Below are 51111 nucleotides of genomic sequence, written 5' to 3' on the forward strand. Positions count from 1 at the left end.
TCGGTGACGCGGCCCTGCGGGAAATTGTAGGTGCGGATGCGCTCGCTGCGGTCGCCGGAGCCGACCTTCTCCTTGCGGTCCGCCGAGCGCGCCGCCTCGACGCGCTGCCGTTCGGCGTCGTAGATGCGCGAGCGCAGGATGTTCATGGCCGACGCCCGATTCTTGTGTTGCGAGCGGCTGTCCTGCATCATCACGACGATGCCGGTCGGGATGTGGGTGATGCGGATCGCCGATTCCGTCTTGTTGACGTGCTGGCCGCCGGCGCCCTGCGCGCGCATGGTCTCGATCCGCAAGTCCTCGTTCTTGATGTCGACGTCGACGTCTTCGACCTCCGGCAGCACGGCGACCGTCGCGGCCGAGGTGTGGATGCGCCCTTGCGTCTCGGTGTCGGGCACCCGCTGCACCCGGTGCACGCCGGATTCGAACTTCAGCTTCGAGAACGCGCCGCGGCCCTGCACCTCCGCGACGATCTCCTTGTAGCCGCCGACCGTGCCTTCGCTCGCCGAGATGACGTCGACCTTCCAGCCCTGCAGACCGGCAAAGCGCTCGTACATCCGGAACAGGTCGCCGGCGAACAGCGAGGCCTCGTCGCCGCCGGTGCCGGCGCGGATCTCCAGCACCACGTTGCGGTCGTCCATGGCATCCTTGGGCAGGAGCGCAAGGCGGATCTTCTGCACGAGGTCGTCGATCTTCGGCGCCAGATCGCCGCGTTCGGCCTCCGCCATCGCGCGCATCTCGGCGTCGGTCGCGGGATCGGCGATCAGCGCCTCGGTGTCGGAGAGCTCCTTGACGGCAGCACGATAGGCCTTCACCGCCTCGATCAGCGGAGCGATCTCGGCGAGCTCGCGCGTGATCTGCACATAGCGCTCCGAGCTCACCTGGCCGAGCAGCTCGTTCTCGAGCGAAGCATGGTGCGCCAGCAGAACGTCCAGTTTGGCTTCGGGGAGTGACGGCATCGGGCAAGTCTCAAATGGCGAAAAGGAGCAGGGCGGGGCGGCGAAGACGGCCCGCTACAACGGCAGCCCTTCGGCCTCGGCAAACTCCGTCAGCTTCTGCCGGATCGGGACGGTGCCTGCGGGCGCATCCAGCAGCGGCCCGAGCATCGCCTCCGCCTTGCTGGCGTCGAGCTCGAGGATCATCGCCTTGACCGGTCCAAGCGCGGTCGCCGACAGCGACAGCGAGCGATAGCCCATCGCGATCAGCGCCAGCGCGCCGATTGGCTTGGAGGCCATCTCGCCGCACAGCGACACCGACTTCTTCGCCGCATTGGCCTTGCGCGCGATTTCGCGCAGCACGCGCAGGATCGGGGCCGACATGGTGTCGAAGCGCTCGGAGACCTTTGCGTTGCCGCGGTCGACCGCGAACAGGAACTGGAACAGGTCGTTGGAGCCGACCGAGATGAAGTCGACCTTGGTCAGGAGCTCGTCGAGCTGATAGAGCAGCGCCGGAACCTCGACCATGGTGCCGATGTCGATGCGCTCCGGCAGCGTATGGCCGTGCTGGCGCAGATAGGTCAGCTCGCGTTCGACCAGTGCCTTCGCGGCATCGAATTCCGCGACCTCCGAGATCATCGGGAACATCACCTTCAGCGCGCGGCCGCCGCCGGCGCGCAGCAGCGCGCGGATCTGGCCGCGCAACAGCCCCGGACGATCGAGACCGAGCCGGATCGCGCGCCAGCCGAGCGCGGGATTTTCCTCGATCACCGTCTCCATGTAGGGCAGCGCCTTGTCGCCGCCGATGTCGAGGGTGCGGAAGGTGACGGGTTTCGTGCCGGCGGCGTCGAGCACCGTGCGATAGAGCGTAAGCTGGTCGGACGTGCGCGGCAGGCTCTGCCCGACCATGAATTGCAGCTCGGTGCGGAACAGCCCGATGCCGGCGCTGCCGGTGTCGTCGATATGCGGCAGGTCGATGACGAGGCCGGCGTTGATCATCAGCTCGACCGGCTGGCCGTCTTTGGTGATGCAGGAGCGCTCGCGCAGCGCCAGATATTGCGCCTGGCGGCGGGCGCGGAAGCGCACGCGTTCGGCGTAGGCCGCCTCGATCTCCTGCGACGGCCGGATGTAGATCGAGCCGGAGGTGCCGTCGACGATGATGGCGTCGCCGGGGTCCGCAATGCCGGGCGCGTTCGGGATCTCGCCGACCGCAGGGATGCCGAGCGCGCGCGCCACGATCGAGACGTGAGAATTGGCGGTGCCCTCCTCCAGCACCAGGCCGCGCAGGCGCTTGCGGTCGTAGTCGAGCAGCGCCGCCGGTCCCATGGCGCGCGCGATCAGGATGGCGTTGTCGGGCAGCTGTTCGCGCGAGGGCGCGTGATCCTGGCCGACGAGCTGCCGCATCAGGCGGTGCCCGAGGTCCTCGAGGTCGTGCAGCCGGTCGCGCAGGTAAGGATCGGTGGAGCGCAGCATGCGGGCGCGGGTGTCGGACTGCACGCGCTCGACGGCGGCCTCCGCCGTCAGGCCCGTGGCGACCGCCTCGTGCAGCTTGTGCGACCAGCCCTGGTCGTTGGCGAACATCCGGTAGGCCTCGAGCACGTCGCGGTGCTCGCCGCCTTCGGCGACGTCGCCGCGCTCCAGCATGCGGTCGAGATCGGCGCGCAGCTTGGCGAGCGCGGTATCGAGCCGCTTGATCTCCTTGGGCAGGTCCTCGGCGATGTAGTTGTTGATGACGACGCGCGGCTCGTGCAGCACCACATGCCCGAGCGCGATGCCGTCCGACAGGATGGCGCCGGTCTTGTGCAGGGAGTGGCGCGCGGCGGGCTCGAGGCCCGGCTGCGCCAGCGCGGACAATTCGCCGGAAGCGATCAGCTCCGCCAGCACCATGGCGGTGGTCTGCAGCGCCTCCAGCTCCTCCTCGACATAGGTGCGCTTGGCGCGATTCTGCACCACCAGCACGCCGAGCGTATTGCCGGCGCGCAGGATCGGCACGCCGAGGAAGGAGTGGTAGATCTCTTCGCCGGTCTCGGGGCGGAACGAGAAGGCCGGGTGGCTCTGCGCGTCGCTCAGGTTGAGCGGGGTCGCTTCGCTGGCGACGAGGCCGACCAGGCCCTCATGGGCGCTCAGCACGGTATGGTGTACCGCCTCGCGATTCAGGCCCTCGGTGGCGTAGAGCTCGAGGGTGTTGTCGACGCGCAGCACGTAGACCGAGCAGACCTCGGCCACCATGTTGGCGGCGATCAAGACCACGATCTTGTCCAGCCGCTCCTGGGCCGAGACCTGCTCCGCCATGGTTTCGCGGAGCCGTCTCAACAAGACGCGGGGACCTCCCGACGTGCTCCGCATGTGCCGTCAATCTCCTCCACAGGCCCCGCCGGTTCCTGGCCGGGGGCTGGCCCAAAACTCCAGAAAAACAACACATTTGGTCATCCGGCGCCGGCGCAAGCCCAAATCTTCCCAAGACCAAATCCCAAGATTTGACGCCTGGACCGACGCAAGCGCCGCCTCAACCGGGGCACGGTCTGCGGCAGCCCACCCTGTTCGCCGTATAGCGAATCGAGGCTTGTTTTGCCAAGCAAAACGCTTGCCAGATGCGAAGGTGTGTACACCTTCGCAATGCTGCGGCCGCTAAGAGAAAATTCGTCTAAACCTGATCGAGACCGTAGAGCGTATGCAGCGTTCGCACCGCGAGTTCGGTATAGGCGGTGTCGATCAGGACCGAGAATTTGATCTCGGAGGTTGTAATGGCGCGGATGTTGATGTTCCGCGCAGCGAGCGCCGAGAACGCCTGGGCGGCGACGCCGGCATGGCTGCGCATGCCGCTGCCAATGACGGAAATCTTGGCGACGTCGGTGGCGCTGTCGAGCCGGGCGTAGCCGATCTTCGCCTTGGCGGCGGTAATGGTGTCCTTGGCGCGGACGTAGTCGGCGGCCGGCACCGTGAAGGTGAGATCGGTGGTCTTGCCGTCCTCGGAGACGTTCTGCACGATCATGTCGACGTTGATGTTGGCGTCCGCCAGCGGGCCGAAGATCGAGGCGGCAACCCCGGGCTTGTCCTGGATCTGGCGCACCGAGATCTGGGCCTCGTCCTTGGAGAAGGCGATGCCGGTGACGACGTGGCTTTCCATGATCTCCTCCTCGCTGCAGATCAGCGTGCCCGGCGGCTGGTTGGCGTGCGGGTCGATATCCTCGGGCTTGTCGAAGCTGGAGCGCACGAAGATCGGCATGTTGTGGACCATGCCGAGTTCCACCGAGCGCACCTGCAGCACCTTGGCGCCCTGGGACGCCAGTTCCAGCATGTCCTCGAACGCGATCTTGTCGAGCCGGCGCGCCTTCGGCACGATTCGCGGGTCCGTGGTGTAGACGCCGTCGACGTCGGTATAGATGTCGCAGCGGTCCGCCTTGATCGCGGCGGCGATCGCCACCGCCGAGGTGTCGGAGCCGCCGCGGCCGAGCGTGGTGATGCGGTTGGTCTGGGGATTGATGCCCTGGAAGCCGGCGACGACGGCGACTTCCTTCCGTTCCTTGAAGCGGTTGACGATCTCCTCGCCGTCGATGGCCTCGATCCGGGCCGAGGCATGGGCGTCGCTGGTCTTGATCGGAATCTGCCAGCCCTGCCAGGACCGCGCCTGGATGCCCATCCCCTGCAGCACGATCGCGAGCAGCCCCGAGGTGACCTGCTCGCCGGAGGCGACCACGGCGTCATATTCGCGCGCATCATGCATGGGGGACGCTTCGGTGCACCAGGCCACCAGCTCGTTGGTCTTGCCGGCCATCGCCGACACCACCACGGCAACCTCGTGCCCGGCGTCCACCTCACGCTTCACGTGGCGTGCGACGTTGCGGATACGCTCGATATTGGCGACGGACGTGCCGCCGAATTTCATCACGAGGCGGCTCATGACGACGCGTGCATTCCCCAGTAAGGATAAGTAAGGTGACCCGCGCTAGAACGCCGCGGATACCGACCGCGCGTATACAGAGCGGCGGCGCCGGGGGCAAGCCGGTTCCTGAAGTCGGCTCCCGCTCGTCCGGGGGGCGCAGAGTTGGGTTTATCGAGATCATGGCGCGGTATATCGACGAGATCCTGCAGCCCGGCGAGAAGGTGCTGTATTCGACCAATGCGCACTGGATCTTCTATGTCCCGGCCGTTTCGGCCTGGATCGCGGCCTTGATCCTGCTCGGCATGTCCCGGATGACCGTCGTCGAGGGCCTCGTGCTGCTGTGCCTGACGGCATCTGCCCTGGTGGCGTGCCTCGCCCTCTATCTGACCCTGAAGGGCTGGTTCCATCGCTGGACCACCGAGACCGACGTGACCAATTTCAGGGTCGTGCACAAGACCGGGTTCATCACCCGCAAGACCTTCGAAATGAGCCTCGACAAGGTGGAAAGCGTCGACGTCGACCAGTCCATCCTTGGGCGCATCTTCAACTATGGTGACGTGACGATTCGCGGAGTCGGCGAGGGCGTCGAGACGATCAGGACCATTGCCTCGCCGCTGGCGTTCCGCAATTCCATCACCACGCGGTAGGACGGCGCGTTCCATGAGCATGCAGCAAGATAGTTCCGGTCAGGGGTTGACCGCACGAGGGTCGACCGTCGACGCCGCCGAGGTCGCGAAATTCTCGAAACTCTCGGCCGAGTGGTGGGATCCGAAGGGCAAGATGGCGCCCCTTCACAAGATCAACCCGCTGCGGCTCGGCTACATCCGCGATGCCGCCTGCCGCAAGTTCGAGCGCAATGTGCGCAGCCTCAACTGCCTGTCCGGCCTGCGCCTGCTCGACATCGGCTGCGGTGCGGGCCTCTTGTGCGAGCCGCTGTCGCGCCTGGGCGCGCAGGTGATCGGCATCGATCCCTCCGCGAGCAACATCGCCGCCGCCAAGCTGCATGCCGACAAGGGGCATCTGTCGATCGACTACCGCTGCACCACGGTGGAGGAGACCGACCCGCGCGAGCGCTTCGACATCGTGCTGGCCATGGAGGTAGTCGAGCACGTCACCGACGTCGGCGCGTTCCTGGCGCGCTGCGCCGCCATGCTGAAGCCGAACGGGCTGATGGTGGTTTCGACGCTCAACCGCAACTGGAAGAGCTTTGCGCTCGCCATCGTCGGTGCCGAATACGTCCTGCGCTGGCTGCCGCGCGGCACCCACGAGTGGAACAAGTTCGTCACCCCCGACGAGCTCGCAAAGTACCTGCTCGACAGCCGCCTCGTCATCACCGAGCAGTCCGGCGTCGTCTACAGCCCCTTCGCCGACAAATGGAGCCTCTCCGCCGACACGGACGTGAACTACATGGTCGTGGCGGAAGGAATGGTGTGAGGGGCGTGAGTCGCGTGCCCCAGCGACAGTGTCGTCCCTGCGAACGCAGGGACCCATAGCCACCGGCTGCTGTTGTTGAACGAGGTAGGCGCCCAGTCATGTACTACGTCTACATCCTCGCCAGTCGCCGTCACGGGACGCTGTACATCGGTGTAACCAACTCGCTGCAGAAGCGACTGGAAGAACACCGAGCCGGCAAGGGCTCTGAATTTGTCAGGAAGTACGGCGTGTATCGCCTCGTGTATGCGGAGACCTATGAACGGGCAGAAGACGCGATCGCCCGAGAAAAGCAACTGAAGCGCTGGAAGCGCGATTGGAAGATCGAGTTGATCGAGCGCGACAATCTCGAATGGCGTGATCTCAGCGATCTACTGGTCTGATGTGACAGACAGGCCGAGCCAATTTTTCGGTGTCGTCCCTGCGAACGCGGGGACCCCTACCGCGGAATCTATCATGTGTGCGCGGCGGGTGGATGCGTAGCTGATCGCCTTCGCAAGAACTCTGTCCTGGGGTTATGGGTCCCTGCGTTCGCAGGGACGACAGTTGAGTTTATTGCGCGGGCATCGCTCCCATGACGTACCTGAGGTTGACCTGATAATCTGCTCCCGGCAGGTTGTCGCGGCATTCCTCGTTGCCACGTCTCCATCCCCACCCATGCTCACGATCGCCAGCCTCTGGATTCCCTTCACCATCGTCGCTGCGCTCGGGCAGGTCGCGCGCAATGCGATGCAGCGGTCGCTGACGGGGCCGCTCGGCACCTGGGGCGCGACCAATATCCGCTTCCTGTTCGGCTTTCCGTTCTCGGTGCTGTTCTATGCGACGGTGCTCGTCGTCTCCGGCGATCATGTCACGACGCCGCCTTCGATGTTCTGGCCGTGGCTGCTCCTGGGCGCGCTCAGCCAGATCCTCGCCACCGGGCTGATGCTGGTCGCGATGAACACCCGTTCCTTCGTGGTGACGACCGCCTACCTCAAGACCGAGGCGATTCAGACCGCGATCTTCGGCTTCGTCTTCCTCGGCGATCACCTGACCTGGCTGAAGGTGCTGGCGATCGTGATCGCCACGGTCGGCGTCGTCATCACCGCGCTCAGGCCCGGCGGCGAGAAGAGCTTTGCGGAATTGAAGCCGACCATCATCGGCCTGGTCGCGGCCGCGGCCTTCGCGCTGTCGGCGGTCGGTTTTCGCGGCGCGATCATCACGGTGCCCGGCGTCTCCTTCGTCACGGCCGCGTCGTTCACGCTGGTGCTGGGGCTGTTCGTGCAGACGCTGGTGCTGACGGTCTACCTGCTCTCGCGCGCGCCAAAAATCCTGCAGGACATCCTGAGGCTCTGGAAGCCGTCGATGCTCGCCGGCTTCACGGGCGCCTTTGCCTCGCAGTTCTGGTTCCTGTCGTTCGCGCTGACGGCCGCCGCCAACGTCCGCACGCTCGCGCTGGTCGAGGTGCTGTTCGCGCAAGGCGTGGCCTACTACTCGTTCAAGCAGCCGATCTCTGCGCGCGAGCTCGCAGGCATCGTGCTGATCGTGATCGGCGTCGCGGTGCTGGTGGGGGCGTGACGCTCCGCGTCAATTCCTGTCTTCGGGCAGGGTCGGCAGCGGCGAGACCTCGATGCCTTCGTCGATCAGGGCCTTGGCCTCGCCGGGCGAGGCCTCTCCGTAGATCGGGCGATGCTCCTTGTCGCCGTAATGCATCGCACGCGCCTCGTTGGGGAAGCGCTCGCCGACATTGTCGGCGTTCTTGACGATGTGATCGCGCAATTCCTTCAGCTTGGCGCGCAGGTCGCGTTCCTGCGCCATCATCAGCGATGTCGGCGCCTGCTGCGGAGCCTCGGCTGGCTTCGCGGGCGCGGGCTCCTGCGCCGGCTCGCGACCCTTCTTGCCGACGATGCGCGGCGCCATGATCGCCTTGTCGACCTTGGCCGAGCCGCAGACCGGACAGGTCACGAGCTTGCGCTTGACCTGCTGCTCGTAGGCCGAGGAGTTTTGGAACCAGCTCTCGAACTCGTGGCTGCGGTCGCAGCGGAGCGTGTAGCGGATCATGCCGATCCCCGCACCAGGTGCAGATGGTCCGGGCCGGCCTTGGGATCGGCGACGCCGAAGCGGCGGCCATGCTGCAGCGAGGGGATGGCTTTCCGCGCGGTCTCGACCTTGGTCGGGTCGATCCTGGCCATGATGATGCCGGGCTCGACATCGCCTTCGGCGAGAATCTCGCCCCAGGGGTCGATGATGAGCGAGTGGCCGTAGGTCTCGCGCTTGTTCTCGTGCAGGCCTGCTTGCGCGGCTGCGAACACGAAGCAGCCGGTCTCGATGGCGCGCGCGCGCAGCAGCACGTGCCAGTGCGCTTCCCCGGTCTTGCGGGTGAAGGCGGAGGGAATGGCGAGGAACGAGGCGCCGCTCTCGGCGAGAGCGCGATAGAGCGCGGGGAAGCGCAGATCGTAGCAGATCGTGAGCCCGATGCGGCCCCAGGGCAGGTCGGAGATCACGGCCGTCTCGCCCGGCTGGTAGTTCGCGGACTCCCGGTAGCTCTCGCCGTCCGGCAGCTCGATGTCGAACATGTGGATCTTGTCATAGCTCGCGAGCAGGCCGCCGTCGGGCCCGATCAGGAAGGAGCGGTTGACCGCCTTCTCCGGCGAGAACCGGAGCGCCAGCGAGCCGACATGCAGATGGATGTTCAATTCGGCCGCGAGCGCGCGATAGGCCCTGAGCGATTTGTCGTCCTCTTCGGTCGCGAGCTGCTCGAACAGCGCCTTGCGGTTCGCCTGCATCATGTTGCTGACTTCGGGCGTCTGCACGTAGTCGGCGCCGGCCGCGGCCGCCTGGCGGATCAGCTTGGTCGCCTGCTCCAGGCTCGGCTCGGGCAGGAGCGAGGTGCGCATCTGCACCATGGCCGCCTTGAAGGTAGGATCGTCGCTCATGAGGTCGCCCTCACGCTGGACAACAATCCATCGAGCTTGCCTTCGCGGTCGAGCGCGTAGAGATCGTCGCAGCCCCCGACATGGGTCTCGCCGATCCATATCTGCGGAAAGGTCGCGCCCGCGCCGGCGCGGTTGTACATGGCCTCCCGCCAGGACGGATCCTTGGCAACATCGAACTCGATGAAGGCTGCGTTCTTGCGGGTCAGCAGCGATTTTGCCGCGGAACAATAGCCGCAGCCCGGCCTGGTGTAGATCTCGACAGCAGAGGTCATCTCGCCTGGCGCTCTCATTTCGTGAATTATTTGAATTATATGGGACGCGACCCGCCGTCCACAACCCGGGCGAACACCAGCGCGTCGACCTGGGCCGCCTTGGCCCGCAGCAAGGCCCGCGCGCAGGCGTCCAGCGTGGCGCCGGAGGTCAGGACATCGTCGACCAGGACGATGCGACGGCCCTGGACCTCCGATTGACGGTCGGCGGATACCTGGAATGCGCCCTGCACATTGGTGGCGCGCTGGGCGCGCGACAACCCGATCTGCTGCTCGGTCGCGCGCACCCGCCGCAGCACGTCGCCTCTCGCCTTGACCCCGCTGTGCCGTGCGATGATTCGCGCGAGCGCGCCGGACTGATTGTAGCGGCGGCGCCATGCCCGCCGCCAATGCAGCGGCACCGGGATCAGCATGTCGGCATCGGTCAGGAGTTCGCGGCCGGCGCGCGCCATCCAGCGGCCCATGGCGGGCGCGAGATCGGTGCGGTCCTGATATTTGAGTGCATGCACCAGCGTGCGGGCGACGTCGTCGTAGCGCACCGCGGCTCGCGCGCGTTGGTAGGCCGGTGGGTTGGCGATCGCCTCCATCGACAGCATGTCCGGACCGGGATCGTAGACGAAGGGGATGCCGAGCCGTGGGCAGTAGGGCGGCGCGATGAAGGAGAGCCTGGCCCAGCACGCCGCGCAGACGCCTTCGCCGTCGACCGGCTCGCGGCAGGACACGCACAGCGTCGGCAGCGCGATGTCGAGCGCAAGCCGCGCGGTCTGCGACAGCAAATGACGGCCGGCCACGAGCGCGCCGCGCCAATGACGAACGATGGAACGGGACGGGATGCTGTCGGCCTCCATGGCGGAAAGGCTAGCGCCGCGTCACGGCCTGCTCAAGCGCCGGATTGCCAGAGCCGTCGGGATCGGCGTAACCAGCGTCATGGCCTCGCCCGTACAAGCACCCCCCGTCCTGTTCGACCGCGCATTGCTGCACGCCCGGCAGCGCCGCGCGCGGGCGCTGGGGCCGGCGACGTTCCTGCTGGACCGGGTCGACGAGGACATGGCCGACCGGCTCGCCGCGGTGAAGCGGGATTTTCCCGACGCGGCCGATCTGTGGACGCCGGGCGAGGGCGTCTCGGCGCTGCGCGGCCGCGCATCAGTGCAGCGGATCGCCCTCGATGAGACCGGCGAGGAACGGCTGCCCCTGGCGCCCGAGACGCTCGACCTCGTCGCCTCGGCGCTCGCTCTGCAGTTCGTCAACGATCTGCCCGGCGTGCTCGCCCAGGTCCGCCGCGCGCTGAGGCCAGACGGCCTCCTGCTCGCGGCGATGATCGGCGGCGACAGCCTGATCGAACTGCGGCAGGCCTTTGCCGCTGCCGAAGCCGAGTGCGAGGGCGGGGTGTCGCCGCGGGTGGCGCCGTTCGCCGACCTGCGCGACATCGGCGCGCTCTTGCAGCGGGCGGGTTTCGCGCTGCCGGTCACCGACGTCGACCGCGTCGTGGTGCGCTATTCCAATGCTTTCGCCCTGATGCAGGATCTTCGGCGCATGGGGGCGGCCAATGTGCTGATCGAACGGCGGCGCACCCTGACGCGGCGGACCACGATGCTGCGCATGGCCGAAATCTATGCGGGACGGTTCGCCGATCCGGATGGCCGCATCCGCGCCACCTTCGACGTGGTCTGGCTGTCCGGCTGGGCGCCGCATGCGAGCCAGCAGCAGCCGCTGAAGCCCGGCTCGGCCAAGGCGAGCCTTGCGGACGCGGTGAGGAAGGCAAAGCGCGACTGACGTGTCCCGAACGCGCTGCAGCGCGTTTGCGCTGCTGCGCAGATCCGGGAAGCTCTCACATCAACAGATCGATGAGATGCGGGATCAGCGGGATGTCTGCTGGCGGCATCGGATAGTCGCGCAGCTTGTTGGTGCGGACCCAGGCGAGGGTCTGGCCCTCGCGGGCGACCACCAGCCCTTCCCAGCGACGGCAGATGTAGAGCGGCATCAGGAGGTGAAAGCTCTCGTAGGCGTGGCTGGCAAAGGTCAGCGGCGCGAGGCACGGCTCGCTGACGGAAATGCCGAGCTCCTCGTGCAGCTCGCGGATCAAGGTCTGTTCCGGCCGCTCGCCGGGCTCGATCTTGCCGCCGGGAAACTCCCACAGCCCGGCCAGCGTCTTGCCCTCGGGCCGCTGCGCGATCAGCACGCGCTTGTCGGCGTCGACCAGGGCGCAGGCCACGACCAGGGTCAGTTTGAGATCGGCCATGCGCGTCGGCTCGGAATGGCTGGGACTACGATCGGTAGTCGCCGTTGATCGCGACGTATTCCTTGGTGAGGTCGCAGGTCAGCACGCGGTCGCGGCCCTTGCCGAGCCCGAGCGAGACCTTGATCGCGACCTTCGGCGCCTTCATCGCCTCCGACACCTCTGCCTCGTCATAGGACGGATCGCGCGCGCCGCTCTTGGCGACGCGGATGCCGTTGAAGGCGATCGAAAGCTTGTCGCGGTTGGCGGGCTCGCCGGCCTTGCCGACCGCCATCACCACGCGGCCCCAATTGGCGTCCTCGCCGGCGATCGCGGTCTTCACCAGCGGCGAGTTCGCGATCGACATCGCGATCCTGCGCGCGGAGGCCTTCGACACCGCGCCTTCCACCGTGATCTCGACCAGCTTGCGCGCGCCTTCGCCGTCGCGCGCCACCTGCTCGGCGAGATCGCCCAGCACCTCGCGGAACGCCTTGACGAAGGCCTTGAGGCGCGGGTCGCCGGCGCGGCTGATTTTTGGCGCGCCATGCGCCGCGGCGGCACCGGTCGCGAATGCCAGCAGCGTATCCGAGGTCGAGGTGTCGCCGTCGATGGTCACGGCGTTGAAGGTGTCCTCGACGCCGCTCCTGAGCAGCGCCTGCAGTGCGGCGGGCGCGATCGGCGCGTCGGTGAAGACGAACGACAGCATGGTCGCCATATCAGGCATGATCATGCCGGCGCCCTTGGCCATGCCGTTGATGGTCACCCTGGCCTTGCCCAGCTTCACGGTCCTGGTCGCAACCTTCGGGAAGGTGTCGGTGGTCATGATCGCTCTGGCCGCAGCCATCCAGTCGCCGGGCTCGGCGATGTCGGCGAGCCGTCCGAGCACGCCGTTGAACTTGCTGGCGTCCAGCGGCTCGCCGATCACGCCGGTCGAGGCCAGGAAGATCTCGTTCTGGCTGCAGCCGACGGCCTTGGCGGCGATCGCGGCGGTGAGCGCGGTGGACTGGCGGCCGGTCTTGCCGGTGAAGGCGTTGGCATTGCCGGAATTGACGACGAGGGCGCGCGCCTTGCCGCCTCTCAGCTTGGCGCGGCACCATTCCACCGGCGCCGAGGGGCACTTCGACTTCGTGAAGACGCCGGCGACCGCGGTGCCCTTGTCCATCACCGCGAGCAGCACGTCGGTGCGGTTCTTGTAGCGGATGCCGGCCTCGGCGGTGGCGAGCCTGACGCCCGCGATCGCGGGCATGGCGGGAACGTCCGTGGGAGCGAGCGGGGAGACGGTGGAGGACATGGAAATGATTCCGGCAAATGACATCGTCATGGCGGGGCCTGTCCCGGCCATCCACGATCCTTTCCCGCCATGAGAGGCCTCAAAGACGTGGATGCCCGGCGCGAGGCCGGGCATGACGTCAAACTACTGAAGTTCGTGCGCGAAGTCGATTTACTTCTTCGCCGGCGGCGCCATCTTGTTGTCGGCGGGCTTGGGCGCGTCCTTCGCGGTGTCCTTGGCCGCATCGGCGGCCGGCTTGTCCAGGCGCTCGACCTTGGCGGCCTCGCGCAGCTTGGCGACGTAGTCGGCCTGGGCCTTGCGGGTGACGTAGGTCTCGATCTGGCCCTTGACCTGATCGAATTCCGGCGCCTTGCGGGCACGCTTCTCCTCGACCTTGATGATGTGCCAGCCGAACTGCGACTTCACGGGGTCGGAGATCTTGCCGGGCTCGAGCGTGAACGCAACGGCCGAGAATTCCGGCACCATCTGCTCCTTGGTGAAGAAGCCGAGGTCGCCGCCGTCGGCCGAGCCCGGATCCTTGGACTTCTTCTTGGCGAGCTCGGCGAAATCGGCGCCCTTGTCGAGCTCCGCCTTCACCGCCTTGGCCTCGTCCTCGGTCTCGACCAGGATGTGGCGGGCGCGCACCTCCTGCTCGCCGGTGATCTGCTTGGAAGCCTCGTCATAGACCTTCTTCATGGCGTCGTCGGTGGTCGCGGCCTTGCCTTCGCTGGCGAGCAGGCTGTCCATCAGCAGGCGGTTGCGCGCGAAGGCGAGGCGCTTCTTGAACTCCTCGCTGTCGCCGACCTTCTTGTCCTCGGCGGCCTTGGCGACGATCTTCATGTCGATCAGGAAGGCCAGCACGTTCTCGTCCTTGGTCGCCGGATCCATCTGAGCCAGGCTCGGTCCGAGCTCCTCCTCGGCGAGCGCCACGTCGCTCTTCTTGATCTCGGCACCGTTGACCTTGGCCAGCACCGGATCGTCGGCAGCCCGAACCGGGCTGGCGGCGAGCGCCAGGGTCATCGCCAGGCCGAGGCATCCCGCCAGAGCAGAGGCAAGACGGAAGCGCTGGCCGGTGGTTGCCGGGAACGAGGTGGTCATGGAAGATCCTTATGTTGAAGCAGGGTGCTCGAGCGGGGCGGACACTCGCCCAATCGGGGGGCCTTGGCAACGCGAAAAGTCTGTCAAAATGATGATTTGGCGGCGTTCCGGTCGCCGTTGACAAGGCCCCGACCCGGCCATATCTCTGCGCGGTCGCGTCAATGGCGATAGCGTTTATTTTGCAGCGTTTTCGGCCGTTGAACCCAGATTTGCTTAATTCCCACCCATATGGCGGATGACCCGCAGGCCGGGGCTGGCACCCGAGGCGTCACGGTGAGTTGATAGGCAAGTTGGTGACCACCTCTCGGCCGCGACGCGGTAATCGCGAACACAGGAATTTGGCATGATCGGCGCGCTCGCCCGCAAGTTTTTCGGCTCCGCCAACGACCGTCGGGTCAAGGGTTACCAGTCCCGCGTCAACGCCATCAACGCGCTGGAGGCGGAACTCGCAAAACTCTCGGACGACGCGCTGAAGGCCCGCACCGCCGAATTCAGGCAGCAGCTCGCCGGCGGCAAGACGCTCGACGATATCCTGGTACCGGCCTTTGCCACCGTCCGCGAAGCCGCCAAGCGCACGCTCGGCCAGCGCCATTTCGACGTCCAGCTGATCGGCGGCATGGTGCTGCACGAGGGCGACATCGCCGAGATGAAGACCGGCGAAGGCAAGACGCTGGTGGCAACGCTTGCGGTCTATCTGAACGCGCTCGCCGGCAAGGGCGTGCATGTCGTGACCGTGAACGATTACCTCGCCCGTCGCGACTCCGGCTGGATGGGCCAGATCTACGGCTTCCTCGGCATGACCACCGGCGTGATCGTCCATGGCCTGGACGATGCCGAGCGCAAGGCGGCTTACGCCTGCGACATCACCTACGGCACCAACAACGAATACGGCTTCGACTATCTGCGCGACAACATGAAGTACCGTCTGGAGGACATGGTCCAGCGCGGGCACTACTACGCCATCGTCGACGAAGTGGACTCGATCCTGATCGACGAGGCGCGCACGCCGCTGATCATCTCCGGTCCGCTCGACGACCGCTCGGATTTCTACAACACCATCGACACCTTCTTCCCCAGGCTCGACAAGTCCGACTACGAGGTCGACGAGAAGCAGCGCACCGTGACCCTGACCGAAGTCGGCATGGAGAAGCTCGAAGGCCTGTTGCGCGATGCCGGCCAGCTGCGGGGCGAATCCCTCTACGACGTCGAGAACGTCTCGGTCGTGCACCACGTCAACCAGGCGCTGCGCGCGCATACGCTGTTCACGCGCGACAAGGACTACATCGTCCGCGACGACGAGGTCGTGATCATCGACGAGTTCACCGGCCGCATGATGCCGGGCCGGCGCTATTCGGAAGGCCTGCACCAGGCGCTGGAGGCCAAGGAGCACGTCCAGGTCCAGCCCGAGAACCAGACGCTCGCCTCCATCACCTTCCAGAACTATTTCCGCATGTACGAGAAGCTCGCGGGCATGACCGGCACGGCTGCGACCGAGGCCGACGAATTGTTCGACATCTACCAGCTCGAGGTCGTGGAGATCCCGACCAACCTGCCGGTGGCGCGCCTCGACGAGGACGACGAGGTCTACCGCACGCAGAAGGAAAAATACGCCGCCATCCTCGCCGAGATCGAGCGGGCCAATGCGCGCCTGCAGCCGGTTCTGGTCGGCACCGCCTCGATCGAGAAGTCGGAAGTGCTCGCCGAATTCCTCAAGCAGAACGGCTACAAGCAGATCGATTTCGGCAAGGAGAACGCGCTGGACAAGCTCTACGCTGCGGCCCGCGCCGGCAAACCGGCGAAGCTGTTCGCGGTGCTGAACGCGCGCTTCCACGAGCAGGAAGCCTATATCGTGGCGGAAGCCGGCGTGCCCGGCGCGATCACCATCGCCACCAACATGGCCGGCCGCGGCACCGACATCAAGCTCGGCGGCTCGCTCGACATGCGGATCAAGCAGGAGATCGCAGGCATCGAGGACGAGGCCGAGAAGGCCAGGCGGATCGAGCAGATCAAGGCCGACGTCGAGCGCTTCCGCGAGATCGTGCTGAAGGCCGAGGAGACGGTCGAGATCGAGCCGGCCAAGGGAAGCAAGCCGGCCAAGACCGTGAACAAGCCCGGCGGCCTCTACATCATCGGCTCCGAGCGGCACGAGTCCCGCCGCATCGACAACCAGCTCCGCGGCCGTTCCGGCCGTCAGGGCGACCCCGGTCGCTCGAAGTTCTTCCTGTCGCTGGAAGACGACCTGATGCGCATCTTCGGCTCGGATCGTCTGGACAGCATGCTGCAGCGGCTCGGCCTGCAGGAGGGCGAGGCCATCATCCATCCCTGGATCAACAAGGCGCTGGAGAAGGCGCAGCAGAAGGTCGAGGCGCGCAACTTCGACATCCGCAAGAACCTCCTGAAGTTCGACAACGTCCAGAACGACCAGCGCAAGGTGATCTTCGACCAGCGCGTCGAGCTGATGAAGGACGAGAGCGTCGCCGAGACCGTCGCCGACATGCGCCACGTCTATGTCGAGGACCTCGTCGCCAAGCACGTGCCCGAGCATGTCTATGCCGAGCAGTGGGACGTCGCCGGCCTGAAGGACGAGCTGAAGCGCGTGCTCGACCTCGACCTGCCGGTCGACGCATGGGCCAAGGAAGAGGGCATCGCCGACGAGGAACTGCTCTCGCGCATCGAGACGCGCGCCGACGAGCACATGGCGGCCAAGGTCGCGCAATGGGGTCCCGACGTGATGCGCTACGTCGAGAAGACCATTCTGCTGCAGACGCTGGATCATCTCTGGCGCGAGCACCTGATCATGCTCGACCATCTGCGCCAGGTGATTGGCTTGCGCGGCTATGGCCAGCGCGATCCCCTGCAGGAATACAAGACCGAAGCCTTCAACCTCTTCCAGGAGATGAGCTCGCATTTGCGCGAGGCGGTCACCGCGCAACTGATGCGGGTCGAGATCGTGCCGCCGGAGCAGGAGGCGCCGGTGCTGCCGCAGATGGAGGGCCACAAGCTCGATCCGAACACCGGCGAGGACGAGATGGCCTTCGCCGGCGCCACGCTGGTGCCGCAGGGCGGCGCCGCCGCGCAGCGCGATCCGAAAAACCCGAGCTCGTGGGGCAAGGTCGGCCGCAACGAGGACTGTCCCTGCGGCTCCGGCAAGAAGTACAAGCACTGCCACGGCAAGTACGGATAGTGGGTGCCACGGTCCCCGGCTTCGCTGGTCAAACCGGCGCGTAATAGCGGTAGCGGCTGATACAGCGCGAGCTACACGCTCACTTCATCGCCGAGAAGCGGCTGTCGAATGAGCTCGACTGCACCACCGGCGCGGCGCCGGCCATCTGGGTGCTGGCTGCGGCCGGCGCTGCGGCCTCTGCCGGCTTCGGTTCGGCATGCTTTGCGGCCGCGACCGATTTCGGTGCGTCATGATGCGGCACGATCCGTGTCACTGCGGCCTTCAGCCGGGATGCGGCCGTGGCCGGCGTCGTCGAGGCGGTGGCGGCCGGCGATGGCGAGGCGGTCGCGGTGGTGTCGGCGCTTCCCACGCCCATCTTGCGCGCGAGGTTGGAGAAGAAGCTGCCCCCCGACTGGGTCGCAGGCGTGGCTGCCGCGACGCGCGTCGGCGCGGCTTGCGCCGGTACGGCGACGACGGGCTCTTCCTGCGCAGCCGCCGCGGCCTGTGCGAGATTGGGTTTTGGCGGGTTGACGGTCGAGGGGATCGTCCCCGGCGCCTTCGACAGCGCGAGCAGCGACAGGCTCTGGCCGTCGCTGCTGCCGTCCGACAGGCCGGTATTGCCATCGGGAATTTTGGCGGCGAACACCTTGTTCATGCCGCCGTCGATGCCGGTGTTCATGCGCGCGACCGGCGTGCCCTTGGCGACGAGCCTGGCGTACTGGGCTTCGTCCTGCTGCTGCTTCTCGCGCACCGCCTGCTGGATCTCCTCGGGGATCACATAGGCCGGGCATTTCGCGGCCGCGTCGAACACCGGCTCGCGCCTGGCGTCCGGCGCCTTGACCGCGTCGAACACGTACTTCTTCTCGCAGAAATCGACCTTCGGCTCCTGCCGCGTCACCTCGAAATGATCATAGCCTTCCTTGATCATCTTCCAGAACGCCATGTTCGGGTTGTTGCGGTGCTTGGCCATGTTCACCGGCGTCATCCGGAACGGATAGGCCTGCAGCTGGAACGCCTTCTGGCCGCCGAAGAAGGATTCGCGTCCCAGCGAATAGATCTCGGCGATCTGCTCGTCCGTCATCGCGTAACAGCCGCGCGAGGAGCAGTCGCCGTGCACCATGAGCTGCGAGCCGGTGCGGCCCAGCGCGCGGTCGAACGCGTTCGGATAGCCGGTGTTGAACGAGAGATAATAGGCCGACTGCGGATTCATCTGGCTCGGGTTGATCGAGTAGAACCCCTCAGGCGCCTGACGGTCGCCTTCGCGCACCTTCGGGCCGAGATCGCCCGACCAGCGGCAGATCGGATAGGTCTTGAGCAGCGCGAACTGGCCGGAGCGGGTCTGCTTCCAGACCTCGAGCTCGGCCTCCTGCTTGAACAGGCGGACCAGGATCGGCGACTGCAGATCCATGTCCTTCTCGTTCATTGCGGCGATGAGCTTCGGCGGGACGGGCTGGTTGGCCTTGGCGTTGTTCGCGAGCGAAATCTGGTCGGAGTCGCAGCCGGCCAGCAGCACGCTGGCGGTCAGCGCGACCGACGCCAAAAGCGCGCGTGCGAGCGAGCTAGAAATCAAGACGGGACCCCACACTCACCAGGCAATTTCCGCAAAAACCCCAAGCGTCATGCCCTGAAGCCATTGATTAAAATTCTAACCGCTGGGTCAGGTCGTCGCAACCCGAGGCGGGATCACGAGGACGTTGGCCCTTGGGCATGGTCAACAGAGCCTAAACTTCAGCCTTTATTGCGGCCGAGCGGCCCAATTGCGGCCGGGATCGCAGATTCGGGCAAAAAAAGGGTTAATGGCGCCTTAACCCGCCGCATTGGCAGGATTGGCCGGGTGGAGCGGGGTGGGGGTTTCGTGCCCCGGACGCAGCGCAGCGCTTCCGGGACACGAAATGGAGCAAATCAGCTCAATTTCCGGCCGATTTCCAGGAATTTCTGCCGCCGCTGCCGGCGGATGGCGTCCGCGTCCAGGTTGCGCAGTTCGGTGAAGGCCTGCTCGATGGCCTCGCCCGTGGTGGCGATCATGGCGGCGGGGTCGCGATGGGCGCCGCCGACCGGCTCCTTGAGGATGTGATCGATCACCCCGAAGCGGAGCATGTCCTGGGCAGTGATCTTCATGCTGTTGGCGGCCTCCTGCGCCTTGGTGCCGTCGCGCCACAGGATCGAGGACGCCGCTTCCGGCGAGATCACGCTGTAGATCGCGTGCTCCAGCATCAGGACGCGGTTCGCCGTGGTGATGGCGATCGCACCGCCCGACATGCCCTCGCCGGTGATGATCGCGACGTTCGGCACGCCCAGCGACAGGCAGGCGTCCGTCGAGCGCGCGATGGCTTCGGCCTGTCCGCGCTCCTCGGCGCCGATGCCGGGATAGGCGCCGGCGGAATCGACGATCGACAGCACGGGAAGGCCGAAGCGCTCGGCCATCTCCATCAGCCGCACCGCCTTGCGATAGCCTTCCGGGCGCGCCATGCCGAAATTGTGCTTGATGCGGCTCTCGGTGGAATCGCCCTTTTCCTGGCCCATGACGCAGATGCTTTCGCCGCGGAAACGGCCGAAGCCGGAGACCAGCGCCTCGTCCTCGCCGAACTTGCGATCGCCGGCGAGCGGGGTGAACTCGGTGATCAGGCCCTTGATGAAATCACTGAAGTGCGGCCGCTGCGGATGGCGCGCGACCAGCGTCTTCTGCCACGGCGTCAGGTTGGCGTAGAGGTCGGCCAGAGCCTGCGCCGCCTTGTCCTCGATCCGCGACGCTTCCTCGGCGATGTCGCTGCCGGTCGCAGCCAGCGCGCGCAGCTCGTCGACCTTGGAATCGAGCTCGGCGACGGGCTTTTCGAAATCGAGATAGCTGCGCATGTTGTCCGGCATCAAATTCAATATAGGGAGGATGGAGCGAGGAGGCGAAGCGGATTTCGGGGCGGTGCAGGAAGGCAAGCTTCTTCAATGAGTTGGCGTACGAGGGAAGCCGTTGCGCGCCAAATCGGGAACAAGGCCACGGCTCTTTCTGCGGAGACGCGTCGGAAGTCAAGGCGGATGGTTCGTCGGGAGACCCAGCTCGCTTGTCCCGGACGCGCAGCAGCGCCCTTGCGCGGCTGCGCAGAGCCGGGGCGCGAGACCTACTTCTCCGCCAGCGGATGCAGGTCGCGCACCAGGCTCTTCAGCCGCTCCTCGACCACGTGGGTATAAATCTGGGTGGTGGAGATGTCGGTGTGGCCGAGCAGCGTCTGCACGATGCGCAGGTCCGCGCCGTTGTGCAGGAGATGGCTGGCGAAGGCGTGGCGCAGCACGTGCGGCGAGACCAGGCGCGGCTGCAGGCCGGCGGCGGCCGCGAGCTCCTTCAGGTCGCGGCCAAAATGCTGCCGCGTCAGATGCCCGCTCTCGCCGAAGGACGGAAACAGCCATTTCGACGCGGCGAGGCTGTTCTTGCGATCGGATTTCGTCGCGTCCATCGCAGCGAGATAATCCGCCATCGCAGCCCGCGAGGCGTCGTTGAGCGGCACCAGCCGTTCCTTGTCGCCCTTGCCGCGTACCACGATCATGCGGGCGTCGCGCCGCGCCGCCGAGCGCGGCAGCGCCACCAGCTCGGAGACGCGCAGACCCGTGGCGTAGAGCACCTCCAGCAGGCAATAGAGCCGAAGCGCGCGCAGCCGCTGCGAGGCCGAGGCCTCCGCCGCATCGCTCAATTCCTTGGCGCGCCTCAGCATGCGATCGACGTCGGAAATCGACAGCACCTTCGGCAGGCCGCGGCCGCGCTTCGGGCCGGACAGGATCGCCGCCGGATCGTCGGCGCGGACGCGCTCGTTCAGGAGGAAGCGGAACAGGTGCCGCATCGCCGACAGCCGGCGTGCGATGCTGGAGGATTTGAAGCCGCGCGCGTCGAGGTCGGCGAGGTAATCGCGCAGGACTTGCGTCTCGGCGCCGATGAAGGTCTGGCCGCTGCGGCCCAAGAATTCCGAGAAATCGCTGAGGTCGCGCCGGTATGCGTCGAGCGTATTGGGCCCGGCCCCTTGTTCCGCCGCGAGCATGTCGAGGAACAGGCCGATGAGCTTGGCGTCGGAGGATTTGCCGGGCTTGGCGCGCATCGCCGGAAAGGCTAGCTCCTATTTCTTGAGAAATCGGTCAGGCGGAATGGTCACCGTCATCTCCCGTGGCTTCGGATTGACGAAGTTGGCCAGCGAGAAGATCACGCCATAGACGATGCCGGCGAGTACGGCGACGATCGTCAGGAAGCGGAACAGGCTGGGCATCGGCAGGGTCTCTGGACAAGTCGCGGGCGCGAATTAACCAATGAAATCATCCATCATGTTCGTCGTTTCGTGGCAAGAGTCCTCTGGCGAGGGTGTCTCGGCCGGTAGTATAGGTGGCCCGATTGGCCGCATCCGGCCGCAGACGAGCCAAAGTTCATGCCCGACGCCGCTCCGCCAGCGCCCGCTAAACCCGAGGCCGACATCCTGTCGGCGCTCGGAACGCGCTCGATCGTGCTGGTCGGCATGATGGGCGCCGGCAAGTCCACCATCGGACGCCGCCTGGCGGCCAGGCTGCGGCTGCCTTTCGTCGATGCCGACACGGAGATCGAGGCGGCGGCGCGCATGACCATACCGGAGATTTTCGAGCGCCACGGCGAACCCCATTTCCGGGACGGCGAGGCGCGGGTGATCGCGCGGCTCCTGGACGGCGGACCGATCGTGCTGGCGACCGGCGGCGGCGCCTTCATGCGCGAGGAGACGCGGGCGCGGATCGCGGCCAAGGCCGTCTCGATCTGGCTCAAGGCCGATCCCGACGTCATCATGCGCCGCGTGCGGCGGCGCGCCGATCGCCCGCTGCTGCAGACCGCCGATCCCGAGGCCACCGTCACGAGGCTGCTCGGCGAGCGCGAGCCGGTCTATCGCAAGGCCGACCTGACGATCGCCTCGCGCGACGTGCCGCACGACCGCATCGTCGAGGAATGCGTGGAGACGCTGCACGCACATCTCTGCGGCCAGGCCGCAACCGAGCCACCATCCGACGTTGCGAGTGCCGCACGATGACCGCCCCGTTGAAGAATTCCGATCCCATCATCGTCGACGTCGCGCTCGGCGAGCGCGCCTATGACATCGTGATCGGCCGCGGCGTGCTGCAGTCGCTCGGCGCACGGATTGCCGCCCTTCGGCCCGGCGTGCGCACGGCAGTCGTTACCGACCGCACGGTTGCAAGGCACTGGCTGGAGCCGGCCGAGGCCTCGCTCGCCGCGGCCGGCATCCCGACCTCGCGCATCGTCGTCGAGGAGGGCGAGATCTCGAAGACCTATGCCGGCCTCGAAAAGGTCAGCGAGGCGCTGATCGCGGCCATGATCGAGCGCAACGACCTCGTGGTCGCGCTCGGCGGCGGCGTGGTCGGCGATCTCGCAGGCTTTGCGGCCGCGATCCTGCGCCGCGGCGTCGATTTCGTGCAGGTGCCGACCTCGCTGCTGGCGCAGGTCGATTCCAGCGTCGGTGGCAAGACCGGCATCAACTCGCCGCAGGGCAAGAACCTGCTCGGCGCCTTTCATCAGCCGGTGCTGGTCATCGCCGACACCGCCGTGCTCGACACGCTGTCGCCGCGCCAGTTCCGTGCCGGCTATGCCGAGGTCGCCAAATACGGCGTGCTCGGCGACGCGGCGTTCTTCACCTGGCTGGAGAAGAACCACGCCGACATTTTCAAGGGCGGCTCGGCGCGCGAGCATGCGATCGCGACGTCCTGCCGCGCCAAGGCGGGCGTCGTCTCGCGCGACGAGCGCGAGACCGGCGAGCGCGCGCTGCTCAATCTCGGCCATACCTTCGGCCATGCGCTGGAAGCCGCCACCGGCTTCTCCGACCGCCTGTTCCACGGCGAGGGCGTCGCGATCGGCATGGTGCTGGCGGCGGAGTTTTCGGCGAAGCTCGGCATGATCGGCCAGGCCGATGCCGCGCGCGTCGAGCGCCACCTTGCCGAGGCGGGACTGCCGACCCATCTGCAGGACATCGCCGGATTCGCGCAGGAAGGGCTGGCCGATGCCGACGCGCTGATGGCGCTGATGGCGCAGGACAAGAAGGTCAAGCGCGGCAGGCTCGCCTTCATCCTGCTGGAGGCGATCGGCTGCGCGGTGGTCGCCAAGGATGTCGAGCCGTCGCTGGTGCGCGATTTCCTCAAAGAGAAGCTCGGCGAGAAACCTGCGCGCAAGGCGTGAGGCGTGGGCGGAAAGCGGTCGTAGGTCGATGAACTGGCTCGCTCTCACCATCGTATTGGTCTGCCTCCTGGTCTCGGCGTTCTTCGCCGCGAGCGAGACCGCGCTGACCGGCGCCTCGCGCGCCAGCATGCTGCGGCTGTCCAAGCAGGGTAACCGCGACGCGGACGTCGTCTCCAGCCTGCTCGACATGCGCGAGCGGCTGATCGGCGCGCTGCTGCTCGGCAACAACATCGCCAATATCGGCGCGTCTGCGCTCGCGACCGGCATCTTCACCGGCTGGTTCGGCGAGGTCGGCGTGCTCTATGCCACCGGCGTGATGACGGCGCTGGTCGTGATCTTCGCCGAAGTGCTGCCGAAGACCATCGCCATCAACGCTCCGGACCGCATGGCGCTGGCCGTCGCCCGGCCGATGCGCATGACGATGTACGTGCTGGGACCGCTCCTGAGGGTGGTCGAGGCCATCGTCCGGCTCCTGATGCCGCTGTTCGGTGTCAAGGTCGGCGAGCACCAGGCGCTGCTGTCGCCGACCGAGCGCCTGCGCGGCGCGGTCGACCTGCTGCACCACGAAGGCAAGGTCGAGAAGCTGGACCGCGACATGCTCGGCGGCCTGCTGGATCTGCGCGAGTTGCAGGTCTCGGACGTCATGATCCATCGCACCGAAATGGTGATGATCAACGCCGACCTGCCGGCGGACGAATTGGTGCGTGAGGTGCTTGCCACCGAGTACACCCGCATCCCGCTGTGGCGTGACAGGCCCGAAAACATCATCGGCGTGCTGCACGCCAAGGATCTCCTGCGCGCCATCCGCGCCTCCGACGGCGACAGCTCGCGCATCGACGTCTCGACCATCGCGCTGCCGCCCTGGTTCGTGCCGGAGATGCGTCCCGTCTCCGAGCAGCTCAAGGCTTTCCGTCGCCGCAAGACCCACTTTGCCCTCGTCGTCGACGAATACGGCGAAGTTGAAGGTCTTGTGACGCTGGAAGACATTCTGGAGGAGATCGTCGGCGATATCTCCGACGAGCATGACGTGGTGGTGGCGGGCGTGCGCGCCCAGCCCGACGGCTCGGTCGTGGTCGACGGCTCCGTGCCGATCCGCGATCTCAACCGCGCCCTGGACTGGCACCTGCCCGACGAGGAGGCGACCACGGTCGCAGGCCTCGTGATCCACGAAGCGCGGTCGATCCCGGACCGCGGCCAGAGCTTCACCTTCCACGGCTTTCGGTTCCGCGTGCTCCGGCGCGAGCGCAACCGGATCACCGCGCTCCGTATTTCACCGGTGCCGCGCGAGGCCGAGGTCGAGGAGACGCGGCCGAGGCGCGCCGGAACGGCGTTTTAGCCTCGCACTTACCCGCCAGAGTGATCCGCCTCAGCCTTCCCCCGGCGCCTTCGCGTGGACCGCCAGCGCGTGCACGCGGCCGGAGAGTTCCGCGGTCAAGGCCGCATTTATCATGCGGTGGCGTTCGACCCGGCTCTTCCCTTTGAAGGCATCCGACACGATATAGACCCGAAAATGCGTCTCGCCGCCCGGCCGATGGCCGGCATGGCCCTCATGCAGATGTGATTCATCGACGACTTGCAGGCTTTCCGGTGAGAAAGTTTCGCGCAACTTGTTGCTGATAGTGTCTGTCGTGGTCATGTGCGCCATTAATGCGCATGCGCGCGTTCCGTCAATTCGCAATGTCAAGACTTGAAGCTTTTTGCATTGCGTAGTCAAAGTCAGTCATGCCGATCGATTCAAGCAAGTTCTTCGACTCCATCCGAGTCAAGCCGACCAAGGCGAAGCAGGAAAAGCGCCCGCGCGAAGCCGTGGCCGATTGCGAATGGCCGGACTGCAAGAACAAGGGTGCGCACCGCGCGCCCAAGGGTCGCACGCGCGAATACTGGCATTTCTGCCTGGATCACGTCCGCGAGTACAACCAGTCCTACAATTACTTCTCCGGCATGAACGCGGAGGCCGTGGCGCGCTACCAGAAGGACGCGCTGACCGGCCATCGTCCGACCTGGAAGATGGGCGCCAATGGCGGCGTCAAGAGGGGCGCGGAGGCCGAACTCGACGGCGCCTTCGATCCCTTCAGCATGTTCGGCGAGATCAACGGCCGGGCGAGCTGGCGGCGCGGCCCCGAGACCAAAGCCAAGGCCGAGACGCGCAAGGTGATGAACGCCGAGCGCAAGGCGCTGCAGGTGATGGGGCTCGGCCCCGAGGCCACGCTCACCGAGGTCAAGGTCAAGTACAAGGCGCTGGTCAAGCAGCACCATCCCGACGCCAATGGCGGCGACCGCTCCACCGAGGACCGCCTGATCGAGATCATCAAGGCGTATAATTATCTGAAGACCGTGGTGAAGGAGGCGTAAGCCTTCTTTCCCGGCTGCACGCAGCCGCCCCACTCTCCGGTGTCGTCCCGGCCAAGCGAAGCGCGAGCCGGGATCCATAACCACAGGGAGAAGTTTGGCGAAGACCGGCTGTTTTCAGTTTTTCCACGGTACCAACACCTGCTCTATCGATAGATCACGCGGTATGGGTCCCGGCGTTCGCCGGGACGACATGGTGTTATGCCGCGCGATCGAGCGTCGATTTCTCATCCCTTCGGCATCGGCCCCACATACGACGAGCTCGGCCGGATCAGCCGTCCCGTGCGCTGCTGCTCGCGGGCGTGCGCGGTCCAGCCGGCGGCTCGCGCCACCGCGAAGATCGGCGTGAAGGCCTGGCGCGGGATCGCCAGCGCGTCGAGCAGGATCGCGGTGAAGAACTCGACATTGGTCTCGAGCGGCCGATCCGGATTCTTCTTGCGCAGCGCCGCGCGGATATGGGCCTCGACCTCGCCGGCAAACGGCAGGTCGGCGCCGTCGGAGGCGAGCCGCTCGATCGCCGCCTTCAGCACGTCGGCGCGCGGATCGCGCACGCGGTAGACGCGATGGCCAAATCCCATCAGCCGTTCGCCACGCGAAAGCGCCGCGTCGACCCAGGGCTGGATGCGCTCGCGTGTGCCGATCGCATCCAGCATCTCCAGCACCGGCTCCGGCGCGCCGCCATGCAGCGGACCGGTCAGCGCGCAATAGCCGGCGGTGACGGCGGCGAACAGGTCGGCTTGCGTCGAGGCCACCACGCGCGTCGTGAAGGTCGAGGCGTTCATGCCGTGATCGCAGACGGTGACGAAATAGGCGTCGAGCGCCGCGACCTCGCGCGGCTCGGGCGCCGTGCCGCGCAGCATCGTCAGCGTGTCGGCGGCGTGGCTCGCGTTCGGGTCCGGCGCGACCGGATCGAGCCCCCTGGCGCGGCGCACCAGCGCGCCCGCGATCACCGGGAAGGCGCCGACGATGGTTGCTTCGTGGTCGAGGCCCTGCTCGGCGCGCAGGCCGGCGACCGTCGCGCGAAACCCGTCGACGATGCCCATGCCGCGCGTGGCGGGCAAGAGATCGGGCAGCCGGGCGAAGGCGCGCTCGCGCGCGGCCCCGAGGCTCGCCCGCACATTGGCTTCGCTCAGCGTGCGCACGCCCGCCGCGTTCCACAGCCGCGCGGTGACGCCCTCGAAACTCGATTCCGCGGCCAGCCGGCCGACATGCTCGCCGGCGATGATGAGCTGGCCGCGCTCGCCGTCGACATGGCTGAGGGCGGTTTCGGCTGCGGGAACCCCGTCGAGGCCGATCTGACTCTTGGTGAGGTGGATGTTCATGGCCCAAATCTCCTTTCGCGGAAGGAAAGGTCGGGCCTCTCGACAGATTGATCAATCTTGATTATATAAATCAATATGAAAAAATCTCCGGAGCTCTACCTGTCCGCCCGTGAGGCGGCCGCCGAGCTCGCGATCTCGCCGGCCACCCTCTACGCCTATGTCAGCCGCGGCCTGATCCGCTCCGAGCCGACGCCGGATTCGCGCAAGAACCGCTACCGCGCCGAGGACGTCCGTGGCCTGAAGGAGCGCCGCGTGCCCGCGCCCGAGCCGCGGGGTTTCCGCAGCTTCGATGCCGATCTGCCGGTGCTGGACACCACGATCTCGACCATCACCGAGGACGGCCCGATCTATCGCGGCGTGAACTGCGTCGACCTCGCCGAGAACGACACGCTGGAACACACCGCAACGCTGCTTTGGGACGTCAGCGGTGTCGATCCCTTCGCAGCCGACAACTGCCCGCATGTGTCGGACGAGATGCGCGCGATCGCGGACGCCGCGCGCCGCGCCACGCCGATCGACCGCGCCATCGCCGTGCTCGCGCTGGCCTCCAGCGCCGACCCGCGCGCCTTCACCCGCGCCTCCGACGGGCGCGCGATGGTCGGAGGACGCATCGTCCGGCTGCTGGTCGCGACCATGCTCAATGCCGCGCCGTCGGCCGGGCCTCTGCATCAGCAGATCGCGAAGGCCTGGGCCCCCGACAACAGGCACGCGCCGGATCTCATCCGCCGCGCGCTGGTGCTGCTCGCCGACCACGAGCTCAACGCCTCGACCTTCACCGCGCGCTGCGCCGCCTCGACCGGCCTCAATCTCTACGACGCCGTGATTGCCGGGCTCGTCGCGCTGAAAGGGCCCAAGCATGGCGGCGCCGGCGTGCTCGCTTCCCAACTCGTCAGGACGCTGGTCGACCGCGACGTCGAGCCGCTGGTACGCGAGCGCGTGGCGCTCGGCGAACGCTTTGCCGGCTTCGGCCACGGCGTCTACAAGCACGGCGATCCCCGTGCGCAATCGTTATTGAATGCGCTGGCGCGCGCCGGCGCCCCGCGCAAATTCACCCGGGAAGTGCCGGAGCGGATTGCGGAGGCGACCGGCGAGCTCGTCAACATCGACTATGCGCTCGCGGTGCTCGTGCACGCACTGCGCTTTCCCGCCGGCAGCGAGCTCGCGCTGTTCGCGATGGCGCGCAGCGTCGGCTGGATCGCGCATTCAATCGAGCAATTGCAGCACGGCAAGCTGATCCGCCCCCGCGCGCGCTATGTCGGCCCGGCGCCGGGGCGCAGAGCGGCTATCGCGGAGAAGAGTTAGCCGCGCGATCTTACCGCTGCGATCCCGCTGCCGTGACGGCGGCGGATGGTCCAGATCACGAGGCCCAGGATGATCGCGCCGCCCGTGACCGTGAATATCCAGAGGTGCTTGCCGACATGCTCGTGGTGCGGCAGCCCGGCATAGGTGTGCAGCGCCGACACCGCGATGACGCCCGGCAGCACATGTGCCGGCGCCCAGACCAGGATCGCGGGGATGTTGATCGCGTAGAACCGTGCGGGCTGCATGTCGAGCGCACCGGCGGTGACGGGCACGAAGGCGCGGATCGGCGGCACGAAGCGGGCGAAGAACACCGCCCAGGTGCCGAACCGGCGGAAGAAGGTTTCGCTTTCCTCGACGACGCGCGGATAGCTCGTCAGGGGCCAGGTGCTGAGGATTTCCTTCTGCCTCACATGGCCGGCCCAATAGGCCGAGCCGTCGCCGAGCATTGCGCCGGCGATCGCGGCCAGCAGCACCCATTGCAGGCTGAGCTCGCCGCCCGGGATGAGGGCGCTCAGCGCCAAAATGATGGTCGAGCCGGGGACGACCGAGCCGACCACCGGAACGGCCTCGAGCAGCGCGGCCAGGAACAGCGTCAGATAGGCCAGCCAGGCATTGGCCGAGACGAAGGCGATCAGGGGATTGAGAAAGGACGTCACGTCGTCTCTGTGCTGGAGTTGGGCCTCTGGGTTCAGACCCCTACATAAGTAAGGAGGGCCGGGAAAGGTGCCACCGGGGCGGCCGGGCGGGGCGTTCCGCACAAAATTTCGGCGCGATTCGCAGGGCAGCCTTCCAAAAATCGCGCTCCTTACCTATCTCAATGAAAAGACGACGGAACTTTGATTGGCACGCGGGCTTCTGCCGGCCGGTCGTCTCTGGTAGGTTCGTTCCAGCACCCAGCCGCAGCCAATGTGCAAATAACTGGTTTCGGGACCGCCCGGAGCCTCGGAGGATGAATGTCGACCGCCGCTCTGTCCAAAGTTGAGGAAGTCAAAGGCCTGCCCGACATGAAGGTGTCGGTGCGCCAGGTGTTCGGGATCGACAGCGATCTCGAAGTGCCGGCCTATTCCGAAGTCGATCCGCACGTGCCCGAGGTCGACGCCGACTACCGCTTCGACCGCGCCACCACGCTCGCCATCCTCGCCGGCTTCGCCAAGAACCGCCGCGTCATGGTCACCGGCTATCACGGCACCGGCAAGTCGACCCATATCGAGCAGGTCGCGGCAAGGCTGAACTGGCCCTGCGTGCGCGTCAATCTCGACAGCCACATCAGCCGTATCGACCTGGTCGGCAAGGATTCGATCGTGGTCAAGGACGGCAAGCAGGTCACCGAATTCCGCGACGGCATCCTGCCCTGGGCGCTGCAGCACAACGTCGCCCTGGTGTTCGACGAATACGACGCCGGCCGCCCGGACGTGATGTTCGTGATCCAGCGCGTGCTGGAGGTCTCCGGCCGGCTGACGCTGCTCGACCAGAACAAGGTGATCAAGCCACATCCGGCGTTCCGCCTGTTTGCGACCGCCAACACCGTCGGCCTCGGCGACACCTCCGGCCTCTATCACGGCACCCAGCAGATCAACCAGGGCCAGATGGATCGCTGGTCGATCGTCACCACGCTCAACTATCTCGGCCACGACGAGGAGGTGGAGATCGTGCTGGCGAAGGCCAAGCACTACCGCACCCAGGAAGGCCGCGACATCGTCAACAAGATGGTCCGGCTCGCCGATCTCACCCGCAACGCGTTCGCCAACGGCGACCTGTCGACCGTGATGAGCCCGCGCACGGTGATCACCTGGGCGGAGAACGCCGACATCTTCGGCGACATCGGCTTCGCCTTCCGCGTCACCTTCCTCAACAAGTGCGACGAGCTCGAGCGGCCGCTGGTCGCCGAGTTCTACCAGCGCTGCTTCAACGCGGAGCTGCCGGAATCGGCGGTGAACGTGGCGCTTTCGTAAGATGTCGTCCCGGGCAAGCGAAGCGCGACCCGGGACCCATAACCACAGGACGTGGTTGTTGCGAAGATCGGGGCCGTCAGGACGCTCAATAACGGCTCGCTGTGGTTATGGGTCCCCGCCTTCGCGGGGACGACGGTGAGATCGAGATGACCACCTCCAACACGAAATTCCGCATCGGCACCAAGGAAGCGCCGACCGAGCCGTTCAAGCGGGCGGTCTCCGCCTGCATGAAGGCGATCGCGAGGACGCCCGAGCTCGACATCAGCTTTGCCGCGGAGCGCCCGGGTCTTGCACCCGGCAAGGCGCGGCTGCCGGAGCCCGCGCGCAAGTTGACCAGGCGCGATGCCGCGATCGTGCGCGGACACGCCGATTCCATGGCGCTGAAACTCGCCTGTCACGATCCGAAACTGCATCGCAAGCTGATGCCCGGCAACCCGCAGGCACGCGGCGTGTTCGAGGCGGTCGAGCAGGCCCGCGTCGAGGCGATCGGCGCGCGCCGCATGTCGGGCGTTGCCAAGAACCTCACCGCGATGCTCGACGACCATTTTCACCGCGGCAAGTTCGACGAGATCACCGATCGCGCCGACGCACCCCTTGCCGACGCGCTCGCCATGCTGGTGCGCGAGCGGCTGACCGGCATGGCGCCGCCGGCGGCGGCGAAGAAGATGGTCGACCTCTGGCGTCCCATCCTCGAGAACAAGATCGGTTCGCGGCTCGACCGGCTCGACCGCCTGCTCGAGGACCAGACCCGGTTCGGCGACGCCGTGCATGACCTGCTGTCCGCGCTCGAGCTCGGCGACGAGCGCAGCGCGGACGCCGACGACGACGAGAACCAGGACGACAACCGCGACGGCGACAACGACCAGTCCGGCGCCGAAGGCTCGCCCGATTCCGACGCCGCCCAGGAGATGAGCGCCGACCAGGCGCAGGCGACGACGGAGGAGATGAGCGAGAGCGCGATGGAAAGCGCGCAGGCCTCGACCTCCGACACCTTCGACGACGGCGAGCTCGGCGACGACGAGACGCCGGGCGAGGCGACGCGGCCGAATGCGCACGGCAAGAACGAGCCGCGCGGGCCGGAATATCACGCCTTCGCGCCGAAATTCGACGAGGTGATCGCGGCCGAAGATCTCTGCGATCATGACGAGCTGGAGCGGCTGCGCTCCTATCTCGACAAGCAGCTCGCGCATCTGCAGGGCATCGTGGCGCGGCTCGCCAACCGCCTGCAGCGCCGCCTGATGGCGCAGCAGAACCGCGCCTGGGAGTTCGACCTCGAGGAGGGTATCCTGGACCCGGCGCGGCTGTCGCGCGTGGTCACCGATCCCTATCACCCGCTGTCCTTCATGCACGAGAAGGAGGCGACCTTCCGCGACACCGTGGTGACGCTGCTGCTCGACAATTCCGGCTCGATGCGCGGACGCCCGATCACGGTGGCGGCGACCTGCGCCGACATCCTCGCCCGCACGCTGGAGCGTTGCGGCGTCAAGGTCGAGATTCTGGGCTTCACCACCCGCGCCTGGAAGGGCGGCCAGTCGCGCGAGGCCTGGCTTGCCGCCGGCAAGCCGGCCAATCCCGGCCGGCTCAACGACCTCCGCCACATCATCTACAAGTCCGCCGACGCCCCCTGGCGCCGCGCGCGGAAGAATCTCGGCCTGATGATGCGCGAGGGGCTGCTGAAGGAGAACATCGACGGCGAGGCGCTGGACTGGGCGCACAAGCGCCTCTTGGCCCGCTCCGAGCAGCGCAAGATCCTGATGATGATCTCCGACGGCGCGCCGGTCGACGATTCCACGCTGTCGGTCAACGCCGGCAATTATCTCGAGCGGCATCTGCGCCACATCATCGAGGAGATCGAGCTGCGCTCGCCGGTTGAACTGATCGCGATCGGCATCGGCCACGACGTCACCCGCTACTATCGCCGCGCGGTGACGATCGTCGACGCCGAGGAGCTCGGCGGCGCCATCACCGAAAAGCTCGCCGAGCTCTTCAGCGAGACGCACACCGCGCCCGTCCAGCCTGCGAGCCGTCCGCGCCGCAAGCTGCATTCGTGACGACGACACCCGCACGCCGCCGGCTCCTCAAGTTCGCGGCGGCGGGCGTCGCGCTCGCCGCACTCGCATTTTCCGCACATGCCCAGCTCGCGACCCAGCCGCCGCCAAAGGCCGCGGGGCAGGCCGAGCACGCCGTTCCCGAGCCGGTCGCGATCGAGGTCAATGCGCGGCCGATCCCCGCCTTCGATCCGCGCGACCGCGCGCATCAACGCTTCGGCCGCCTGCAATATCGCAGCGGCCTGGTACTGACCTCGCCCTATCGCGGTTTCGGCGGCCTCTCCGGCATCCGCCTCGACGCCAGGGGCGAGCGCTTCATCGCGATCTCCGACCAGGGCGCCTGGTTTACCGGCGCGATTCGTTACCGGGGGCGGGAAATGGTCGGGCTCGCCGACGTCGAGGCGGCGCCGATGCTGAACGCCGAAGGGCGGCCGATCACCGAAAGACGCCACTGGTACGATTCCGAATCCATCGCGCTCGACGGCTCCTTCGTCTATGTCGGGCTGGAGCGCGTCAACCAGCTCCTGCGCTTCGATTTCTCCAAGGGGTTTACCCGCAGCCGCGGCGAGGCGATGCCGCTGCCGCCGGCGGCGCGAAGGCTGCCGAACAACAAGGGGCTCGAGGGCCTCGTCGTGGTGCCGCAAGGACAGCCGCTCGCGGGCACGCTGATCGCGCTGTCGGAGCGCGGGCTCGACCACGATGGCAATCTGCTCGCCTTCCTGATCGGCGGTCCCTCGCCCGGCCAGTTCAGCATCCGCCGCACCGAGAATTTCGACATCAGCGACGCGGTGCTGCTGCCCTCCGGCGAACTCCTCATCCTCGAGCGCAAGTTCTCCTGGTTCACCGGCGTCAACATCCGCATCCGCGCCATAGCCCTGAAATCCATCGCGCCGAACGCGCTGGTCGACGGCGAGGCGATCTTTTCCGCCGATCTCGGCCACGAGATCGACAACATGGAAGGCATCGACGCCCACGTCACGTCCGAAGGCGAGACCGTGCTGACGCTCGTCTCCGACGACAATTTTTCGCTGCTCCAGCGCACGCTGCTGCTGCAGTTCACGCTGGTGGAGTAGTTGCTGTCGTCCCGGACACCAATGACTCCGTCGTCCCGGACAAGCGTAGCGAAGCGGAGCGCAGATCCGGGACCCATAATCCCAGGGAGAAGTTGACGCGAAGACTGGTAACCCCGAGTCTTCGCCAAACCACTCCCTGGGGTTCTGGGTCCCCGCGTGCGCGGGGACGACGGCGGAGTTTGTGGCGAGCGCGTTCGCGGGGACGACGGCGGAGTGCATGGCTGCGGCGAAGCCCATTCCCACAGGCCCGCTGGTCATCCCGCCTCCCTCCGCTACACTCCTCCGCCGTCGCCCGTTCAACTTCCCGAAAGCCCCCCATGAGCGCCCTGTTTTCCCCGATCAAGCTGCGCGGTCTCGCCCTGAAGAACCGCATCATGGTGTCGCCGATGTGCCAGTATTCGGCCGAGGACGGCGTCGCCAATGACTGGCATTTCACCCACATCAACTCGCTCGCGCTGTCGGGGGCGGCGATGTTCTGCATCGAGGCCACCCATGTCGAGGCGATCGGGCGCATCACGCCGGGCTGCCTCGGCCTCTACAGCGACGCCTGCGAGGCGGCCTTGCGGCGCATCCTCGATGCCGTGCGCAGATATTCCACCGCCGCGGTCGCGATGCAGCTCGCGCATGCCGGCCGAAAGGCCTCCTCGGCGCGGCCGTGGGACGGCGGGCAGCTCATCGCCTGCGAGCACGGCGGCTGGCGCCCGGTCGGGCCAAGCGCGCTGCCACACAAGGACGACGAGGCGGCGCCGGTCGCGCTCGACGCTGGCGGCCTGAAGCGCATCCGCGATGCCTTCGTGGATTCGGCGAAGCGCGCCGCCCGGCTCGGCATCGACGCCATCGAGGTGCACGGCGCGCACGGCTATCTGCTGCACCAGTTCCTCTCGCCGATCGCCAACCAGCGCACCGACGCCTATGGCGGCTCGCTCGAAAACCGCATGCGCTTTCCGCTCGAGGTGTTCGACGCGGTGCGCGCCGCCTTCCCGCACGACAAGCCGGTCGGCCTCCGGGTGTCCTCGACCGACTGGGTCGAGGGCGGCTGGGATCTGGCGCAGACGATCGAATTCGCCAGGGCCCTGAAAGCGCGCGGCGTCGACTGGATCGATGCCTCCTCCGGCGGCGTCTCGCCGAAGCAGAAGATCGCGCTCGGCCCCGGCTACCAGGTGCCGTTCGCGGAGGCCATCAAGCGCGAGGCCGGCGTCGCCACCATGGCGGTCGGCCTCATCACCGAGCCGAAGCAGGCCGAGGAGATCGTGGCATCGGGGAAGGCCGACATGGTCGCGCTCGCCCGCGGCATGCTCTACGACCCGCGCTGGGGCTGGCACGCCGCGGCCGAACTCGGCGGCACCGTCGACGCCCCGCCGCAATACTGGCGTAGCCAGCCCGCGACGCAGAAGGCGCTGTTCGGCAAGACCACGTTCGGGGCAAGGTAGAGGGGGTGGCGCTGGTCGTGGAGCGCGATAGCGCCGCCGCATCCTCCCATGTCGTCCCCGCGAAAGCGGGGATCCATACCGCGGAATCCATCGGTGGCGGGCGGTGCCAGTACCGAACGGACGATAACTCCGAGTCTTCAACTGCAAGTCTTCGCCAAACTTCTCCCTGGGATTATGGTCCCCGCGTTCGCGGGGACGACGGCGGAGTATGCCGCGCCCTTGCCCCGCCGCACCGCACACACGCTCCGTTAACCTACTGAGCTTTCGTCCCTCACCGATTTGGCCTAACCTTATCTCTCGTCCAACGGGTTGGGGATCGCCATGCGTATTCGTGTTCGGAAGGCCGCCCATGTGCTCGAGCGCTCCGGACTGGCGCTGGCGGGCGCGGCCTGCGGGCTGTTCGTCGGCGCCTATGTGGGATCGGCGATCTCGGCGCTGACCACGCAGGGCTTTCTGCTGGCGATGATGATCGCGGGCGCAGTCGGCTACTATCTCGGCATCGACACGCCGCAGCTGCCCTTCCATGACGAGAACGACACCAGGATCGACGCCGCGGAATTCTTGAGCGCGGTCGGCACCTTCTGCGCCACGCTCACCGCCTTCGTCTCGGTCGGCGTCATCGTGCTGCGCGAGAACCCGCACATGACCTGGACCTGGCTCGTGCTGCTCGGCTGGATCGCCGGCGTCGCCATGCAGATCATCGCCGGCGCCAAGGCGCGGATGCGGTAGGCCCCCGGTGTCGTCCCCGCGAACGCGGGGACCCATACCGCGGAATCCATCAAGCGCGCGCGGTGCCAGTACCGGTCGAAGGATAACTGCGAGTCTTCGCCAAACCGCTCCCTGGGATTATGGATCCCCGCGTTCGCGGGGACGACAGCGGAGAACGTGGCCCCGCGCGCCCCTAAAACACCACGCCGATCCGCGACCCGCGCTTCCAGGCGATGCGGCAGCGCTTCTTGGTGTTGACGTGCAGCAGCTCGAAGCGTTCGGGCAGGCCGATCTGGCCGCCGAGATCGACGCAGGCGCCGCCCGGCGAATAGTCGATCAGCGTGCAGTCGATCACCGGCAGCTTGCCGCCCAGGATGATCTTGGCCTGCCGCGATACCAACCCCGCCGGCTTGACGCGGGCAAATCTGCGGGCGTGTTGCATTGTCTCCTCCGGAGCCCCAAGAGCGTTTCACGCATGATGACGCGGAGGTCATTCCATGTCGCTAATCCGGGCTCGCGAATTTTAACGAACTCTGCGATCGCGTTCAGGGATTGTTAACCCTGCGGGCTGCGGTAGCCGCCACATACTCAGTGTCGTCCCCGCGAACGCGGGGACCCATACCGCGGAATCCATCGATGGTGGGAGGTTGTCAGTACCGGACGACAAGTCTTCGCCAAACGCCTCCCTGGGGTGATGGGTCCCCGCGTTCGCGGGGACGACACCTGAGGGTACCCCCCCCCTCAATCCGCCGCCAGCCCGTCCGCCGTGCCCGCATCCTCTGCCGGCCCCGCATGCGGCGGCGGTGGCATCGGCACCACCTCGTAGCGCGCCGGCAGGTTGACCGGCTTGTAGCCGAGCCAGGCCGCGTTCATCCGCGCCACCACCGATTCATGCAGGAACGCCCCTTCCGGAATCGGCCGCGGCTCGCAATCGGGGATGTAGAACAGGCCGAGATGGATCGTGCGCTCCTTCCATTCGCGGTACTTCGCCGCCTTCGGCAAATATTCCAGCAGCCGCCAGGCCCAGGTCATGGAGTCATGCATCTTCGCCGTCGGGTTCGGCTTCACATAGTCGAACGGTGAGTTCCTGCGCTTCTCGCCCCAGGCGAGCTGGTTCACCGTGCGCGGGTTGAAATTGAGCCCGCACTTGATCGCCTCGTCGATCATCCAGATCAGCGGGAACTTCGACAGCCCGGAGTCGATCTCCGCATAGCCGCCGCCGATGTCGGCGTGCACGCCCGCAAACCACACTTGCCAGATGTCCTGCGCCTCCTTCTTCTCCTCGGGCACGTAGCGGTTGCTCCAGTAGTCCTGCGGCTCGTCCCATTTCTTCAGGCGGAACATGCAGCGCCGCTCGTCGATCGAGATCGCCTGCCGGAACGTCTGCACGCTCGGATTTTGCAGCGTGAACGCCAGCTCCTCCAGGCTCGGCCAGTACAGCCGGTCCGGCCGCGGCACGATCACGCTCGCGACCGTGTCCCACACGCCGACGAAGCGGATCGTCGGCCAGCGCGACGAGGTGATGCGGGCAAATTGCGCGGCGAGATCGAAGCGGCTGGCCGGCAGCGGCCCCTCGTCGTCGAACAGCGGCCGCTGATCGGTGCCGTCGGTGGCGCCGTCGACCAGCACCTTGGTGTCGTTGCGCTCGCCCGTGCCGGAATATTGCTTGTAGGCGATCAGGCCGCTTCCGGCGAGGTTCACCTGCTCCGGCGCGATCAGACCGATCTTGTGGATCAGCCCCGCCAGCACGCGCACGGTGTAGGCGCCGCGCGAAAAACCGAACAGGTAGATCCGGTCGCCCGGCTCAAAGTGCTCGACCAGGAAGGCGTAGGCCGCGAGCACGTTGTCGTCGAGCCCGTAGCCGGTGGCGAGCCCCAGCACCAGGTTGATGTTGGCCTTGATGCGGTGCCAGGTGTCCGGCTGGGCCAGCGTGCCGACGCCGGGATCGTAGAACACGAGCTGCCGCGGCGAGGTCTTGTCGGTCTTGCGCAGGCAGCGATAGAGCTTCAGGACGTTGGAGATGTTCTCGCTGATCTCGTTCCCGGTCCCGTCACAACAGATGACGATGTTTCGCGATGTCCGCTCCATGGGCGCGATCCTCCGGCGGGGCTACCGGGGCGAGTATAACGGAAAATGGGGGAGGTGGCTCATGCCGATTGATCCAAGCGGTCGGTGTAAGTGCTGTCTCACTGCGCTAGAAGGAATCCGCCTGCGGGCCGGTTAGCCGGTAATCGCAATCGGCTGCAAGAAGGCGATCGATCTTCGTATTACAACTTCCGTGTGATAATCGAAATGAGAGGCTGGGTGGTTCAAGGCGAACTACGATGCCTCGTAGGTGGGCAGTGCGCGTGCCTCTGCCTTGCTTTTTCCTATCAAATCGAATGATCGAAAATAAGACGGCCGGGTCTCTTCGACCCGGCCGCCACACAAACTCAACTCTCTCAAGCTTACGCGACGAGACGCTTACGCGTGCCCCTAGCCCAACTCGGTATTTCTCAGCTCGCCTTCTTCGCCGGCTCGCCGCCGACCTTCTTCTCGATCTGGCGCTTCAGCTCCAGCGCGCGGGGCGAGAGATCGCCGGCGCGGGCCTTGAGCAGGTAGGCGTCCAGGCCGCCATTGTGGTCGACGCTCTTGAGCGCATTGGTGGAGACGCGCAGGCGCACGTTGCGGCCGAGTGCATCCGAGATGAAGGTCACGTTGCACAGGTTCGGCAGGAAGCGGCGCTTGGTCTTGATGTTGGAGTGGCTGACCTTGTGGCCGACCAGCGGGCCCTTGGCCGTCAGTTCGCAGCGGCGAGACATCGTAAAATCCTTTCCATCCCCGGTACTCGTACGGCGGCCATGCGGGGCGCCTCGGGGGGCTCAATCTCTGTCCTTGTGGGAGCGGGCGGACGTATAGGGGGGAAGGGGCGTTCCGTCAAGGTTTTGGCCGGTTGCCCTTACCTCGCCCCGCGTGCGGGGAGAGGTCGAAATCCGCGCCTCGGCGCGGATTTCGGGTGAGGGGGAGTTTCCGCGAACTCCGCTGTCACCGTCCCCGGGGAGAGTCCCCCTCACCCCGACCCTCTCCCCGCAAGCGGGGCGAGGGGGAAGTGACCAAAATCAGCAAGCTTTTTAGCATCTTACCATCACATAAAGGGCGTATTCGGAGGCGAAGACAGCCGCCGTTTTCGGCCTGTCGGCCGCTCCCGTTGCGCCCGGATAGATTGCTTGCCGCGACATTTGCCTTAAGTAACAGTCGTCATCGTCATTGGATCGCCTCGTGCCCATCACATCCCTCCGTCCCGACCGGCCGCCTCGCGTGGGCCGGGTGGCTGCGGCCCTGATCGGGCTCGCGCTGGCTTGGGCGGCTCAGCCGGCGGCGGCGCAGGGCCGGCTGGAGGCGCAGTATGAGGCGACGCTGTCGGGCATCCCGGTCGGCCGAGGCGCCTGGAACATCGACATCCAGGACGACGTGTTTTCGGCTGCGGCCTCTGGCGGCACCATCGGGCTGCTAAAATCCTTCACCGGCGGGTCCGGCACCGGCGCGTCGCAGGGCCGGGTGGTGAACGGCGCGCTGGTTGCGACCAACTACCAGGCCTCCACCAGCACGGGGAAGAAGACCGAGGAGATCCGCATCACCCTCGACAAGGGCAACGTGAAGGAATCCGCGATCCTGCCCGAGCCGCCGGTCGATGCCGACCGCATCCCGGTGACGGAGGCGCATCGCAAGGGCGTCTACGATCCGATGACGGCTTCGCTCCTGCGCGTGCCCGGCACCGGCGAGGTGCTGTCGCCGGAGGCCTGCCACACCGGAGCCGCCGTGTTCGACGGCCGCATGCGCTACGACCTCAAGCTCGATTTCAAGCGCATGGAGACGGTGAAGGCAGAGAAGGGCTATCACGGCCCGGTCGTGGTCTGCGCCGTCTACTTCGCTCCCGTCGCGGGCTACATCCCGGATCGCCCGGTGATTAAATACCTCTCCGCGCAGCGCAACATCGAGATCGCGTTTGCCCCGGTCGCCGGCACCCGCATCCTGGTGCCGTTCTGGATGAAGGTGCCGACCCCGATCGGTCCCGCGCTGCTCGAAGCCACCAGCTTCATCACCACCCCCCAGCCCCCCCGGGTCGCCAAGACGCAGTAGAGATTCGTAGCCGGATGAAGCGAAGCGAAATCCGGGGCCGCTCCCCGTATTCCGCTGCGCTCCCTGCGGGCTACGATTTCCGGCTTGACACCACTGTGCATGGGGTTGTTCCGCGAATTTGCATTCCCTGCGAATCCCGTTGACTCCATCTCGATTCTGATTCGACTCCGCGTACGCTCCGACTTTAAGGAAATGGCCGCGAAAACAGCGCTTGCGGCCGGATGCAAAACTCCATCTAGTGCGCAACTCATACGAGTCCCGCGACATCTTGCGTGAACGTAACGGGAAGCGGAGAGGAGTCAGCGATTCGGCCGCGATTCGTTCCGGACTCGTTCCGAAGCTTAAGATGGAGCCGAAAAAGCGTCGCATTGTGAGACAGTTGCGGCGGGGTTGGCTCTATCGGCATCTGCAGCACGCATGTCCCGGACGTGGCGCAGCATGTAACGCTGCTCCGCAGAGCCGGGACCCATCGCCTCCCGTCGCTCTAGCATGGGCCCCGGATCAGCGGCGCACCGCTATCGCGCTGCGCCGCGTCCGGGGCACGGCGGCGGCGTGTGGGGATGACAGTCCCGCGCATCGCACCTGCAAATCAGCACTGACATTCGCCCCAATCACCACTACCTAATCGGATAATGGCCTTCCCTCCTTTTCCCTTCGCTTCCGAGCGCGCGCCCGGCGCGGGCGTCACTGCGGTGCTCGGGCCGACCAACACCGGCAAGACGCATCTCGCCATCGAGCGCATGCTGGCGCATTCCTCCGGGATGATCGGGCTGCCGCTGCGGCTCCTGGCGCGCGAGGTCTACAACAAGATCGCCGACCGCGTCGGAAGCGAGGCCGTCGCGCTGATCACCGGCGAAGAGAAGATCAAGCCGAAAAGGCCGCGCTTCTGGGTCTCCACCGTGGAGGCTATGCCCAGGGATCTCGACGTGTCCTTCCTGGCCGTCGACGAGGTGCAGATCGCCGCCGATCTCGAGCGCGGGCACGTCTTCACCGATCGCATCCTCAACCGCCGCGGCCGCGACGAGACGCTGCTCTTGGGTGCGGCCACCATGCGGCCGATCATCGAGCGGCTCTTGCCCGGCGCCTCCATCATTACACGGCCGCGCCTGTCGCAGCTCGAATTCGCCGGCGACCGCAAGATCACGCGCCAGCCGCGGCGCACCGCGATCGTCGCGTTCTCGGCGGATGAAGTCTACGCCATCGCCGAATTGATCCGCCGCCAGCATGGCGGCGCGGCCGTGGTGCTCGGCTCGCTCAGCCCACGCACGCGCAACGCGCAGGTCGCGATGTTCCAGAACGGCGACCTCGACTACCTCGTCGCCACCGACGCCGTCGGCATGGGCCTCAATCTCGACGTCGATCACGTCGCCTTTGCCTCCGACCGCAAGTTCGACGGCTACCAGTTCCGCCGCCTGACCCCGGCCGAGTTCGCGCAGATCGCGGGTCGCGCCGGCCGCGCCACGCGCAACGGCACCTTCGGCACCACCGGCCGCTGCGCGCCGTTCGAGCCCGAGCTCGTCAATGCGCTGCAGAACCATACCTTCGATCCGGTGAAAGTCTTGCAGTGGCGCAACTCGAAGCTGGATTTCTCCTCGCTCGGCTCCCTGCAGGTCTCGCTGGCGCTGCCGCCGGGACACGAGGCGCTGACGCGCGCCCCGGTCGCCGAGGACATGCGCGTGCTCGATCACGCCGCCCGCGACGCCGACGTCCGCGACATGGCCCACGGCAAGGCCGCAGTGGAGCGGCTCTGGGAGGCCTGCCAGATCCCCGATTACCGCAAGCTGTCGCCGGCCGCCCATGCCGAACTCGTCACCACGCTCTACGGCTTCCTGATGCACAAGGGCCGCATTCCTGACGCATGGTTCTCGGCTCAGGTCGACCAGGCCGACAACGCCTCCGGCGACATCGATACGCTGTCGGGCCGGATCGCGCAGATCCGCACCTGGACCTTCGTCGCCAATCGTCCGGACTGGCTCGCCGACCCCGAACACTGGCAGGGGATCACGCGGGAGGTCGAAAATAAATTGTCGGACGCCCTGCATGAACGGTTGACAGAGCGTTTCGTTGATCGCCGGACCAGTGTATTGATGCGCCGCCTGCGGGAGAATACGAGCTTGAGTACTGAAATCGGCAAGACCGGCGAAGTCATCGTCGAAGGCCACGTCATCGGCCGCCTCGACGGCTTCACCTTTGCGCCCGACGCTGCGGAGGCAGGGTCGGATGCGAAAGCGTTGCAGGCCGCCGCAGCCCAGGTGCTGGCCGGCGAGATCGATGCGCGCGCCGAAAAGCTCTCCGCCGCCCCCGACGAGCAGTTCCTGCTCGTCTCCGACGGCACCATCCGCTGGACCGGCGACGCGGTGGCGCGACTGTCTGCCGCAGAGGAGGCGCTGCATCCGCGCATCCGCATCATCTCCGACGAGCGGCTGACCGGCAGCCCGCGCGATAAAGTGCAGACGCGGCTCGATCTCTGGCTCAAGACCCATATCGAGAAGCTGCTCGGGCCGATGTTCGAGCTGTCGAAGGCCGAGGACGTCACCGGCATTGCCCGCGGCATCGCCTATCAGCTCGTCGAGGCGCTTGGCGTGCTGGAACGGCAGAAGATTTCCGCCGAGCTGAAGGATCTCGACCAGCCCTCGCGCGCGACCTTGCGCAAATACGGCGTGCGCTTCGGCGCCTACCACATCTATTTCCCCGGCCTGTTGAAGCCCGCCGCGCGCTCGCTCGCCGCACTGCTCTGGGCCTTGAAGCAGGACAATGTCGATCTCTCGGCGCTCTCTGGCGCGCAGCATCTGGCGAGCTCGGGCCGCACCTCGTTCCCGGCCGACAAGCAGCTCGTCCGCGATGCCTATCGCGTGCTCGGCTACAAGCAGTGCGGCGAGCGCGCCGTGCGCGTCGACATTCTGGAGCGGCTTGCCGACCTGATCCGCCCGGCGCTGGCGTGGCGCGAGACCTCGCCCGGCGAAAAGCCGCTAGGCGCCTTCGACGGCCGCGGTTTCGTCGTCACGCAGGCGATGACCTCGCTCACGGGATCTGCCGGCGAGGACTTTGCCTCGGTGCTGCGCGCGCTCGGCTATCGCATGGAAAAGCGTCCGCCAATGCCGCCGAAGCCGGCGGCTCCGGAAACGCCTGCGGCTGAGGCGACCGCGGAAGCTGCGACCGCCGAACCGGCTGTCGCGACCGAGATGCCCGTCGCGGATGAGGCCGTTGCCGCGGAAGCCGCGATCGAGCAAGCTGCAGCGCCCGTGACGCCCGAAGACGCACCGGGCCTGGAGACACCAGCAGAGCCGGTTCACGAAGCCGAACCCGCCGCCGCAGCCGTGACCGAGGCTGAAGCGCCGGTGACGCCAGAGGATGCCCCCGGCATCGCTGCGCCCGCAGAAGAGGCCGAAGCCGCCCCCGTCGCGCCTGAGGCCGCGCCGGCCGAGCCACAGCTCGTCGAGGTCTGGCGTCCCGGCGGTCGCCATGAGGATCGCAAGCCGCGCCAGGACCGCCATCGCGAGCGCAATCGCCATCGTCATCATCAGCCGCGTCCGCAGGAGGGCGCCGCGCAGGCCGCTGCCGCGCCAGGCGAGGCCGCAGCGACCGAAGGCGAGAAGCGCGAGGAGCAGCGCCATCGTCATGGCGGCCACCATCGCAAGGACTTCCGCAAGGGACGCGAGGAGGGCGCGGCAGGCGAGGGCGGCCGCGACCAGCGCGAGGACAAGGGCCGCCGCTTCGAGGGCAAGGAGCGGGACAAGGACCGCAAGGGCAAGTTCGGCGATCGCGAGGGCGGCCGCGAGCATCGTGGCCGCGACCGCGACAAGGGCCGCGATCGCCGCGATCGCGAGAGCGGTCCCTCGCTCCGTCCCTACGCCTCCAGCGCCTCCCCGCGCGACCGCGACCGGCCGGTCGATCCCAACTCCCCGTTCGCAAAGCTCGCCGCGCTGAAGGAACAGCTCGCGGGGCGCAAGGAGTAGCAAAGCGTTTTCGAGCGAAGTGCGGAGCGGTTCGCGTGAAGAAAGCGCGTCAAAGGGAATAGCGTCACGACCGAGCGCCAGCGCCTCGACAAATGGCTGTGGCATGCGCGGGTGGTGAAGGCGCGCGCATCCGCCGCCGCGCTGGTCGAATCCGGCCACGTCCGCGTCAACGGCGCGCGCGAGAGATCGCCGGGACACGCCATCAAGATCAACGACGTCGTCACCATTGCGCTCGACCGCGCGGTACGTGTTCTCAAGATCACAGCCTTTGCCGAGCGGCGCGGCGACGCCGCCGCAGCGCGCGTTCTCTATGAGGAACTGAGCGCACGCGGGGCCGGTCGAGACGCAGAGTCGGAATGAAAGTGCAACTAACTGCACTAAGGTTCACTTCTTGGCCTCATCGCAGCGAAAACCAGCCATGACCGTGCGATGCCGATCTTGCGGCGCTGATGTTTACGCGCTAGGCAAGCCGCAAAATTCGCTAGAGCTTTTCGGAGCGTTGGATGACTTACGTCGTCACTGAAGCCTGCATCAAGTGCAAGTACACCGACTGCGTCGAGGTCTGCCCGGTCGACTGCTTCTACGAGGGCGAGAACATGCTCGTCATCCATCCCGACGAATGCATCGACTGCGGCGTGTGCGAACCGGAATGCCCGGCCGACGCCATCAAGCCGGACACCGAGCCCGGGCTCGAAAAATGGCTCGAGGTCAACGCCGAATATGCCAAGAGCTGGCCGAACATCACCCAGAAGAAAGAATCGCCGGCGGACGCCAAGGAGTTCGACGGCATGGAAGGCAAGTTCGAGAAATATTTTTCTCCGAGCCCCGGCTCCGGCGACTAAACGGGCCCAAACTTAACCCTAATACCGCCGGTCGCGCCGAAAACCAGCTCCAGGACCCCTAAATCATTGATTTTTGCGGGAAATGTGCTATATAAAGCACATTCGAGCCGAACCCCGTCAGCCCCCTTGGCCCTTCTGGGTTCCCGTGAAATCCTTTGTACAACAGGGGCGTGGCAGTTTCCGCGCGCAGGCTGTGTCACAGAAAACGCGTAAAAAGAGTACTTCAGCTAAGGATACCAAGAAAGCCGCCGCGGCCAGCCGTAGCGCATCCAAAGGCCGTGCCGCGACCAGGGCGTCGGCTGCAAAGTCCTCGAAGAACAAAAGAAGCGCAATGCCGAACAAGACTGCCAAAACTGCCGCGAAAGCGACCGTTTCGAAGCCTGCTGCTTCGAAGGCCGCCGCCAAGCCTGCCGCCAAAGCCCATGCTGCTGCCGCCAAGGCCCCGGTTGGCAAGACCGCGGTTGCCAAGGCGCCCGCCGCCAAGGCTGCCGTTGCCAAGGCCCCTGTAAAGGCTCCCGTTGCCGCCAAGCCCGCCGTGAAGCCGGCCGCCGCCCCCAAGGTGGAGGAGAAGAAGGTCGTCACCCAGCGCCAGGGCTTCAAGGCCACCGAATTCGTGGTCTATCCCGCTCATGGCGTCGGCCAGATCCTGGCCATCGAGGAGCAGGAGATCGCCGGTGCGAAGCTCGAGCTGTTCGTCATCAACTTCATCAAGGACAAGATGACGCTGCGCGTGCCGACCGCCAAGGTCGCCAATGTCGGCATGCGCAAGCTGTCGGAGCCCGCGCTGGTGAAGCGGGCGCTGGAGACGCTCAAGGGCCGCGCCCGCGTCAAGCGCACCATGTGGTCGCGACGCGCCCAGGAATACGAAGCAAAAATCAATTCGGGCGATATCGTCGCGATTGCGGAGGTCGTGCGCGATCTCTATCGCTCGGAATCGCAGCCCGAGCAGTCCTACTCGGAACGCCAGCTCTATGAAGCGGCGCTCGACCGGCTGTCCCGCGAGATCGCGGTGGTACAGCACTCGACCGAGACCGAGGCGATCAAGGAGATCGAGGCCCAACTCGCCAAGAGCCCGCGTCGCACCGCCGCCAAGACGGAGGCTGAAGGAGAAGGCGAGGCCGAGGTCGATGATACCGATGGCGACGACACCGCGGTCGCCGACGAGGCCGCGTAAGCGGCCCGCATCGCGCCAACGATCAAGAGCCCGGCCGATCGGCCGGGCTTTTCGTTTGAAGGAAACAGTCAGCGCACAGCGCTCTCGCCGCGCGTCAGTCCACGACGATCTTGACGCGGTCGCGCACCCTCACCTGACCCTTGGCGTCGAGGCCGTTGAGCACGCGGAAGCGTTCGGCGGGATGATCGATGCCGGCCATGCGGTGCGCGAGCGATTCCACGGTGTCGCCGGGCTGCACGGTGATCACCTTGATGCGCAGCGGGCGCGCGGCCTGGATTTCCTCCAGCGTCAGCCGGCGGAACGAGTTCACGGTTTCGCGCACGTTGCGCTCGCTCTCGGTGTTCTTCTGACGGCTGGCGAAGATGAAGCGGTAGACGTCGCTGCCGAAGCGCAGGGCATAGACCTTGAACTGCCACTGATCGCCCTTGGCGACGACGGAGGCGGCCGGAAAGCCGTTGATGGTGATGTCCTCGGTCGAGGATTTGTCGACGCCTTCCATCCAGCCGGAGTTGAGGTAGTCGCCGAGCGATTGCTCGGCCGGCACCCGCACGACGTCGAAGCGCATCGCCTGCGAGCCGCCCTCGCGCACGCCGATCACCGCCTGCGCGGTGTTGTCGAGCGTGAAATTGTCGGGCGCGGCGAAGGTGAAGCCGAGTTTCGGATGCAGGAAGCGCCGGCCGCGGACGAAGCCTTCGCTGGGGTCCTCGCCGTAGACGATGTTGTCGATCGCGCCGAGATAGGTCTCGCGGTCGCGCTCGGCATCTGCCGGCGTGCCGTACTGCCGCGCGATCGATTGCGCGTTCTGCACGCGCTCGGGCGTTGCCGGATGCGAGGAGGTGAAGTCCTGCGCGCGCGGATCGAGCGGGGTCTTGCCGGCCTTCAGCGCCGCGTTGCGCTCCATCGCCGCGAGGAAGCGCGAGGCGCCGAACGGGTCGAAATGCGCGCGGGCGGAGAGACCGACGCCGATGCCGTCGGCCTCGAACTCCTGCTTGCGCGAGAAACTCGCCATGGTGAGCTTGGTCTTGGCGAGCGCGAGTGCCGTGAGTTCGGGATCGTTGCTCATGTCGGTGACGACGCGGGTCACGATTGCGGCCTTGCGCGCCTCGTCCTCGCGTATCGCGGCGTGCTTGGACAGTACATGCGCCATCTCGTGGCTGAGCACGGAGGACAGTTCCGAGGTGTCGTTGGCGAGCGCGAGCAGGCCGCGCGTCACGTAGAGCTGACCGTTCGGCAGCGCGAAGGCGTTCACGGCGCCGGAATTGAGGATGGTGACCTTGTAGCCCTGATCCGGGCGATCGGAAGCCGCGACGAGCCGTTCGACCGTCCTGGTGACCAGCGCTTCCAGTCGCGGATCGTCGTAGGTGCCGCCATAGGTCGCGAGAATGCGCTCATGCTCGCGCTCGGTCGCGGGCGTTTGCGCGACCGCCGGCTTCGGCTTGGGCATCGCCACGCTCGGTACGGCGGCCTGGAACTGGAAGCGGCCGATGTCGCCGCAGCCGGCGAGGCCGGCGACGAGGGCGAGACACAGCAGAGCCCGCGCAGCCCGAAGGCCGCAGCTCTGCTCAGTCTCGCGCCGTCTCAAATCCCCAATCACGTCGCCTGCTCGTGCCTAGTTCCGGCTGGCCCCGGTCGGCTATTTCGCGCCCAGCAATTCGATCTGTCCCACCCGGAGCACCTCGATCCGCGGCCCGGTATTCCCCTCGATCCAGCCCCGCACCCGAATCCGCCTGTTCTCCAGTGACTTAAGGGCAATACCGGCGGCGTCGAACGCCGGCAGCATGCGCCTTGAAATAGTCACAGCGAAGCCCCATGTCCAGTTTCGTCCGAAGTTGAGATAAGTCGTTGCCCCGGCTTGCCGGACCGATAGAACCCTGCCTTCGACCACCATAAAGCGCCCGATCCCGGCCAAAATATCGTCCGGACTTTCCGCGTTTTTTATGGCGGCGGCATCGGCCCAGGTGCCTTTCCGCGCCCGCCGCGCCCCGGCCTCCGCCTCGAGCAGCGCCGCCGCACAGTCCTTGTCCCCGATCTCGGCGGAGACCAGCGCCTCGCCCTGCGCGAGCAGCATCGCCTGCACCGGCGTCTCGCTGTCCGCGAGAAAGACGAGTGCCGGCTGCCGTCCATAGCGGTCGGGCGTGTCGTCGGTGCCGCGCAGGCTTACCGCGCGGCCGTTCAGCAGTCCGGCCAGCGCCCGCGTTGCAGTCGCAGCCGGCTCGATCCCGGCGAGGCGCACCTCGCGGCCGTCGTCGAGACGGATGGTGCGGGCATCGACGATGCCTGCGACGCGGCCTTCGCCCTGCGGCTCGAACCGGCAGGCGCCCGCGGCGGCGGCCGCCGGCATGGCCGCGAGCAAGGCGACGAGGAGGGTAATCGGTTGCTTCACGTTGCCCGGAGCAATTGCGCTATGCTGAACTCCTAGCTGAAACCGGGACGAGAACGAAGGGGCCAAGGGGGAGATTCAGGGATGGAGATCAACGGCATTGCGCATGTTTTCCTGACCGCATCGAATTTCGAGCGCTCGCGCGCGTTCTATCGCAAGCTGCTGCCGTTTCTCGGGCTGACGCCGGTCATCGACACCGAGACGACGTTCTATTGCGTCGGCGGCCGCACCGCGGTCGGAATCGCGGCGCCGGCGCCGGAACATGCCGGCGCCGCGTTCGAGCAGCAGCGCGTCGGGCTGCATCACCTCTGCTTCCGCGCCCGCGAGCGCGCCGATGTCGACGAATTGCACCGCTTCGTGATGACACTGGGCGCAAAGGTGGTCCGCGCGCCGCGCGAGGACGAATGGGCTCCCGGCTATTATTCGCTGCTGTTCGAGGATCCCGACGGCATCCGGCTCGAGCTCAATCACGTGCCGGGCAAAGGGCTGCTGGCGTAGCGTGCAGCTGTTGCCCCGACCTCGTCATTGCAATGACGGAGTAGGAGGCAGTTCCGCCCTTTCGCATCATTCCGCTTTGCGGAAAGAACGCGCGTTTGCGAAACGCTTGCGCGGATGCCGCCCGCTTTGCCGCGACTTGCTGCCCTCTCGCGCATGCGGCATGATCGCGCCAACACCAACAACCAAGCCGCCATCAGAGTACGGCACGACAAGGGAGATCTTTCCATGAAGCGAATCTTGTCCGGCATTTTCGCCGCAGCGCTGGTGGCGGGCGCGAGCGCTGCTTATGCGCAGGACAAGCCGCCCCTGAAACTCGGCGGCATTCTCGACATGTCGAGCCTCTACGCCGACATTACCGGTGCCGGCAGCGAGACCGCGGCCAAGATGGCGGCGGAGGACTTTGGCGGCGAGGTGCTCGGCCGCAAGATCGAGATCATCGCGGCCGACCATCTCAACAAGGCGGACCTCGCCGCCAACATCGCCCGCGACATGATCGACAACCAGGGCGTCGAGATGATCTGGGACGTCGCGGCCTCCGCGACCGCGCTTGCGGCCGGCGAGATCGCAAAGGCCCGCAACAAGATCATCATGTTCAACGGCCCGGGCTCGATCCGGCTCTCCAACGAGGCCTGCGGCCCCTACACCGTGCACTACGTGTTCGACACCTTTGGACAGGCCAACGTGACCGGGCTTGCCGCCGTCAAATCCGGCCTCGATACCTGGTTCTTCCTGACCGCCGATTACGCCTTCGGCCAGGACCTCGAGAAGGACACCAGCAACGTCGTGGTCAAGACCGGCGGCAAGGTGCTGGGCAGCGTCCGCCACCCCCTCAACACCTCGGACTTCTCCTCCTTCCTGCTGCAGGCGCAGGCCTCCAAGGCCAAGGTGATCGGGCTCGCCAACGCCGGCGGCGACACCGTGAACGCGATCAAGCAGTCGGCCGAGTTCGGCATCATGAAGGGCGGCCAGAAGCTCTCGCCGTTGCTCGCCTTCGTCACCGACATCGACTCGATCGGCCTCGAGACCGCGCAGGGCCTGCTGCTCGCCGAAGCCTTCTACTGGGACCTCAACGACGACACGCGGGCGTTCTCCAAGCGCTTCGAGGCGAAGATGAAGCGGCCGCCGACCTCGGCGCAGGCCGGCGTCTACTCTTCCGTGACGCATTACCTGAAGGCGGTGAAGGCCGCCGGCACGACCGATGCCGCCGCGGTGATGAAAGTGATGAAGGAGACGCCGATCAACGACTTCTTCGCCAAGGGCGGCAAGATCCGCGAGGACGGACGCATGGTGCACGACATGTACCTGTTCGAAGTCAAGAAGCCGTCGGAATCCAAGGGCCGCTGGGACGACTACAAGCTGCTCGCCACCGTGTCCGGCAACGAGGCGTTCCAGCCCATCGAGCAGTCGCGCTGCCCGCTGGTGAAGAAATGACGCGAAGCGTCATCCCGGAGTTCGCGTAAGCGCGAACCCAATGCGCAATTGCGCATCGTGGGATTTCGATCCACGATCTCCGTCATTGCGGGGAGCGAAGCGACGAAGCAATCCAGGTCGCCTTCGCGGATACATCTCTGGATTGCTTCGCTTCGCTCGCAATGACGGTGTGGAAACGCTCGATATAACAAGGAGACCTCCCATGAGCGACGACATGGTCCTGCAGAAGCTCGAAGGCGGGCTGCTCACCATCACCATGAACCGGCCTGAGCGGAAGAATGCGCTGGCGCCCGAGATGGTGCGCGGGCTCGTCGAGGCGGCGCGGCGCGCGGCCGACGATACGGACGTGCGCGCGGTTCTGCTCAAGGGCGCCGGCGGAACCTTCTGCGTCGGCGGCGACGTCAAGTCGATGGCGGAAGGGCGTGCCCCGCTGCCGTTCGAGGCGAAGCTCGCGAACCTGCGCCGCGGCATGGAGGTCTCGCGCATCCTGCACCAGATGCCGAAGCCGGTGGTGGCCCAACTCGACGGCGCCGCGGCCGGCGCGGGCCTGTCGATGGCGCTGTCCTGCGATCTCCGCATCGCTTCCGAATCCTGCAAGATCACCACCGCCTTCGCCAAGGTCGGCTTCTCCGGCGATTACGGCGGCACCTATTTCCTGACCCAGCTGCTCGGCAGCGCCAAGGCGCGCGAGCTCTATCTGCTGTCGCCGGTGCTGACCGCGCAGGAGGCGTTCAATCTCGGCATGGTCACCAAGGTGGTGCCGGACGCGGAAGTCGAGGAGGCTTCGCGCGAGCTGGCGATGTCGCTGGCGCAGGGGCCGTCGATCGCGCTCGGTTTCATCAAGCGCAACATCAACAATGCCGAGACCATGTCTCTGGAAGCCTGCTTCGATGGCGAGGCGTTCCATCACACGCGCGCTGGCGAGACCACCGATCACAAGGAAGCGGCAAAGGCCTTTGTCGAGAAGCGCAAGCCGGCATTCCAGGGGGCCTGACAATGGCGGAGTACATGCGCCTGCGGCAGATCTGCCTGGTCGCGCCGCACCTGGAGCCGGTGATTTCTGATATCGCCGCGATCATGGGCCTCTCCATCTGCTATCGCGACGGCAACGTTGCAAAGTACGGGCTGGAGAACGCACTCTTGCCGGTGGATACGATCCTGCTGGAAGTC

At 66.5% G+C, this 51111-nt stretch carries 45 protein-coding genes and 1 pseudogene; 24 read left to right on the top strand and 22 right to left on the bottom strand.

Annotated features, from left to right (window positions below; translation table 11 throughout):
- The 3 genes from prfA to KGM94_RS01925 all read right to left on the bottom strand — a co-directional run.
- Positions 1-956: peptide chain release factor 1 (prfA, locus tag KGM94_RS01915; RefSeq protein WP_300254313.1), on the bottom strand; the 956-nt coding region annotated here is incomplete at its 3' end.
- A gap of 54 nt (positions 957-1010) precedes the next feature.
- Positions 1011-3278, bottom strand: coding sequence for a phosphoenolpyruvate--protein phosphotransferase (ptsP, locus tag KGM94_RS01920; protein ID WP_300254315.1), 2268 nt, complete (start codon positions 3276-3278; stop codon positions 1011-1013).
- 298 nt (positions 3279-3576) lie between these two features.
- Positions 3577-4833 (bottom strand): aspartate kinase, encoded by a 1257-nt coding sequence (locus KGM94_RS01925; protein ID WP_300254317.1) that lies wholly within the window; start codon positions 4831-4833, stop codon positions 3577-3579.
- A gap of 161 nt (positions 4834-4994) precedes the next feature.
- Here KGM94_RS01925 and KGM94_RS01930 point away from each other — a divergent pair, with 161 nt between their 5' ends.
- From KGM94_RS01930 to KGM94_RS01945, 4 genes are all read left to right on the top strand, one after another.
- The gene (locus tag KGM94_RS01930) at positions 4995-5462 is read left to right on the top strand and encodes a PH domain-containing protein (RefSeq protein ID WP_300254319.1); all 468 of its coding nucleotides are present in this window, start codon (positions 4995-4997) and stop codon (positions 5460-5462) included.
- 13 nt (positions 5463-5475) lie between these two features.
- On the top strand, positions 5476-6249 hold the full coding sequence (gene ubiG, locus KGM94_RS01935; RefSeq protein ID WP_300254322.1) for a bifunctional 2-polyprenyl-6-hydroxyphenol methylase/3-demethylubiquinol 3-O-methyltransferase UbiG: 774 nt from the start codon (positions 5476-5478) through the stop codon (positions 6247-6249).
- A 98-nt stretch (positions 6250-6347) separates the two neighbouring features.
- Positions 6348-6629 (top strand): GIY-YIG nuclease family protein, encoded by a 282-nt coding sequence (locus KGM94_RS01940; RefSeq protein WP_300254325.1) that lies wholly within the window; start codon positions 6348-6350, stop codon positions 6627-6629.
- A 274-nt stretch (positions 6630-6903) separates the two neighbouring features.
- Positions 6904-7803: an EamA family transporter gene (locus tag KGM94_RS01945; protein ID WP_300254328.1), complete on the top strand. Its 900-nt coding sequence runs from the start codon at positions 6904-6906 to the stop codon at positions 7801-7803.
- A gap of 9 nt (positions 7804-7812) precedes the next feature.
- Here KGM94_RS01945 and KGM94_RS01950 read toward each other — a convergent pair whose 3' ends face one another.
- Genes KGM94_RS01950 through KGM94_RS01965 form a run of 4 tightly spaced genes read right to left on the bottom strand, consistent with a single transcriptional unit; the run spans position 7813 to position 10278 of the window.
- Entirely contained in the window at positions 7813-8286 is a 474-nt protein-coding gene (locus tag KGM94_RS01950) for a DUF1178 family protein (RefSeq protein WP_300254330.1), read from the bottom strand.
- The gene (locus KGM94_RS01955) at positions 8283-9161 is read right to left on the bottom strand and encodes a carbon-nitrogen hydrolase family protein (protein WP_300254332.1); all 879 of its coding nucleotides are present in this window, start codon (positions 9159-9161) and stop codon (positions 8283-8285) included. The genes KGM94_RS01950 and KGM94_RS01955 overlap by 4 nt, the downstream gene beginning before the upstream one ends.
- Positions 9158-9433: a glutaredoxin 3 gene (grxC, locus tag KGM94_RS01960; protein ID WP_300254334.1), complete on the bottom strand. Its 276-nt coding sequence runs from the start codon at positions 9431-9433 to the stop codon at positions 9158-9160. The genes KGM94_RS01955 and grxC overlap by 4 nt, the downstream gene beginning before the upstream one ends.
- Positions 9434-9468: 35 nt before the next feature.
- Complete coding sequence (locus KGM94_RS01965; RefSeq protein WP_300254336.1) at positions 9469-10278, bottom strand: ComF family protein; 810 nt, start codon at positions 10276-10278, stop codon at positions 9469-9471.
- Between the two features lie 79 nt (positions 10279-10357).
- On the opposite strand from KGM94_RS01965, the gene KGM94_RS01970 reads away from it, so the two are divergent.
- Complete coding sequence (locus KGM94_RS01970; RefSeq protein ID WP_300254422.1) at positions 10358-11203, top strand: methyltransferase domain-containing protein; 846 nt, start codon at positions 10358-10360, stop codon at positions 11201-11203.
- 55 nt (positions 11204-11258) lie between these two features.
- On the opposite strand, the gene KGM94_RS01975 is transcribed toward KGM94_RS01970, so the two are convergent.
- The 3 genes from KGM94_RS01975 to KGM94_RS01985 form a co-directional block, all read right to left on the bottom strand.
- The gene (locus tag KGM94_RS01975) at positions 11259-11669 is read right to left on the bottom strand and encodes a (deoxy)nucleoside triphosphate pyrophosphohydrolase (RefSeq protein ID WP_300254339.1); all 411 of its coding nucleotides are present in this window, start codon (positions 11667-11669) and stop codon (positions 11259-11261) included.
- A gap of 25 nt (positions 11670-11694) precedes the next feature.
- A complete protein-coding gene (argJ, locus tag KGM94_RS01980) occupies positions 11695-12936 on the bottom strand; it encodes a bifunctional glutamate N-acetyltransferase/amino-acid acetyltransferase ArgJ (protein WP_300254342.1) in 1242 nt (413 codons plus the stop codon).
- Positions 12937-13086: 150 nt separating this feature from the next.
- On the bottom strand, positions 13087-14013 hold the full coding sequence (locus tag KGM94_RS01985) for a peptidylprolyl isomerase (protein ID WP_300254344.1): 927 nt from the start codon (positions 14011-14013) through the stop codon (positions 13087-13089).
- Positions 14014-14356: 343 nt separating this feature from the next.
- Between KGM94_RS01985 and secA the strand changes: the two genes are divergently transcribed.
- A complete protein-coding gene (secA, locus tag KGM94_RS01990; RefSeq protein WP_300254346.1) occupies positions 14357-17197 on the top strand; it encodes a preprotein translocase subunit SecA in 2841 nt (946 codons plus the stop codon).
- Between the two features lie 79 nt (positions 17198-17276).
- Here secA and KGM94_RS01995 read toward each other — a convergent pair whose 3' ends face one another.
- From KGM94_RS01995 to KGM94_RS02010, 4 genes are all read right to left on the bottom strand, one after another.
- Complete coding sequence (locus KGM94_RS01995) at positions 17277-18746, bottom strand: murein L,D-transpeptidase family protein (protein ID WP_300254349.1); 1470 nt, start codon at positions 18744-18746, stop codon at positions 17277-17279.
- A 332-nt stretch (positions 18747-19078) separates the two neighbouring features.
- The gene (locus KGM94_RS02000) at positions 19079-20041 is read right to left on the bottom strand and encodes an acetyl-CoA carboxylase carboxyltransferase subunit alpha (RefSeq protein ID WP_300254352.1); all 963 of its coding nucleotides are present in this window, start codon (positions 20039-20041) and stop codon (positions 19079-19081) included.
- Between the two features lie 248 nt (positions 20042-20289).
- Complete coding sequence (gene xerD, locus KGM94_RS02005) at positions 20290-21255, bottom strand: site-specific tyrosine recombinase XerD (protein WP_300254355.1); 966 nt, start codon at positions 21253-21255, stop codon at positions 20290-20292.
- A gap of 18 nt (positions 21256-21273) precedes the next feature.
- On the bottom strand, positions 21274-21420 hold the full coding sequence (locus tag KGM94_RS02010) for a histidine kinase (protein WP_300254357.1): 147 nt from the start codon (positions 21418-21420) through the stop codon (positions 21274-21276).
- A 156-nt stretch (positions 21421-21576) separates the two neighbouring features.
- On the opposite strand from KGM94_RS02010, the gene KGM94_RS02015 reads away from it, so the two are divergent.
- From KGM94_RS02015 to KGM94_RS02025, 3 genes are read left to right on the top strand one after another with little or no spacing between them, the layout of a single operon-like run.
- A complete protein-coding gene (locus tag KGM94_RS02015) occupies positions 21577-22200 on the top strand; it encodes a shikimate kinase (protein ID WP_300254358.1) in 624 nt (207 codons plus the stop codon).
- On the top strand, positions 22197-23357 hold the full coding sequence (aroB, locus tag KGM94_RS02020) for a 3-dehydroquinate synthase (RefSeq protein ID WP_300254361.1): 1161 nt from the start codon (positions 22197-22199) through the stop codon (positions 23355-23357). The genes KGM94_RS02015 and aroB overlap by 4 nt, the downstream gene beginning before the upstream one ends.
- Before the next feature lie 28 nt (positions 23358-23385).
- Positions 23386-24693, top strand: a complete 1308-nt coding sequence (locus KGM94_RS02025; protein ID WP_300254364.1) for an HlyC/CorC family transporter — start codon at positions 23386-23388, stop codon at positions 24691-24693.
- 30 nt (positions 24694-24723) lie between these two features.
- Here KGM94_RS02025 and KGM94_RS02030 read toward each other — a convergent pair whose 3' ends face one another.
- Complete coding sequence (locus tag KGM94_RS02030) at positions 24724-24993, bottom strand: BolA family protein (protein ID WP_300254367.1); 270 nt, start codon at positions 24991-24993, stop codon at positions 24724-24726.
- Positions 24994-25079: 86 nt separating this feature from the next.
- Here KGM94_RS02030 and KGM94_RS02035 point away from each other — a divergent pair, with 86 nt between their 5' ends.
- The gene (locus tag KGM94_RS02035) at positions 25080-25709 is read left to right on the top strand and encodes a DnaJ domain-containing protein (protein WP_300254370.1); all 630 of its coding nucleotides are present in this window, start codon (positions 25080-25082) and stop codon (positions 25707-25709) included.
- A 224-nt stretch (positions 25710-25933) separates the two neighbouring features.
- Here KGM94_RS02035 and KGM94_RS02040 read toward each other — a convergent pair whose 3' ends face one another.
- The gene (locus tag KGM94_RS02040) at positions 25934-27028 is read right to left on the bottom strand and encodes a citrate synthase/methylcitrate synthase (RefSeq protein ID WP_300254374.1); all 1095 of its coding nucleotides are present in this window, start codon (positions 27026-27028) and stop codon (positions 25934-25936) included.
- Positions 27029-27103: 75 nt separating this feature from the next.
- On the opposite strand from KGM94_RS02040, the gene KGM94_RS02045 reads away from it, so the two are divergent.
- Positions 27104-28330, top strand: coding sequence for a citrate synthase family protein (locus KGM94_RS02045; protein WP_300254377.1), 1227 nt, complete (start codon positions 27104-27106; stop codon positions 28328-28330).
- Here the strand turns inward: KGM94_RS02045 and KGM94_RS02050 are convergent.
- A complete protein-coding gene (locus KGM94_RS02050) occupies positions 28327-28986 on the bottom strand; it encodes a DedA family protein (protein WP_300254380.1) in 660 nt (219 codons plus the stop codon). The genes KGM94_RS02045 and KGM94_RS02050 overlap by 4 nt on opposite strands.
- A 297-nt stretch (positions 28987-29283) precedes the next feature.
- Between KGM94_RS02050 and cobS the strand changes: the two genes are divergently transcribed.
- The 5 genes from cobS (at position 29284) to KGM94_RS02075 (ending at position 35562) form a co-directional block, all read left to right on the top strand.
- Positions 29284-30282, top strand: a complete 999-nt coding sequence (gene cobS / locus KGM94_RS02055; RefSeq protein ID WP_300254383.1) for a cobaltochelatase subunit CobS — start codon at positions 29284-29286, stop codon at positions 30280-30282.
- Positions 30283-30428: 146 nt separating this feature from the next.
- Positions 30429-32333, top strand: coding sequence for a cobaltochelatase subunit CobT (cobT, locus tag KGM94_RS02060; RefSeq protein ID WP_300254386.1), 1905 nt, complete (start codon positions 30429-30431; stop codon positions 32331-32333).
- Positions 32330-33403, top strand: coding sequence for an esterase-like activity of phytase family protein (locus tag KGM94_RS02065; RefSeq protein WP_300254389.1), 1074 nt, complete (start codon positions 32330-32332; stop codon positions 33401-33403). The genes cobT and KGM94_RS02065 overlap by 4 nt, the downstream gene beginning before the upstream one ends.
- Before the next feature lie 317 nt (positions 33404-33720).
- Positions 33721-34833, top strand: a complete 1113-nt coding sequence (locus KGM94_RS02070; RefSeq protein WP_300254391.1) for an NADH:flavin oxidoreductase/NADH oxidase — start codon at positions 33721-33723, stop codon at positions 34831-34833.
- A gap of 321 nt (positions 34834-35154) precedes the next feature.
- A complete protein-coding gene (locus tag KGM94_RS02075) occupies positions 35155-35562 on the top strand; it encodes a hypothetical protein (RefSeq protein ID WP_300254394.1) in 408 nt (135 codons plus the stop codon).
- A gap of 172 nt (positions 35563-35734) precedes the next feature.
- On the opposite strand, the gene KGM94_RS02080 is transcribed toward KGM94_RS02075, so the two are convergent.
- From KGM94_RS02080 to rpmB, 3 genes are all read right to left on the bottom strand, one after another.
- Positions 35735-35983 (bottom strand): PilZ domain-containing protein, encoded by a 249-nt coding sequence (locus KGM94_RS02080; RefSeq protein ID WP_300254396.1) that lies wholly within the window; start codon positions 35981-35983, stop codon positions 35735-35737.
- A gap of 299 nt (positions 35984-36282) precedes the next feature.
- The gene (locus KGM94_RS02085) at positions 36283-37629 is read right to left on the bottom strand and encodes a DUF2235 domain-containing protein (protein ID WP_300254399.1); all 1347 of its coding nucleotides are present in this window, start codon (positions 37627-37629) and stop codon (positions 36283-36285) included.
- A 407-nt stretch (positions 37630-38036) separates the two neighbouring features.
- Positions 38037-38342, bottom strand: a complete 306-nt coding sequence (rpmB, locus tag KGM94_RS02090; RefSeq protein WP_300254402.1) for a 50S ribosomal protein L28 — start codon at positions 38340-38342, stop codon at positions 38037-38039.
- A 496-nt stretch (positions 38343-38838) separates the two neighbouring features.
- Here rpmB and KGM94_RS02095 point away from each other — a divergent pair, with 496 nt between their 5' ends.
- The 5 genes and pseudogenes from KGM94_RS02095 (at position 38839) to KGM94_RS02115 (ending at position 45632) form a co-directional block, all read left to right on the top strand.
- Positions 38839-39660 (top strand): DUF3108 domain-containing protein, encoded by an 822-nt coding sequence (locus KGM94_RS02095; protein WP_300254424.1) that lies wholly within the window; start codon positions 38839-38841, stop codon positions 39658-39660.
- Between the two features lie 632 nt (positions 39661-40292).
- Positions 40293-43616, top strand: coding sequence for a helicase-related protein (locus KGM94_RS02100; protein ID WP_300254405.1), 3324 nt, complete (start codon positions 40293-40295; stop codon positions 43614-43616).
- Between the two features lie 72 nt (positions 43617-43688).
- A pseudogene (locus KGM94_RS02105) lies at positions 43689-43976 on the top strand (S4 domain-containing protein); the annotation flags it as partial.
- A 143-nt stretch (positions 43977-44119) separates the two neighbouring features.
- A complete protein-coding gene (fdxA, locus tag KGM94_RS02110) occupies positions 44120-44458 on the top strand; it encodes a ferredoxin FdxA (RefSeq protein ID WP_300254408.1) in 339 nt (112 codons plus the stop codon).
- A 331-nt stretch (positions 44459-44789) separates the two neighbouring features.
- The gene (locus KGM94_RS02115; RefSeq protein ID WP_300254411.1) at positions 44790-45632 is read left to right on the top strand and encodes a CarD family transcriptional regulator; all 843 of its coding nucleotides are present in this window, start codon (positions 44790-44792) and stop codon (positions 45630-45632) included.
- A 94-nt stretch (positions 45633-45726) separates the two neighbouring features.
- Here the strand turns inward: KGM94_RS02115 and KGM94_RS02120 are convergent, their stop codons facing one another.
- Together KGM94_RS02120 and KGM94_RS02125 are read right to left on the bottom strand one after the other, a co-directional pair.
- Entirely contained in the window at positions 45727-47076 is a 1350-nt protein-coding gene (locus KGM94_RS02120) for a M48 family metalloprotease (protein WP_300254426.1), read from the bottom strand.
- Positions 47077-47265: 189 nt separating this feature from the next.
- A complete protein-coding gene (locus tag KGM94_RS02125; protein WP_300254428.1) occupies positions 47266-47973 on the bottom strand; it encodes a thermonuclease family protein in 708 nt (235 codons plus the stop codon).
- Between the two features lie 123 nt (positions 47974-48096).
- Here KGM94_RS02125 and KGM94_RS02130 point away from each other — a divergent pair, with 123 nt between their 5' ends.
- From KGM94_RS02130 to KGM94_RS02140, 3 genes are all read left to right on the top strand, one after another.
- Complete coding sequence (locus KGM94_RS02130) at positions 48097-48510, top strand: VOC family protein (RefSeq protein ID WP_300254414.1); 414 nt, start codon at positions 48097-48099, stop codon at positions 48508-48510.
- A gap of 225 nt (positions 48511-48735) precedes the next feature.
- Positions 48736-49941, top strand: a complete 1206-nt coding sequence (locus tag KGM94_RS02135; protein ID WP_300254417.1) for an ABC transporter substrate-binding protein — start codon at positions 48736-48738, stop codon at positions 49939-49941.
- Positions 49942-50143: 202 nt separating this feature from the next.
- Positions 50144-50935, top strand: a complete 792-nt coding sequence (locus KGM94_RS02140) for an enoyl-CoA hydratase (protein WP_300254420.1) — start codon at positions 50144-50146, stop codon at positions 50933-50935.
- The last annotated feature ends 176 nt before the right edge of the window (positions 50936-51111 follow it).

It is taken from the genome of Bradyrhizobium sp., assembly GCF_028868675.1.
Taxonomy (GTDB): Bacteria; Pseudomonadota; Alphaproteobacteria; order Rhizobiales; family Xanthobacteraceae; genus Bradyrhizobium.

Excerpts from the sequence above, each read along its gene's own strand:
- ptsP (WP_300254315.1), bottom strand. The coding sequence starts at position 3,278 with ATGCGGAGCACGTCGGGAGGTCCCCGCGTCTTGTTGAGACGGCTCCGC.
- KGM94_RS01925 (WP_300254317.1), bottom strand. The coding sequence starts at position 4,833 with ATGAGCCGCCTCGTGATGAAATTCGGCGGCACGTCCGTCGCCAATATC.
- KGM94_RS01930 (WP_300254319.1), top strand. The coding sequence starts at position 4,995 with ATGGCGCGGTATATCGACGAGATCCTGCAGCCCGGCGAGAAGGTGCTG.
- ubiG (WP_300254322.1), top strand. The coding sequence starts at position 5,476 with ATGAGCATGCAGCAAGATAGTTCCGGTCAGGGGTTGACCGCACGAGGG.
- KGM94_RS01940 (WP_300254325.1), top strand. The coding sequence starts at position 6,348 with ATGTACTACGTCTACATCCTCGCCAGTCGCCGTCACGGGACGCTGTAC.
- KGM94_RS01945 (WP_300254328.1), top strand. The coding sequence starts at position 6,904 with ATGCTCACGATCGCCAGCCTCTGGATTCCCTTCACCATCGTCGCTGCG.
- KGM94_RS01950 (WP_300254330.1), bottom strand. The coding sequence starts at position 8,286 with ATGATCCGCTACACGCTCCGCTGCGACCGCAGCCACGAGTTCGAGAGC.
- KGM94_RS01955 (WP_300254332.1), bottom strand. The coding sequence starts at position 9,161 with ATGAGCGACGATCCTACCTTCAAGGCGGCCATGGTGCAGATGCGCACC.
- grxC (WP_300254334.1), bottom strand. The coding sequence starts at position 9,433 with ATGACCTCTGCTGTCGAGATCTACACCAGGCCGGGCTGCGGCTATTGT.
- KGM94_RS01965 (WP_300254336.1), bottom strand. The coding sequence starts at position 10,278 with ATGGAGGCCGACAGCATCCCGTCCCGTTCCATCGTTCGTCATTGGCGC.
- KGM94_RS01970 (WP_300254422.1), top strand. The coding sequence starts at position 10,358 with ATGGCCTCGCCCGTACAAGCACCCCCCGTCCTGTTCGACCGCGCATTG.
- KGM94_RS01975 (WP_300254339.1), bottom strand. The coding sequence starts at position 11,669 with ATGGCCGATCTCAAACTGACCCTGGTCGTGGCCTGCGCCCTGGTCGAC.
- argJ (WP_300254342.1), bottom strand. The coding sequence starts at position 12,936 with ATGTCCTCCACCGTCTCCCCGCTCGCTCCCACGGACGTTCCCGCCATG.
- KGM94_RS01985 (WP_300254344.1), bottom strand. The coding sequence starts at position 14,013 with ATGACCACCTCGTTCCCGGCAACCACCGGCCAGCGCTTCCGTCTTGCC.
- secA (WP_300254346.1), top strand. The coding sequence starts at position 14,357 with ATGATCGGCGCGCTCGCCCGCAAGTTTTTCGGCTCCGCCAACGACCGT.
- KGM94_RS02000 (WP_300254352.1), bottom strand. The coding sequence starts at position 20,041 with ATGCCGGACAACATGCGCAGCTATCTCGATTTCGAAAAGCCCGTCGCC.
- xerD (WP_300254355.1), bottom strand. The coding sequence starts at position 21,255 with ATGCGCGCCAAGCCCGGCAAATCCTCCGACGCCAAGCTCATCGGCCTG.
- KGM94_RS02010 (WP_300254357.1), bottom strand. The coding sequence starts at position 21,420 with ATGCCCAGCCTGTTCCGCTTCCTGACGATCGTCGCCGTACTCGCCGGC.
- KGM94_RS02015 (WP_300254358.1), top strand. The coding sequence starts at position 21,577 with ATGCCCGACGCCGCTCCGCCAGCGCCCGCTAAACCCGAGGCCGACATC.
- aroB (WP_300254361.1), top strand. The coding sequence starts at position 22,197 with ATGACCGCCCCGTTGAAGAATTCCGATCCCATCATCGTCGACGTCGCG.
- KGM94_RS02025 (WP_300254364.1), top strand. The coding sequence starts at position 23,386 with ATGAACTGGCTCGCTCTCACCATCGTATTGGTCTGCCTCCTGGTCTCG.
- KGM94_RS02030 (WP_300254367.1), bottom strand. The coding sequence starts at position 24,993 with ATGACCACGACAGACACTATCAGCAACAAGTTGCGCGAAACTTTCTCA.
- KGM94_RS02035 (WP_300254370.1), top strand. The coding sequence starts at position 25,080 with ATGCCGATCGATTCAAGCAAGTTCTTCGACTCCATCCGAGTCAAGCCG.
- KGM94_RS02040 (WP_300254374.1), bottom strand. The coding sequence starts at position 27,028 with ATGAACATCCACCTCACCAAGAGTCAGATCGGCCTCGACGGGGTTCCC.
- KGM94_RS02045 (WP_300254377.1), top strand. The coding sequence starts at position 27,104 with ATGAAAAAATCTCCGGAGCTCTACCTGTCCGCCCGTGAGGCGGCCGCC.
- cobS (WP_300254383.1), top strand. The coding sequence starts at position 29,284 with ATGTCGACCGCCGCTCTGTCCAAAGTTGAGGAAGTCAAAGGCCTGCCC.
- cobT (WP_300254386.1), top strand. The coding sequence starts at position 30,429 with ATGACCACCTCCAACACGAAATTCCGCATCGGCACCAAGGAAGCGCCG.
- KGM94_RS02070 (WP_300254391.1), top strand. The coding sequence starts at position 33,721 with ATGAGCGCCCTGTTTTCCCCGATCAAGCTGCGCGGTCTCGCCCTGAAG.
- KGM94_RS02075 (WP_300254394.1), top strand. The coding sequence starts at position 35,155 with ATGCGTATTCGTGTTCGGAAGGCCGCCCATGTGCTCGAGCGCTCCGGA.
- KGM94_RS02080 (WP_300254396.1), bottom strand. The coding sequence starts at position 35,983 with ATGCAACACGCCCGCAGATTTGCCCGCGTCAAGCCGGCGGGGTTGGTA.
- KGM94_RS02085 (WP_300254399.1), bottom strand. The coding sequence starts at position 37,629 with ATGGAGCGGACATCGCGAAACATCGTCATCTGTTGTGACGGGACCGGG.
- rpmB (WP_300254402.1), bottom strand. The coding sequence starts at position 38,342 with ATGTCTCGCCGCTGCGAACTGACGGCCAAGGGCCCGCTGGTCGGCCAC.
- KGM94_RS02100 (WP_300254405.1), top strand. The coding sequence starts at position 40,293 with ATGGCCTTCCCTCCTTTTCCCTTCGCTTCCGAGCGCGCGCCCGGCGCG.
- fdxA (WP_300254408.1), top strand. The coding sequence starts at position 44,120 with ATGACTTACGTCGTCACTGAAGCCTGCATCAAGTGCAAGTACACCGAC.
- KGM94_RS02115 (WP_300254411.1), top strand. The coding sequence starts at position 44,790 with ATGCCGAACAAGACTGCCAAAACTGCCGCGAAAGCGACCGTTTCGAAG.
- KGM94_RS02120 (WP_300254426.1), bottom strand. The coding sequence starts at position 47,076 with ATGCCCAAGCCGAAGCCGGCGGTCGCGCAAACGCCCGCGACCGAGCGC.
- KGM94_RS02125 (WP_300254428.1), bottom strand. The coding sequence starts at position 47,973 with ATGCCGGCGGCCGCCGCCGCGGGCGCCTGCCGGTTCGAGCCGCAGGGC.
- KGM94_RS02130 (WP_300254414.1), top strand. The coding sequence starts at position 48,097 with ATGGAGATCAACGGCATTGCGCATGTTTTCCTGACCGCATCGAATTTC.
- KGM94_RS02135 (WP_300254417.1), top strand. The coding sequence starts at position 48,736 with ATGAAGCGAATCTTGTCCGGCATTTTCGCCGCAGCGCTGGTGGCGGGC.
- KGM94_RS02140 (WP_300254420.1), top strand. The coding sequence starts at position 50,144 with ATGAGCGACGACATGGTCCTGCAGAAGCTCGAAGGCGGGCTGCTCACC.